Source organism: Bacillus infantis, from assembly GCF_050107595.1.
In the GTDB taxonomy this organism is placed as follows: Bacteria; Bacillota; Bacilli; order Bacillales; family Cytobacillaceae; genus Bacillus_AB; species Bacillus_AB infantis_C.
Genome location: NZ_JBNILH010000009.1, coordinates 165,157 through 205,639, shown reverse-complemented (window position 1 = coordinate 205,639; position 40,483 = coordinate 165,157). Strand labels below are relative to the sequence as shown.

General features: G+C 44.0%; 48 protein-coding genes, 3 riboswitches and 1 other annotated feature (1 of these 52 cut by a window edge). Of the genes, 18 read left to right on the top strand and 30 right to left on the bottom strand.

The window, feature by feature from the left end; translation table 11 throughout:
* Nucleotides 1–484 precede the first annotated feature (484 nt).
* On the bottom strand, nucleotides 485–763 hold the full coding sequence (locus tag ACQCVH_RS19130) for a late competence development ComFB family protein (protein ID WP_426837188.1): 279 nt from the start codon (nucleotides 761–763) through the stop codon (nucleotides 485–487).
* 140 nt (nucleotides 764–903) lie between these two features.
* Here ACQCVH_RS19130 and ACQCVH_RS19125 point away from each other — a divergent pair, with 140 nt between their 5' ends.
* Together ACQCVH_RS19125 and ACQCVH_RS19120 are read left to right on the top strand one after the other, a co-directional pair.
* Nucleotides 904–1,242 (top strand): YqzG/YhdC family protein, encoded by a 339-nt coding sequence (locus ACQCVH_RS19125; RefSeq protein WP_426837187.1) that lies wholly within the window; start codon nucleotides 904–906, stop codon nucleotides 1,240–1,242.
* 146 nt (nucleotides 1,243–1,388) lie between these two features.
* Entirely contained in the window at nucleotides 1,389–1,715 is a 327-nt protein-coding gene (locus tag ACQCVH_RS19120) for an ArsR/SmtB family transcription factor (RefSeq protein ID WP_426837186.1), read from the top strand.
* On the opposite strand, the gene ACQCVH_RS19115 is transcribed toward ACQCVH_RS19120, so the two are convergent.
* Together ACQCVH_RS19115 and ACQCVH_RS19110 are read right to left on the bottom strand one after the other, a co-directional pair.
* On the bottom strand, nucleotides 1,712–2,629 hold the full coding sequence (locus ACQCVH_RS19115) for a cation diffusion facilitator family transporter (RefSeq protein WP_426837185.1): 918 nt from the start codon (nucleotides 2,627–2,629) through the stop codon (nucleotides 1,712–1,714). The two genes, ACQCVH_RS19120 and ACQCVH_RS19115, sit on opposite strands and share 4 nt — an antisense overlap.
* A gap of 201 nt (nucleotides 2,630–2,830) precedes the next feature.
* Entirely contained in the window at nucleotides 2,831–3,571 is a 741-nt protein-coding gene (locus tag ACQCVH_RS19110; protein ID WP_426837184.1) for a polymer-forming cytoskeletal protein, read from the bottom strand.
* Nucleotides 3,572–3,714: 143 nt separating this feature from the next.
* Between ACQCVH_RS19110 and ACQCVH_RS19105 the strand changes: the two genes are divergently transcribed.
* The gene (locus tag ACQCVH_RS19105) at nucleotides 3,715–4,044 is read left to right on the top strand and encodes a hypothetical protein (protein WP_426837183.1); all 330 of its coding nucleotides are present in this window, start codon (nucleotides 3,715–3,717) and stop codon (nucleotides 4,042–4,044) included.
* Between the two features lie 113 nt (nucleotides 4,045–4,157).
* On the opposite strand, the gene ACQCVH_RS19100 is transcribed toward ACQCVH_RS19105, so the two are convergent.
* The gene (locus tag ACQCVH_RS19100; protein ID WP_426837182.1) at nucleotides 4,158–5,006 is read right to left on the bottom strand and encodes an STAS domain-containing protein; all 849 of its coding nucleotides are present in this window, start codon (nucleotides 5,004–5,006) and stop codon (nucleotides 4,158–4,160) included.
* A 217-nt stretch (nucleotides 5,007–5,223) separates the two neighbouring features.
* Nucleotides 5,224–5,475 (top strand) — a binding site (T-box leader).
* Between the two features lie 81 nt (nucleotides 5,476–5,556).
* Between ACQCVH_RS19100 and metG the strand changes: the two genes are divergently transcribed.
* Nucleotides 5,557–7,188, top strand: a complete 1,632-nt coding sequence (gene metG, locus ACQCVH_RS19095) for a methionine--tRNA ligase (RefSeq protein ID WP_426837181.1) — start codon at nucleotides 5,557–5,559, stop codon at nucleotides 7,186–7,188.
* A gap of 83 nt (nucleotides 7,189–7,271) precedes the next feature.
* On the opposite strand, the gene ACQCVH_RS19090 is transcribed toward metG, so the two are convergent.
* From ACQCVH_RS19090 to ACQCVH_RS19060, 7 genes are all read right to left on the bottom strand, one after another.
* Nucleotides 7,272–7,535 (bottom strand): hypothetical protein, encoded by a 264-nt coding sequence (locus ACQCVH_RS19090; protein ID WP_426837180.1) that lies wholly within the window; start codon nucleotides 7,533–7,535, stop codon nucleotides 7,272–7,274.
* Between the two features lie 98 nt (nucleotides 7,536–7,633).
* Nucleotides 7,634–8,707, bottom strand: a complete 1,074-nt coding sequence (locus ACQCVH_RS19085; RefSeq protein ID WP_426837179.1) for an ABC transporter substrate-binding protein — start codon at nucleotides 8,705–8,707, stop codon at nucleotides 7,634–7,636.
* Nucleotides 8,704–9,507, bottom strand: a complete 804-nt coding sequence (locus ACQCVH_RS19080) for an ABC transporter permease (protein ID WP_148975120.1) — start codon at nucleotides 9,505–9,507, stop codon at nucleotides 8,704–8,706. Before ACQCVH_RS19080 ends, ACQCVH_RS19085 begins: the two co-directional genes overlap by 4 nt.
* A 1-nt stretch (nucleotide 9,508) precedes the next feature.
* On the bottom strand, nucleotides 9,509–10,312 hold the full coding sequence (locus ACQCVH_RS19075) for an ABC transporter permease (protein WP_426837178.1): 804 nt from the start codon (nucleotides 10,310–10,312) through the stop codon (nucleotides 9,509–9,511).
* Nucleotides 10,302–11,408, bottom strand: coding sequence for an ABC transporter ATP-binding protein (locus ACQCVH_RS19070; RefSeq protein ID WP_426837177.1), 1,107 nt, complete (start codon nucleotides 11,406–11,408; stop codon nucleotides 10,302–10,304). The genes ACQCVH_RS19075 and ACQCVH_RS19070 overlap by 11 nt, the downstream gene beginning before the upstream one ends.
* A 221-nt stretch (nucleotides 11,409–11,629) precedes the next feature.
* The gene (thiT, locus tag ACQCVH_RS19065; protein WP_426837176.1) at nucleotides 11,630–12,232 is read right to left on the bottom strand and encodes an energy-coupled thiamine transporter ThiT; all 603 of its coding nucleotides are present in this window, start codon (nucleotides 12,230–12,232) and stop codon (nucleotides 11,630–11,632) included.
* 71 nt (nucleotides 12,233–12,303) lie between these two features.
* A riboswitch (TPP riboswitch) is annotated at nucleotides 12,304–12,402 on the bottom strand.
* A gap of 62 nt (nucleotides 12,403–12,464) precedes the next feature.
* The gene (locus tag ACQCVH_RS19060) at nucleotides 12,465–12,725 is read right to left on the bottom strand and encodes a hypothetical protein (protein ID WP_426837175.1); all 261 of its coding nucleotides are present in this window, start codon (nucleotides 12,723–12,725) and stop codon (nucleotides 12,465–12,467) included.
* A 223-nt stretch (nucleotides 12,726–12,948) separates the two neighbouring features.
* Here ACQCVH_RS19060 and ACQCVH_RS19055 point away from each other — a divergent pair, with 223 nt between their 5' ends.
* Nucleotides 12,949–13,194: a hypothetical protein gene (locus ACQCVH_RS19055; protein ID WP_426837174.1), complete on the top strand. Its 246-nt coding sequence runs from the start codon at nucleotides 12,949–12,951 to the stop codon at nucleotides 13,192–13,194.
* Nucleotides 13,195–13,305: 111 nt separating this feature from the next.
* The gene (locus tag ACQCVH_RS19050) at nucleotides 13,306–13,542 is read left to right on the top strand and encodes a helix-turn-helix transcriptional regulator (RefSeq protein ID WP_224897264.1); all 237 of its coding nucleotides are present in this window, start codon (nucleotides 13,306–13,308) and stop codon (nucleotides 13,540–13,542) included.
* 176 nt (nucleotides 13,543–13,718) lie between these two features.
* Here the strand turns inward: ACQCVH_RS19050 and dnaN are convergent, their stop codons facing one another.
* From dnaN to ACQCVH_RS19025, 5 genes are all read right to left on the bottom strand, one after another.
* Entirely contained in the window at nucleotides 13,719–14,894 is a 1,176-nt protein-coding gene (gene dnaN / locus ACQCVH_RS19045; protein ID WP_426837173.1) for a DNA polymerase III subunit beta, read from the bottom strand.
* A gap of 43 nt (nucleotides 14,895–14,937) precedes the next feature.
* Complete coding sequence (locus ACQCVH_RS19040) at nucleotides 14,938–15,396, bottom strand: NUDIX hydrolase (RefSeq protein ID WP_426837172.1); 459 nt, start codon at nucleotides 15,394–15,396, stop codon at nucleotides 14,938–14,940.
* Between the two features lie 239 nt (nucleotides 15,397–15,635).
* Nucleotides 15,636–16,058, bottom strand: coding sequence for a GtrA family protein (locus ACQCVH_RS19035; RefSeq protein ID WP_426837171.1), 423 nt, complete (start codon nucleotides 16,056–16,058; stop codon nucleotides 15,636–15,638).
* Nucleotides 16,012–17,049: a glycosyltransferase family 2 protein gene (locus ACQCVH_RS19030; protein ID WP_426837170.1), complete on the bottom strand. Its 1,038-nt coding sequence runs from the start codon at nucleotides 17,047–17,049 to the stop codon at nucleotides 16,012–16,014. The genes ACQCVH_RS19035 and ACQCVH_RS19030 overlap by 47 nt, the downstream gene beginning before the upstream one ends.
* Nucleotides 17,050–17,068: 19 nt before the next feature.
* Complete coding sequence (locus ACQCVH_RS19025; protein WP_426837199.1) at nucleotides 17,069–18,700, bottom strand: DUF6044 family protein; 1,632 nt, start codon at nucleotides 18,698–18,700, stop codon at nucleotides 17,069–17,071.
* A gap of 205 nt (nucleotides 18,701–18,905) precedes the next feature.
* Here ACQCVH_RS19025 and galU point away from each other — a divergent pair, with 205 nt between their 5' ends.
* On the top strand, nucleotides 18,906–19,787 hold the full coding sequence (galU, locus tag ACQCVH_RS19020) for a UTP--glucose-1-phosphate uridylyltransferase GalU (RefSeq protein WP_426837169.1): 882 nt from the start codon (nucleotides 18,906–18,908) through the stop codon (nucleotides 19,785–19,787).
* Between the two features lie 637 nt (nucleotides 19,788–20,424).
* Here the strand turns inward: galU and ACQCVH_RS19015 are convergent.
* Nucleotides 20,425–21,765, bottom strand: a complete 1,341-nt coding sequence (locus tag ACQCVH_RS19015) for an MATE family efflux transporter (protein ID WP_426837168.1) — start codon at nucleotides 21,763–21,765, stop codon at nucleotides 20,425–20,427.
* A 173-nt stretch (nucleotides 21,766–21,938) separates the two neighbouring features.
* Between ACQCVH_RS19015 and ACQCVH_RS19010 the strand changes: the two genes are divergently transcribed.
* Nucleotides 21,939–22,142 carry a hypothetical protein gene (locus tag ACQCVH_RS19010; protein ID WP_426837167.1) on the top strand — a complete coding sequence of 68 codons (204 nt, stop codon included), beginning with the start codon at nucleotides 21,939–21,941 and terminating at the stop codon, nucleotides 22,140–22,142.
* Nucleotides 22,132–22,347: an STM3941 family protein gene (locus ACQCVH_RS19005; RefSeq protein WP_426837166.1), complete on the top strand. Its 216-nt coding sequence runs from the start codon at nucleotides 22,132–22,134 to the stop codon at nucleotides 22,345–22,347. Before ACQCVH_RS19010 ends, ACQCVH_RS19005 begins: the two co-directional genes overlap by 11 nt.
* Before the next feature lie 167 nt (nucleotides 22,348–22,514).
* On the opposite strand, the gene ACQCVH_RS19000 is transcribed toward ACQCVH_RS19005, so the two are convergent.
* On the bottom strand, nucleotides 22,515–23,072 hold the full coding sequence (locus ACQCVH_RS19000) for a hypothetical protein (protein ID WP_426837165.1): 558 nt from the start codon (nucleotides 23,070–23,072) through the stop codon (nucleotides 22,515–22,517).
* 116 nt (nucleotides 23,073–23,188) lie between these two features.
* Here ACQCVH_RS19000 and ACQCVH_RS18995 point away from each other — a divergent pair, with 116 nt between their 5' ends.
* Nucleotides 23,189–23,770 (top strand): TetR/AcrR family transcriptional regulator, encoded by a 582-nt coding sequence (locus tag ACQCVH_RS18995; protein ID WP_426837164.1) that lies wholly within the window; start codon nucleotides 23,189–23,191, stop codon nucleotides 23,768–23,770.
* 52 nt (nucleotides 23,771–23,822) lie between these two features.
* Here ACQCVH_RS18995 and ACQCVH_RS18990 read toward each other — a convergent pair whose 3' ends face one another.
* The 5 genes from ACQCVH_RS18990 to ACQCVH_RS18970 form a co-directional block, all read right to left on the bottom strand.
* The gene (locus ACQCVH_RS18990) at nucleotides 23,823–24,629 is read right to left on the bottom strand and encodes an alpha/beta hydrolase (RefSeq protein WP_426837163.1); all 807 of its coding nucleotides are present in this window, start codon (nucleotides 24,627–24,629) and stop codon (nucleotides 23,823–23,825) included.
* Nucleotides 24,630–24,645: 16 nt separating this feature from the next.
* A complete protein-coding gene (locus ACQCVH_RS18985) occupies nucleotides 24,646–24,810 on the bottom strand; it encodes a Fur-regulated basic protein FbpA (protein ID WP_426837162.1) in 165 nt (54 codons plus the stop codon).
* 67 nt (nucleotides 24,811–24,877) lie between these two features.
* Nucleotides 24,878–24,982: riboswitch (SAM riboswitch) on the bottom strand.
* Nucleotides 24,983–25,020: 38 nt separating this feature from the next.
* Nucleotides 25,021–25,248, bottom strand: coding sequence for a hypothetical protein (locus tag ACQCVH_RS18980; protein ID WP_426837161.1), 228 nt, complete (start codon nucleotides 25,246–25,248; stop codon nucleotides 25,021–25,023).
* 67 nt (nucleotides 25,249–25,315) lie between these two features.
* Nucleotides 25,316–25,507 (bottom strand): hypothetical protein, encoded by a 192-nt coding sequence (locus tag ACQCVH_RS18975; RefSeq protein WP_426837160.1) that lies wholly within the window; start codon nucleotides 25,505–25,507, stop codon nucleotides 25,316–25,318.
* Nucleotides 25,494–25,739 carry a hypothetical protein gene (locus ACQCVH_RS18970; RefSeq protein WP_426837159.1) on the bottom strand — a complete coding sequence of 82 codons (246 nt, stop codon included), beginning with the start codon at nucleotides 25,737–25,739 and terminating at the stop codon, nucleotides 25,494–25,496. The genes ACQCVH_RS18975 and ACQCVH_RS18970 overlap by 14 nt, the downstream gene beginning before the upstream one ends.
* Nucleotides 25,740–26,198: 459 nt before the next feature.
* Here ACQCVH_RS18970 and ACQCVH_RS18965 point away from each other — a divergent pair, with 459 nt between their 5' ends.
* The 3 genes from ACQCVH_RS18965 to ACQCVH_RS18955 all read left to right on the top strand — a co-directional run bounded on the left by ACQCVH_RS18965 (nucleotide 26,199) and on the right by ACQCVH_RS18955 (nucleotide 29,473).
* Nucleotides 26,199–27,122, top strand: a complete 924-nt coding sequence (locus tag ACQCVH_RS18965) for a DMT family transporter (RefSeq protein ID WP_426837158.1) — start codon at nucleotides 26,199–26,201, stop codon at nucleotides 27,120–27,122.
* Between the two features lie 108 nt (nucleotides 27,123–27,230).
* Complete coding sequence (locus ACQCVH_RS18960) at nucleotides 27,231–28,970, top strand: AAA family ATPase (protein ID WP_426837157.1); 1,740 nt, start codon at nucleotides 27,231–27,233, stop codon at nucleotides 28,968–28,970.
* A 212-nt stretch (nucleotides 28,971–29,182) separates the two neighbouring features.
* Nucleotides 29,183–29,473: a hypothetical protein gene (locus ACQCVH_RS18955; protein ID WP_426837156.1), complete on the top strand. Its 291-nt coding sequence runs from the start codon at nucleotides 29,183–29,185 to the stop codon at nucleotides 29,471–29,473.
* A 42-nt stretch (nucleotides 29,474–29,515) separates the two neighbouring features.
* Here the strand turns inward: ACQCVH_RS18955 and def are convergent, their stop codons facing one another.
* On the bottom strand, nucleotides 29,516–30,094 hold the full coding sequence (def, locus tag ACQCVH_RS18950; protein ID WP_426837155.1) for a peptide deformylase: 579 nt from the start codon (nucleotides 30,092–30,094) through the stop codon (nucleotides 29,516–29,518).
* A 234-nt stretch (nucleotides 30,095–30,328) separates the two neighbouring features.
* Here def and ACQCVH_RS18945 point away from each other — a divergent pair, with 234 nt between their 5' ends.
* Entirely contained in the window at nucleotides 30,329–31,483 is a 1,155-nt protein-coding gene (locus tag ACQCVH_RS18945; protein ID WP_426837154.1) for an ATP-binding protein, read from the top strand.
* A 35-nt stretch (nucleotides 31,484–31,518) separates the two neighbouring features.
* On the opposite strand, the gene ACQCVH_RS18940 is transcribed toward ACQCVH_RS18945, so the two are convergent.
* The gene (locus ACQCVH_RS18940) at nucleotides 31,519–31,926 is read right to left on the bottom strand and encodes a hypothetical protein (RefSeq protein WP_257991087.1); all 408 of its coding nucleotides are present in this window, start codon (nucleotides 31,924–31,926) and stop codon (nucleotides 31,519–31,521) included.
* Between the two features lie 284 nt (nucleotides 31,927–32,210).
* Here ACQCVH_RS18940 and ACQCVH_RS18935 point away from each other — a divergent pair, with 284 nt between their 5' ends.
* Nucleotides 32,211–32,855, top strand: a complete 645-nt coding sequence (locus ACQCVH_RS18935) for an SDR family oxidoreductase (RefSeq protein ID WP_426837153.1) — start codon at nucleotides 32,211–32,213, stop codon at nucleotides 32,853–32,855.
* A gap of 378 nt (nucleotides 32,856–33,233) precedes the next feature.
* Here ACQCVH_RS18935 and queE read toward each other — a convergent pair whose 3' ends face one another.
* From queE to queC, 3 genes are read right to left on the bottom strand one after another with little or no spacing between them, the layout of a single operon-like run.
* Entirely contained in the window at nucleotides 33,234–33,959 is a 726-nt protein-coding gene (gene queE, locus ACQCVH_RS18930) for a 7-carboxy-7-deazaguanine synthase QueE (RefSeq protein ID WP_426837152.1), read from the bottom strand.
* Nucleotides 33,952–34,425, bottom strand: coding sequence for a 6-carboxytetrahydropterin synthase QueD (gene queD, locus ACQCVH_RS18925; RefSeq protein ID WP_426837198.1), 474 nt, complete (start codon nucleotides 34,423–34,425; stop codon nucleotides 33,952–33,954). Before queD ends, queE begins: the two co-directional genes overlap by 8 nt.
* A gap of 1 nt (nucleotide 34,426) precedes the next feature.
* The gene (queC, locus tag ACQCVH_RS18920; protein WP_426837151.1) at nucleotides 34,427–35,083 is read right to left on the bottom strand and encodes a 7-cyano-7-deazaguanine synthase QueC; all 657 of its coding nucleotides are present in this window, start codon (nucleotides 35,081–35,083) and stop codon (nucleotides 34,427–34,429) included.
* A 50-nt stretch (nucleotides 35,084–35,133) separates the two neighbouring features.
* A riboswitch (PreQ1 riboswitch) is annotated at nucleotides 35,134–35,176 on the bottom strand.
* Nucleotides 35,177–35,985: 809 nt separating this feature from the next.
* Here queC and ACQCVH_RS18915 point away from each other — a divergent pair.
* On the top strand, nucleotides 35,986–36,771 hold the full coding sequence (locus tag ACQCVH_RS18915) for an HAD family hydrolase (protein ID WP_426837150.1): 786 nt from the start codon (nucleotides 35,986–35,988) through the stop codon (nucleotides 36,769–36,771).
* A 15-nt stretch (nucleotides 36,772–36,786) separates the two neighbouring features.
* Here the strand turns inward: ACQCVH_RS18915 and ACQCVH_RS18910 are convergent, their stop codons facing one another.
* Together ACQCVH_RS18910 and ACQCVH_RS18905 are read right to left on the bottom strand one after the other, a co-directional pair.
* Entirely contained in the window at nucleotides 36,787–37,398 is a 612-nt protein-coding gene (locus ACQCVH_RS18910; RefSeq protein WP_426837149.1) for a lysophospholipid acyltransferase family protein, read from the bottom strand.
* A gap of 116 nt (nucleotides 37,399–37,514) precedes the next feature.
* Entirely contained in the window at nucleotides 37,515–38,237 is a 723-nt protein-coding gene (locus ACQCVH_RS18905) for a CBS domain-containing protein (protein ID WP_426837148.1), read from the bottom strand.
* A 557-nt stretch (nucleotides 38,238–38,794) separates the two neighbouring features.
* On the opposite strand from ACQCVH_RS18905, the gene ACQCVH_RS18900 reads away from it, so the two are divergent.
* Together ACQCVH_RS18900 and ACQCVH_RS18895 are read left to right on the top strand one after the other, a co-directional pair.
* The gene (locus ACQCVH_RS18900; protein ID WP_426837197.1) at nucleotides 38,795–39,640 is read left to right on the top strand and encodes a YitT family protein; all 846 of its coding nucleotides are present in this window, start codon (nucleotides 38,795–38,797) and stop codon (nucleotides 39,638–39,640) included.
* 111 nt (nucleotides 39,641–39,751) lie between these two features.
* Nucleotides 39,752–40,483: the 5' portion of a CPBP family intramembrane glutamic endopeptidase gene (locus ACQCVH_RS18895; protein WP_426837147.1), read on the top strand. The gene runs 33 nt beyond the window's last position; the window shows 732 of its 765 coding nt (coding positions 1–732); it begins with the start codon at nucleotides 39,752–39,754; its stop codon lies beyond the right edge, outside the window.

Here is a 40,483-nt window from a genome sequence, read left to right as displayed (position 1 = left end):
TCAATATTTAGGTTAAACTGTAAGTGGGTCATCTTAATTCCTCCAATGTTTTCGTGGTTGTTAACATTGTTGACAAAAGGAATTAAAATGACCCCTTTTCTTTTTACACAATTATACGGACTTAATCAAAAAAAATGAAAATAGTGGCCCCAACCGAATGGGCTGGGACCACTATCTTGAAGAAAAATGAAAATAGTGGCTCCAGCCGAAGGAACTGGGACCACTATCGTGAAGAAAAATGAAATAGTAGCTCAAGCGGAAGGAGCTGGGACCACTATCGTGAAGAAAAAATGAAAATAGTAGCTCCAGCGGAAGGAGCTGGGACCACTATCTTGAAAAAAAATGAAAATAGTGGCTCCAGCCGGATGAGCTGGGACCACTATCCTCAAGAAAAAATGAAATGTGGTTCAAGTAAGAAGTGCAAAACCCAAACACAATTCCATTTTAAAAAGAAATGCGATCTATACCCTCGCCTTTCTAACTGCTAATGCTTGGGATATTTACTCACCACATGAATCGCATTGATGATCCTTTTGTTGATCCATTTCCGGTTTTCCTCGGTGTTCAGCTGTTCAAATACCATTTTCCTGCCTTCTTCCGTAGTTACATAATGGTTAGGCAGGTTATTGAGGCTGATCGCGATAATATCGGCACGGCACTTCACGCATTGGCAGAAGGTTTGATAATCCGGGCTCAGCATAGAGACTTTTACAAGTGTTGCGACAATTTCTTCCATAACATTAACGTATTCCGGTTGTTTCAATCAATTTCCCGCCTTTTACAAGATGTCTGATGTAACAATAATTAAGTAAATAGCTTATAAGGGCATAGACTGCACCTTTTTTTTCAATACTAATACACAATATGATGACAGGCTAATTATTTATAAAGGAAGTGAGAGGTTTGAAAAAGTTATTACTGATAATTATGTTATTGGTAAGTTTCCCTGCCCTGCTTTCCCCTTCTATGGTAAACATTAAGCATATTTCAGCGGCACAGCAGACGCCTGCATATGCTAAATGGGGGAAGCTTGCAATGACCAATACGAAAATTAAGTATCCTGATGCAAGAATCCTTGACTATCTTCATGTAGGCAGAACAACCCAGGGATCCAACTGTACAGAAACCTTCAAGCTTTGGCTTTCCAAGGATAATCGCGAATTCGGTGTCTTTGTCCGTATAACATTTGATGAAAAAACGGAAAAAATCCGGGCAATCACCTTTCAGGAGACGCCAAGATAAGCATCAGGAAAAATGCTGATAAGCTTTAATTTATACCTATATGGCCTGAAAAGCAAGAAGCACGAAGAAAAATCCCGATAAAAGTTCTTTGGGATTTTTCTTCGTGCATTTTTTCTTTATAATGATATAAAAAGGAGGCTGAATCAATGACAGAAGATGAAAAGACAAAGCCGCACATTATGAAGGAACTGGATGAAGAAACCTTATTCATTGTATCACAGACATTTAAAGCTCTATCCGATCCGACCAGGCTCAGAATATTGAACCTGCTGTTTCAGGGAGAGCATTCGGTGAACGAAATTGCTGAAAAACTTACTCTGCTTCAATCTACTGTTTCCCACCAGCTGCGGTTTTTAAAGAATCTCAGGCTGGTTAAATTCAGGCGTGAGGGCACTACGTTATATTATTCCCATGATGATGAACATGTAATGGGAATACTAAAACAAACAATCGAGCATGCCAGCCATCATTAATTGCATGTTCCGTGCGCACTTGGGCAGCCTTTTTCATATCTTTCCACCTGGATAGTGCTGTGGTCGATTCCGAACTGGTTATGAAGGGCAGTCTGTGCTTCTCTTAAGACTTCATCGTGATGTCCTTCCTCTGTGATTGCGATATGGCAGCTGAGCATCGGCACTCCTGAAGTGATCGACCAAATATGGAGATCGTGGATGTCTTTCACAGAAGTGATGCCTTCCAGAGAACTGCGGATGCTGGAGGCGTCAATCTGTTCAGGGGCTCCTTCCATCAATATATGGAAAGAATCCTTTGTAACTCTCCATCCGCTAATAATGATCAGGATGGCAACGATGACGCTTGCTATTGGATCTGCTATCCCCCAATTAAAGAAATAGATCAGCAATGCTGCGGTGATGGCGCCTACAGAGCCCAGCATATCGCCAAGTACATGAAGAAAAGCGCTTCTTACATTCAGGTTTTCATCTTTATCGCCCTTCATCAATATCCAGGCTGCAATGATGTTGACAATCAGGCCCAGAACCGAGATAGTCAGCATGCCCATGCTTTGGACTTCCGGCGGGTCCATAATCCTTTGGACCGCCTCGTAAAAGATGTAAATGGAAATCGCGATCAAAGTCAGCCCATTCAGTGCAGCTGCTATGATTTCAAATCGTTTAAAGCCATAAGATTTTTCTGCAGTTGCCTGCTTCTCTCCTAGCTTTATAGCAAAAAAGCTCAGCCCCAGGGCGGCAGCGTCGCTGAGCATATGGCCGGCATCTGATAAAAGGGCAAGGCTGTTTGTTAAGACCCCCCCTATAACTTCAACGACCATAAATGAAGTGATTAATATAAATGAAAGAAAGAGCGCCTTTTTGTTGCTTGTGTGGCCGTGAGAATGTCCGTGGCCGTGATGATGGTTATGTCCCATTTCATTCCCTCCTTATATGAGTATATGTACATATATTATGCTATAAGTAAGAAGGATGTTCAAATATTTTCTGCAGCTTTCAATTATTTTCCCTGCTTTTTACCTCATTTAAACGGTTTTTTCTTCTGTATTATAACCTTGTTTAAATTAGCGCACAAAAAAGACGCCTTTATCCTCCAGGCATCCAGTCCGCTGTCTATTTTATATAATTGATTCTATACGCCTGCTCTCCACTGCCGTACCGTTCCCCTCATACTGAAGGGATCCTGTATACTCCACAAAATCAGCAGATGCATTTTCTCCTATGACAATATGTTTTCCCCTGACCATCTTCACGCTCGTATTTTCGAGATGCAACTTTTCACCTTCTATCAAAGCGGCTTCAAGCCGGGATGGAAAGAAAGATTGAAGCAGCCCTCTGAGCAGGCTGTCTTTCTTTTGCTTGATTATAATGTGTCTGCCCCTGATCTCTTGTACTTTGCACTCCCCGATAATGGATGCCTCTATGTTCGCTGCCGCCAAATGGCTGCCGATTATAAAATGGCCTTCTGATTTGAACGACTCTGTTTCTACACCGCTGCCGGCAGTAAGGCTGCCATTGACTAAAATTTTTCCGGATGAAAGCTTTCCTCCCACTGTTCCTTTTCCATTCACCTTCATTTCGTCCGAAACAGCCACATCTCCTGAAAAGCCTGCGCTGCCGTCGACTGAGAGCGTCACCCCTGTGAAGCTTCCGGCAATCGCTCCACTTCCATTGATTTTAGCTTTTTCTGAAGAAATGACATCTCCGTTAAATTGCCCCGAACCATTGCAATCTAATATGCGGCATTCAATATTTCCATTGACGGTGCCTTTTCCGTTAATAGTTACTAGATCAAAGCTCCCGCCGTGCGAAGATCCCACCCCATTTATGGACAGCTTCCTTGTTCCTTGTAAAATCATTATGATCTCCTTTTTTATAAATAGAGTTGATTTTTGTATATCTTATCATATTGGTCTGAATAGTTCTTATATTATTTTTAATATTTCGATTTTTTATGAAACATTTTCTCCCCTTCTTTCGTATAGATAACGAGGTGATAGTAATGAGCAGAAATACAACTGTCTTTATAGCTGCTTTGGCAGCGGAAGCTTTGGCCGCGTGGGCAGTGGCCGCATATTTTTCTGTCAGGATTATAGAAGTCCTTTTCTTTATTGGAGCGGCTTTTGCTGCAGTCACTTTTATTTTTTCAACAAGCGGCGGTTCGCCCCAAAGGCATATCAACAGCATGGTGAGCGCCCAAACGGGAATCATCCAGAAAGATGAACCTTTTTTCTTCAGAAAAGGGCCAGTCTTTTTTGCATCTCTTGTCCTTGCCATCATTGGCCTGGTCTTCTTCGTACTTCTTATGGCAGGCATTATTCCACCAGCCTAGAAAGCGATCCGAGCCGAAACAAACCTTAACGGCTTGCCCTGCCGGTATTTAACAAATTTACTGCATAAAAAAAGCACCTCAGGCTTAAAACCCAGGGGTGCCTTTTCCGTTTATCATTCACCTTTCATGCTCAGCCCCATTTTCGCTAAGGCATTTTTCAATGTGCTGTGTGTGTTGATTTTGCTGAAGTCGATTCCAAGCTGGATAGAGGTCATGGCAACTTCGGGGCGGATGCCAGAGATGGTTGTCTTGATGCCAAGCAAATCCAGCGTCTGGACAATATGATAGATTTGCTGCGCTACCATTGTATCGACAATCGGAACACCGGAAAGGTCGATAAACAAACAGGAAAGCTTTGCTTCCGTGCACTGGAGGGGAACGCTCTCAAGAATCGCTTTTGCCCTTTCGGTATCAATATCGCCTATTAAAGGAAGAACACCGATGGATTCGATGATAGGGATGATAGGTGCACCAAGCTGATGGATGAGATCCTGCTGTGCTTTCAGCCTGTTTCTTGTAATTTTGTAATACTGTTCGGCAAATTTCTGCGCGAGAATGTCAAAAGCTGAATGAATGACCAGACTCCACTGGAGGATATCCTCCTTGGCAATCTCATCGCTCTCTCTCGCAAATTCTTCTACAAAGCTCCAGTATGTATCTCTCACCTTGCCTAAAGCTGAAATCACTTCATAGATCGGAGTATCGGTATCTGCCCTGCTTTCAGCTACTGTGCCCGCCCACTCTTCGACTAGTTTTTCAAAAAGGGGCCGGTCATTTAACAGGATGGTAGAAACAGTCTTATTAGTAAAGGCATTTTGCTCACGGAGCATCTTTTCAATTTTTATATCTGCTTCCGAAGAATAGATCGATCCTTTTTCTTTTGCCCGGGTGCTCAGCCATTTGTCAGTAATTCTTTGAGAATTCTTGCTGAGATATTCAAATAACATTTGGTTTTTCTGCATAATCAGCCTTCCCTTTTGTCTGGACTATTCTATATGAACATTTTAATTATCTGCCTTTTGTATGATAAAGGTTTGCTTTTAAACAGTCAAATATTTGCAGTTGGCATCATGCTTCTGCGCCGGACTTTCCCTTTTCCCTGTTAAAATTCTGCTGGACATTCACGCTGTTAGTGCATATAATAATATCTAAATCATTGGCAGATTTTAACTGATCATATACAAGGCGTTGAAGAGAAAAAGTAGAGCAGATCCGTTTTTCCCAGAGAGCTTCGGCAGGTGAAAAGAAGCAAAAGCGGCTGTTTGAACAATGGTCTCCGAGCCCCGTCCCGAACGCGTTTTTCGTCAGTAGGCTGCGGCAAGTAGTGGTACTTGTTATCAAACCCACAGTATAAGGGCATCTTTATGCCCCGTACTTGCAGAGGCCGAAAGGCGAATAAAGGTGGTACCGCGGGCAAGCCCCGTCCTTTTCTATATATCTATAGGAAAGGACGGGGCTTTTTTTATTTTAAAATGAACATTGAAAATGGTAAAAATTAGGAGGAAATTAATCATGGCTGTTTTCATTGGCGGGGCATGGCCCTACGCAAACGGGTCCCTTCATCTTGGGCATATAGCAAGTCTGCTGCCTGGCGATATTCTCGCAAGATATTACAGAATGAAGGGCAAAGAAGTCCTGTATGTGTCCGGAAGCGATTGCAATGGAACACCGATAGCGATCAGGGCAAAAAATGAAGGCAAATCTGCAAAAGAAATAGCTGACCGCTATCACAGCGAATTCACAGCTGGCTTTGAACAGCTGGGTTTTACTTATGATCTTTATACAAGGACAGATGCCCCGCACCATCATCAGACTGTACAAGAGGTATTTCTGTCACTCTTGGAAAATGGCTATCTTGTTCCAAGAACAATTGAACAGACTTTTTGCCGGACATGTGCCCAGTTTCTTCCTGACAGGTATGTCGAGGGAATCTGCCCTTCCTGCGGCAGCCATGCACGCGGTGATCAGTGCGATGCCTGCTCAGTCATACTTGAGCCGGCCGACCTTCTGGATAAATCCTGTAAAATATGCGGGACAGCGCCGGAACTGAAAGAAACTGAACATTATTATTTCAGGCTGAGCCAATTTCAGAAGCAGCTTGAGGAGCTGTCCGAGGAGGCCCGGTCCCGCCATTTATGGAGGGAAAACAGCAGCAGCCTGACAAAAAGATATTTAACTGAGGGGCTGCAGGACCGTGCTGCAACAAGGGATTTGGATGTCGGGGTGCCAGTCCCTGTTGAAGGAATGGAGGAGAAAAAAATATATGTATGGATTGAAGCGGTGATCGGCTATCTTTCAGCCAGCAGGGAATGGGCACGCCAGCAGGGCAAGGACGGCAGCAAGTTTTGGGATAGTGATGTTATATCTCATTATGTGCATGGGAAAGACAATATCCCTTTCCATACCATCATCTGGCCGGCTATTCAAATGGGGATAGGCCTGCCCGGGCAAACAGCGCGGATGGTTTCCAGCGAATACCTTACCCTTGAGAAAAAGAAGCTTTCAACAAGCAGGAATTATGCAGTCTGGGTCCCTGACATACTTGAAAGATATGAACCTGATTCTATCCGCTACTTTCTTGCTGTCAATGGCCCAGAGAACAGAGATGCTGACTTTTCCTGGCGGGAATTCATTTATAGCCATAACAGCGAGCTGCTAGGGGCATATGGCAATCTGGTCAACAGAACTTTTAAGTTTATTGAAAAGTATTATGACAGCATCATACCGGGTGGTAATTTAAGTGGACCTGTACAGGGGGATATTAAGCATTTGTATGAAAAAACCGGAGCCATGATCGAAGGCGCTAAGCTTAAAGAAGCACTTGAGGAAATCTTCGCTTTCGTACGCTCGGCCAATAAATATTTTGACAGTGAACAGCCCTGGAAAACGATTGAAAGCGATCCGCAAAGATGTGCAGATGCATTGCTGACCTGTGTGTATATCATCAAAAATCTGGCCAGGCTTCTGAACCCCTTCCTCCCTTTTTCCAGCAGTAAGATAAATAAAATGCTGCATGAGAATACGCTGGAATGGAATGAGGCCGCGGTCGCAGAAAAAAGACTTGGCCCGATCGCCCCGCTTTTCAGCCGCATAGAAGAAGGAAGGATCTCAGGGGAGCTGGATAGACTTCAAAACAGACAGTAGCCTTTTTGCTTTATATCATGCCTTTCCCGGACAGATGCCTTTGACGCTGCGGCCTTTATCGGCCGCTTCCTGATGTCAGCTCTTTAAAAGTGGGATTCAATCCTTTCAAGGTCAAGTATCAGGGCACTGATTTCTTCCGATGAGATGCGCAGCGGCATCTGGTCATTTAATGTGATGACCTGGCCTCCCTCTTCATCTTTATGCCTGTAGAGGTAGTCAAGAAGCTGGATAGCCTGATTCTTAGTCAAAATGGATTGAGTCTTAAAGTGTTTAATCATGCTGATGGAAAACTGTTCTGTCTGGTCATCATATTCTCCTGAAACGATATTTCCGCTGATATAATACATGACTGCCCCCTTCTGTTTTTAAAAGTAGGATTCCCCGCAAGGGCAGCGTTCATGCTAAGATGCAGAAAAGCGGCCGGAGTTTCCTCCAGCCGCTTCTATTATTTACTGTGCATTTTGAATTCCAAAAACAGTTCATTATAATGTGCGAGCATTTTTTTTCCAAGGTTTTCGTAAACTTCCAGCTTTTTGGTCATTTCCGGGTCTGGATAGAAGCGCTTGTCACTGACAATTTCCTCTGGCAGGTAATTCAGCGCCTCTTTATTGGGCGTAGAATAACCTACATATTCGGTGTTCTGGGCAGCCACTTCCGGATCAAGCATGAAATTCATGAACTGGTGGGCTGCATCCACGTTTTTAGCCGTTTTCGGAATGACCATATTATCAAACCACAGGTTAGTCCCTTCCTCAGGGAGTACATACTCAATATTGTCCTTTTTCCACATCAGCTCTGAAGCAGTCCCAGACCAGACAACACCTATGGCTGCTTCATCGTTTTCAAGCAGCATCCTGATTTCATCCCCGACAATGGCTTTGATATTCGGTGTAAGGGAATCAAGCTTTTCCTTCGCTTCCCTTAGATGCTTCTTATTTTGATCGTTAAGGGAATAATTGAGGGAATTCAAGCCCATTCCCATCACTTCTCTTGCACCGTCAATAAGGAGGATCTGATTTCGCAGGTCTTCATCCCAGAGATCATTCCAGCTGTTGATTTCTTTGTCGCCAAGCAGATCTGTGTTATACGCTATGCCGACCGTTCCCCAGAAATAAGGGATAGAGTATTCATTGTCAGGATCAAATGCCAAGTCCATGAACCTCGGGTCGATATATTTCAGGTTTGGAATTTTTGAATGATCTACTGGCAAAAGCAAATCTTCTTCTTTCATTTTTTCAATTGCATATTCTGACGGAACCGCTATATCGTAGGCTGTCCCGCCCTGTTCAATCTTGGTCATCATGGCTTCATTGCTGTCAAAGGTTTCATAGATCACCTTGATGCCTGTTTCTTTTTCAAAGCGGTCAACGAGTTCTGCATCAATATAGTCTCCCCAATTGAAGACCGTCAGCGTATTTCCGCTGGAATAGCCTTGCGAGGAATTGAGCTTGGAAACTGCATACAGCAGAAGTGCAGAAATGACAGCAATGACCAGCAGGGCTTTACCGAGCTGTTTCATTTTTTGACCCCCATTCCATTCGGCTTCGCATTTTTCTGGGTGATGAAATAATAGCCGATCACGAGTATAAGAGTGAACAGGAACAGCAGCGTGGAAAGTGCATTGATATTCAATGAAACTCCGCGCCGGGCCAGAGAGTATATTTCAACCGATAAAGTGGTGAAACCATTCCCCGTTACAAAGAAAGTGACCGCAAAATCATCGAGTGAATAGGTCAATGCCATGAAAAAGCCGGCAAAAATGCCTGGCGTGATATAAGGCAGAACAACCTTTGACAGAACATCGAAACGGCTTGCCCCCAGATCCCTTGCCGCATCCACAAGTGTAGGGCTCATTTCCTGAATTTTTGGCAGCACCATGATAACGACGATAGGGACACAGAAAGCGATGTGAGAGAGCAGGACCGATGTGAATCCGAGCTTGATCCCGATCATTGTAAACAAAATCAGGAAGGAAGCACCGATAATGACATCAGGGCTGACGATCAAGATATTGTTCAATGATAAGAGTGTGCTCTTGACCTGCCGCTTTCTTACATAAAAAATGGCAAGTGCACCGGCAACTCCGATGATCGTTGATATGGCAGCCGACAGCAGGGCGATGATGATCGTGTTCAGAACGATGATCAATAGCCTTGCATCAGCAAAAAGCTCTTTGTACCAGTCCAGCGTGAAGCCTTCAAAATGCGACATTGTCCCGCCGCTGTTGAAAGAATAAAACATTAGATAAAATATTGGCGCATAAAGAACAAAAAAAACAAGGATCAGATAAAGTGATGACCATTTAGATAATTTCCCCATGCTATGCCCCCCTCCTGCGATTTCCGGTCAGCAGCATGATAATCACCATCGTAAGGATCAGGAATACGGCAATGGTGGAGCCCATCCCCCAGTCCTGTGTGACAAGGAAATGCTGTTCTATGGCAGTGCCCAAGGTGATGACCCTGTTCCCTGCAATCAGGCGGGTAAGCATGAAGAGGGAAAGCGCAGGGATGAAAACTACCTGGCAGCCGGATTTAACTCCATCAAGCGTTAACGGGAAAATGACCCGGGTAAAAGTTGTCCAGGACGATGCACCCAGATCATTGGATGCATCGATGAGGGACGAATTCAATTCATTAAGCGAATTGAAAATCGGCAATATCATGAAAGGCAGGAAAATGTATACCGATACAAAAACAAAACTGAAATCTGTAAACAGTATTTGCCTTGAGCCTATTCCGATTATTTCAAGGATGCTGTTGGCTGCCCCGTATGTCCCGAAGATTCCAAGAAAGGCATAAGCCTTGAGCAGCAGATTGATCCAGGAAGGAATGATGATCATCAGAAGCCAGAGCTGCTTATGCCTGGTCTTTGTAAGCAGGTAGGCAGTCGGATAGGCAATCAGTAAAGAAAAGGCGGTAATCAGGAACGCATACCAGAAAGAGCTCAAAGTCATTTTCAGGTAAACGGGTGTGAAGAATTTCTGGTAGTTACCGAATGTGAACTGCCCTTCGATATCAAAGAATGAATAATACAGCACCAAAAACAAAGGAGTTACGACAAATAATATGATCCACAGCAAATAGGGGATCAGGTACAGGTTGCGGGTCTGATTATTTCTCATGGCTTTCCTCTTGATAAGCCTCCAGCCTGCGGTCAAATTCTTCTTCAGATTCCCCGGGCCTCATGACATGGATGGCTTCCGGATCAAAGTGAAGGCCGATTTCATCCCCTACCCGCGCCTTGCGTGTAGAATGGACAAGCCACTCATTTCCAGCCTTGTCAAAGCAGGAGATTTCGTAATGGACGCCTCGGAAAAGCTGGGAATCAACACGGACCTGCAGTTTGCCCTGCTCGCTAGGCGTAATTTCCATATCCTCCGGCCTGATGACCACTTCGACTCTTTCATTCAGATCAAATCCGGCGTCGACACACTCAAATTTCCTGCCTGTAAATTCAACCTGATAATCGGTAAGCATGGTCCCCTCGACGATGTTAGACTCACCGATGAAATCGGCCACAAAACGGTTGACTGGCTCATCATAAATATCAGTAGGTGTTCCGCTCTGCTCGATCCGGCCTTTATTCAGCACAAATATTTCATCAGATAAGGCAAGCGCCTCTTCCTGGTCATGTGTGACAAAGATAAAGGTAATGCCAAGCCTTCTCTGCAGCTCACGCAGCTCGTACTGCATTTCCGTCCTCAGCTTCAGGTCAAGTGCAGAAAGAGGCTCATCCAGCAGGATGACTTCCGGTTTATTGACTATTGCCCTCGCAATCGCGACACGCTGCCTCTGTCCGCCTGACATTTCTTTGATTTCCCTCTGTTCGTATCCTTCCAGGTTGACGAACTTAAGCGCCTCTTTCACCTGCTCATTGATTTCCTGGGTTTTCATTTTTTTGATGCGTAATCCGAATGCCACATTTTCAAATACATTTAAATGAGGGAAAAGTGCATAATCCTGGAATACGGTATTTACCTGCCTCCTGTTGGCAGGGACTTTATTAATTTTTTGTCCATTAAAGAAAATGGATCCTTCTGTCGGCTCGATGAATCCGGCAATCAGGCGCAGGATCGTCGTTTTTCCGCAGCCTGAAGGACCGAGGAGCGTGTAGAACTTTCCCCTTTCTATATCAAAGCTGACACCGTCCAGGACAGGACTGTCATTGTCATATTGTTTCGTGACATTTTCAAAGCGGATAATAAACTTATCTGTCATTTCAATCTCCTTTACTATTGTTATAGTCGACTTATTGTCTATTTTTTTATGCCTCATAGGCTTTAGTTTATCACTTTAGTATAATAGCGTAACTTATTATATACCAAAATTTGTCGAATGAAAGCACTTTTCAGCAATTCTCTTCAATTTCCTGTTCCAGAAGACAAAAGCAATCCCTTCTGGCTGATTCGCCAGAAGGGATTGCTTTGCGCAGCTGGATATCATTTTGCCAATTTATACTCTTCGGCTGCAGAATACCCCTGTTTCCTTTGTATCAGGCGCGGTGCAGCAGAAAGCAGGAGCCACAATACGGCTGTACATAAGATTGCTGAACCGAGCATCGTTATCCCATTGATCATGAGGGAATATACAAAAGGAGACATCCCCTCAGGTGCATAGCTTCCGAAGAAAATCATACCTGCAAGAAAGTGCCAGAAATATCTGCCCGCACTGCCAAGGAAAATTGCTGCGGCTGCCCATCCAAGCGCCTGAACCTTCTTACCTTCAGCCAGGCTCTTCTGGACGGTAAGAGCGAAGAAGCCGGCACAGCCAATAAAGGCAAAAGCAACGAAGTATTCAATGAAGGTCTGCAGGGGCGTCACGATCCAGGCGTCCCCCATGACAATCTGGAGAATCCCCCATAAAAATCCTGAAATGAAGCCCGCTTTCCATCCCCAACGTAATGAAAGAATGAAGATGGGCACCATTGCGATGGAAATAGATATTGCCGGTGTCAGTTTAATAGAAGGAAGCAGATCAAGAATGACAGCGAATGCCGCAAAAAAAGATGCTTCAATCAAGGCAACCAGCCCTAATTTCTTCATAAAAAAATCTCCCCTTTTGTCCGAATTAACGCAAACCTCAAGGGAGAACTGATCAGGAAGCGGGCATACAAACCCCCATCCATCCACATCCCTGCGCTAGAATTATCTAACAGGTTCAAAGGGTCAGAACATAAGTTCACTCTCAGCATTACGCTCCCCTTGTGGTTACGTTATGTAATTAGTACTATAGTGAATTATATCTCATTCCATCAGTCAGGAAAAGAGGATATTCTTAAGAATCGGAATTGTCATGCTGTCCCCCTTTGCTGTATTCTTTTTCGATACTCTTATAAAGCTCAAGGCTTTTGCTGCTGAGATATTTCAGCAGTTTGGGATGCTGTCTAAAATAGTCGAAGAATTCCCTTTGTTCTCTTTCCTGGAATTTCAGCACCTGATCATGATGCTTGGTGCAATAATAATTCGTCCGCTCTCTGTTCCACTCTTTGAGGGGAAAGAGATTCCCGGCTGCCTGGCAGTAAAGGCATTTTTTCATATAATCCTTCCCCTATGTACAGATTTATCTTCCGTTAGGAAATTTTATTTGCCCTGACTATACTTTAGTATACATAAGAACGTACGTTCTATTCAAACCATCAGCTTTTCTGGTTTTTATATTCTCTAACCGGGTATTCATTTAATAAAATCTTGTAGTATTTGATTAATTATTTAAATTTTCAAAAATTCATTTTATAGATGTGCAGAAAGGAGGCTTTAAGATGAAGAATATCCTTGATATTAAAGGCAAGCTTAATCCATATTGGTTTAATAAAGTCATTTTCAAAGTATATATTGCTGACGCAGTGGATGAGAAAACAGTGGAATTGGAAGGTCAGAAGCTTATAGTGGTCAATGAAAGTGAAAAATTGAGGCCTGGCGAGAAGCTCAAAGTCGAGTTTTTGAACAGGTGGTTTGTCTATAGCCGGATACCATGCAGAGATCAGCCAGCCAAGCAACCCCTTTAACTCAAAAGACGTTTTTTTCTTTTCCTTCCTTCTTTTATTTTTATATTTCACTAGTGAAGTTCTTCACTTTCTTTTATAATATGAAAATAAAAGAAAAAAGGAGATTTAACTTTGGATAAAGAAATCATTAAATTTATCAGAAAGAACTATAATCTTTCACAGCGTGAATTTGCCAAAATGATTAATTGCAGCTTTTCATTGGTTGCTTTGATTGAAATCGGGAAACGGAATGTTTCAGACAATATAGAAAAAAAGATTAAAAATGCATTTGGACTTGAAACCCAGGATATTGAATCCATTACCAGCATTATTAAGGAAATCGGCCGCGGCATGCCTCCTTTCAGCTGAAGAAGCCCGGATGGGAGGAAAAATACCTCCTGCTTCCCCCTCCCCGCTTTGGCCGTTTTCCAGCTGGCTTCCTTTATACAGCCTGCCAACTGGATACAGTCTGCTCCCTCTTTTGATAAAATTCTTGTTTTTCTGTTTACTGATCCCCTTAAGAGTGATTTTATAATCTTTCAGCTCTAGTCCTGTTTTTGAATCTGTCTGTTGCCAAGGAACATCCCGGATGCAGTCCTGACAGGAGAAATGAGGTGAAAATAGTTTGCCTCCCCAAGGGAAGAGATAAGGATTGGCTTCATTGTCCCATAAAGCCTTATTTTCATATATTCTGATTCTGTTCCTATCAGCGCATCCGCCAGATAACTCCCATTTATGACTGCTGAAGCTTCTGTTTCTCCGCTGATGCTCTGCAATTCCTGCACCTCCTTGCCCATTTCAGACATTGGGGAAGATATAGTGATGGAGTTTGCATCCTTGACTTGGATGGAAACAAGAGAGCTTCTTTTTTCTCCAGCAAATATCATCGTCCGCTTGACTCCTTGAAGAAGGTGCTTCCTATTGATGACTAACTCTGTTTTGCACCCTTCCGGCGTCAGCTTCTCAGAAGGTGGAAATCTGCCGGTCAAAAGCGAAGAGCAGAATCGGAATGTTGATGTGGTGAATGCTGCCTGGGAATTGGATATATAAATGGCTGCTTCTCCGCTTGGTGACTTGCCAATCAATTTGAGCAATTCTGCTGCATTCCTTGCCGGCAGAGTGATTGACTGGCTGAATCCAGCAGATCCGGCAGCTTTCCACATGGCAAGCCGGCTTGAATCTGTCGCCGTGAATGTCAGCCCGCTTTCATCAAATGCCAGATTGATGCCTTCCAGGATTGGCCTTGAGCTTGTTTTTGCCGCAGATGAAGCTGTATTCCTCAATCCTGCTGCAAGATCAGATGCTTTCAAAGTATATATATAAGGAAACTCACCATATGCTAAATCAGGAAGCTGTTCTAAAGGGAAACCTGCAATCGTTGCAGAAATCTGCCCGTCTGCTGAACTAATGGAGATTTTATATGAAGTTGAAGCTTTGATGCTTAAACGCCCAGGTATTTTCCTGATGACTTCAGAAAGCATTCTTCCATCAGCTGCCAGCTTTCCATATTCCAATATATCCAGTCCGGAATCCCTGCCGTTTATGAATGGAAACTCAAAAATAACAGACCGGCCCCCGCTTCCGGAAGAGACAGAAAGGCCCCCGCTGTGCGCTTCTATCATAACTAGTTTGCCAGCAGCATCACCATGGCTTCCTCCAGCAATCCTTGCCGCCTCACTAATGCTATCAATCAAATACTCACCATTTACGTTGAATTCCATTTAGGTGCACCTCCTTTTTGTTTGAAATAGCCCTCCTTCACTGCTAAACCGTCCTGCCTGTGTCTGCTCGTTGCCTCCTTTTATCTAAGAGATCTTCTGCAGCCGCAATGCTCCGCATCAGCCATTCAGGTGCATCCGGCTGCTCAAGGATTTCTCTGCTGCTCATCCACATCACTTCTTCGTTTTCATCAGGACAGACTGGACTGGCTTCCCCGCTTTCGTATTCACACAGAAAAACAATGTCAACCACATGGCATCCATTATCCGTTATGAAAGAACTGCTGCATACATACTCCATTTCGTCTTTTATCAGTACTCCTGTTTCTTCAAGGATTTCTCTTTTTACTGTTCTTTCTAAAATATCTTTGGAGTGGCCTTCCCTCTCCGCCTTCCCCCCGATCAGAGCCAGCATTCCCCCTGCGTGGCTTTCCTGGCTGCTTCTTTTTCCGATCAGCCATTTTCCATTTCTGTGGACTGCTGCTTCAACATTTACTATAAACATCGCTTTCACGCCTCTACTTTATGTTAAATTTTCTAATACCACCAAATCTGCTATATAGTTTTTTCAACCGGCCGAATCATATGAGCCGGCGATGTTTCAGCAGATAAAAAGAATTCATCCTCTGTTCCATAACAATAAGGACCGCGGCTCCTCCTTCCCCTCATCTTATATTACCATAATTATCTAAACATTCAGCAAGTTATAAAAGAGATAAAAATAGACAGCTAAATGGAAGCTGCCTACCTTTTAAATACAATATATTTCTGGCCTAAATAATTCAACACTGTATATAATACAGTTCCCAACAGCACTGCCGCCGTTTCTGGATAGAATGCCAGATGATTGTCCAAAATCAATGCCAGCTTCTTTGCCAGGCTGTAGGAAATAAAATAGCAGCTTGCCGCAAGGCTCGCAAAAAGAAGACCGCTTTTTATAAAAGGCTGTGAGCTTTTAAATGTATAAGCTTTATTAAGAAAATAGCTTGTCACAGCACCAGCAGCATTTCCGAGGAACGTGGAGAGCCAGTACCCTGCCCCTGCCCACAATAGAATATAAACGCTGCCAAGCCCGATCAGAGTATTGATTAGGCCGACAAGCAGGAACCTGATAATTGTATCAGTTGGTTTCAGGAAGCTGGCGATACTTGATGCTGTAACCTTCATCCTGCTCCATCTCCCTGTTTTTCAGCTGAAGTGACGCAGGCAGTGTATAGGTATCGATTTCGACGATGAATCTGGGACGCCTTTTCGTTTCTTTATAGATTTTGCCTATATATTCCCCAATCATCCCGATAGCGGTAAGCTGCACCCCGCCTATGAGCCAGATGGACGAAATGAGGGATGTCCACCCTGCTTCAGTGCTTCCCGTAAATTTAAGAAAAAGAAAATAAGTCCCGAAAAGGATGCTGATCACCGATGAAACGATGCCTGCCAATAAGACCAGCCGGATCGGCGTCACAGAAAAAGAAGTTAATCCGTCGAGTGCAAAAGAAATCATCTTTTTCAGCGGATATTTCGTTTCTCCTGCCATCCGCTCTTTCCGCTCATATAATACCTGGGCAGAGCGGAAGCCGATAAGGGGGATGATTCCCCTCAGGAACATATTTGTTTCTCCATACTGTGCCAGCTCCTCAGCAGCACGCCTGCTTAAGAGACGAAAATCAGCATGATTGTAGACCAGGCTGGCGCCAAGCTTGGCCATCATTTTATAGAAACCCTGTGCGGTGGCCCGTTTGAAAAAGGTATCTTCTTCGCGCTTGCTCCTCACTCCATAGACAATATCACAGCCTTCATGATATTTTATCAGGAATTCCCTTATAGCCCCGGGATCATCCTGCAGATCAGCATCGATTGTAACAATACAATCCGATGATTTCATGCTGGTGAATATTCCTGCAAGAAGAGCATTTTGGTGCCCTGAGTTCCTGGACAGCTTAAGCCCTGTCACCCGTTCTGATTTCAGGCTTTCTTTATGGATGAGATTCCATGTCCTATCCCTGCTTCCGTCATCAACAAACAGAAGCTTGCTCGAGCTGGAAATCAGCCCTTCAGTTTCAAGGTCCTCCATCAGCCTGCCAAGTTCCGCCATCGTATATGCCAGCATCTCTTCTTCGTTATAGCAGGGTACAACGATCGTCAATATGGTTTCAGTCATTCTGCTTCCTCCTAGATGTCTATATTGCCTTATACAGATAAATCTTCCAGGCAGCATCCCCTGTTGTGAATTCTCTCTCCAGCTCAAGCCCGTTTTCCATGCTGTTTAAAATCGGTACGGCAGAAAAAATATACTGCCCGCCCATTTCCTTGAAAACAGCGGTATCCAATTCAAGATTATTAAGCTTCTTATTAGAATTTTTTTTGAACATATAATGCTTCCCCAGTTCAGCAGTAAAGATATAACACCTTCCTCCCCACTCATCGAAATACCGGCGTATGGTCTTATTTTTTGCCAATTCCTGCGCAATTATTTTCCTGAACCGGTGCTTATAGGAGAGCGGGTAGAAATTATTATACGTATCAAGGGTATAAAAGCCGTTATACTGGGCGATTGCCGGATGGATGCCTATGCTTGCGACCCGGTAATCCTCCTTTGGCCTGTCTATGTATTTTCCTATCTCCAGGAATAAATTTTCTGCGTAGAATTCTTTGACCGATGGCTTCCTGCTGTAAATGATTTCTTCATTGAAGGCTCCAAGCAAAAGAATCTGAGCGATAATGACGGCAAGGATGCTCTTTCTGGTCTTCGACGATGTCCAGACAATCCTTAAAGCGAGCGCGAATCCCATATAAATGATAAGCGGCCGCAAAAAGTGGAACCTGGCAAAATTGAAGGTGTCCATAAAATGAAATCGCTCTGTCAATGGAAGCCATCCTTTATAAAACCAGAAAGCGTACCAGAAGGACAGAAGAAAATTAAAGACAAATAAAAATACGTAAATTCTCTCCTGACGCCAGCTTTTATTCTTCCAGACCAGGAATAAAGCATATAGAGTGACAGGCAGGATAATCAGCCCATGAACTGTCATGACATGGGTATGGCCCAGAACGAAGTTTTTAAAGGCGAGCCTGATGCAATGGGCAAATGTAAGCCGTGCATGAAAATATTCATCACGGCTGTTATCTTCTTCCAGGAAAAGAAAGGAGTGGACAAGGCGGTACTCAACCAGCAGATATAAAAGGGTCATGCCGGCAATAGACGCAAGGAACCGCAAATTGAGGCCTTTTCCCCTGAATAGGTCAAACAGCCATAAGCCACCCATTGCAGCAAGGAAGAAGAAAAATCCGAGAACAAAGCTGGAGTAAAAAGGAAGCAGCGCGAGCGCAAGATAGCTTTTCCAGTCCGCCTTCCCCTTCCGTATATTCAAAAAAGCCCATAAGGCAAGGGGCATACCAAGCGTGCTCAGCATTCCTGATGGCCAAAATGGAGTCAGCGCGAATGCAAGTGCTGCACCTGCCCTGATGGCAGACCATTCAGGATTCTTGATAAAATGGCTTTTCAGCAAAAGGTACATGCCCATGAAGGCGGCACATCTTGTAAAAAGCTGATTGAGGGCATAGGCTGTCATGGTCGGAAAAATAGAAAATAGCCAGACGATGCCGCTGAGTTCAGTTCCAAAGGCATTGCGCGGAAGGCCGTTGATGACCTGCGGTATGACAGCCTCTGCCGTTCCAAAAGTCTGCCCGCTTTCTCTGAGGACTTTATACCAGGCCAGATTAGAATCCAGGTTGTCATGGACGCGTATATGCGCATCTTCCCCGAGAATGAATAATGGGCTTACATACAAGGCTATGGCAGCAAGCGCCATGACGATATATTTTCTGTCTTTCAGGAATAGATTTCCTGTCAATTCATACACCCCGCTAACTCTCTTGCATTGATATTAAATTGTGCGGGCTTCAGGAGAACTATTCCTTTTTTTCCTGATTAAAAGGTGCATATCCCGTTTGTCCCTGTTCATATATTCTGTTGAGTGACTTAGTTTAGTTAAAATCTGCTGGGAGGTATTAAGTATGATCAGAAAAGCGGTCATTCCGGCAGCCGGCCTTGGCACCCGTTTTCTGCCCGCCACAAAAGCCCAGCCAAAGGAAATGCTGCCGGTTGCCGACAAACCTGCCATCCAATACATCGTAGAGGAAGCCATTGCTTCCGGCATTGAGGATATCATCATTATTACCGGGAGGAATAAACGAGCAATTGAAGACCATTTCGATAAGTCGGTCGAACTTGAGCTGATGCTGAAGAAAACCGGCAAAACCGAACTCTTAAAGAAAGTGGAAGCGGCTTCGAATCTCGCTTCCATCCATTATGTACGGCAAAAGGAGCCTTTGGGGCTCGGGCACGCGGTTCTTTGTGCAAAACAATTTATCGGGAATGAGCCTTTTGCTGTCCTCCTCGGTGATGACCTGGTCGATTCCGGCACCCCTGCCCTCCTGCAGATGATCAGCCAGTTTAAGGAAACTGGATCCTGCATGGTCGGCGCAAAAGAAATTCCATGGGAAGATGTTTCCAAATACGGGATCATCGATTATTCGTTTAAAGCAGGCAATCTTTGCAAAATTGAACGGCTGGTCGAAAAGCCTCCGAAGCAATCAGCTCCGACCAACCAGGCAATCATCGGGCGCTATGTCCTTACACCTGAGATATTTCCTGTTTTGGAGTCCCTTCAGCCTGATCCTTCTGGAGAAATCCAGCTGACTGAAGCTCTGTCGCAGCTCCTGAAAGAAGGACCCATGTATTCATGTCTGATAGAAGGCAATCGCTATGATACCGGTGATAAATTCGGTTTTCTGCAGGCTTCAATCGAGTTTGCATTAAAAAACGAAGAAATTAAAGAAAAGCTGGAGCGATATTTGTATAGTTTTAAGGAAGGAGCAAAACGCCCGGAAAGCTGAAAAGAGACACTCTTTGGTGGAGTGTCTCAGCATGTCGAAATAAATTGAAGCCAAACTGACCGGCAAATAATTAAAACTGTAAAACTTAAGGGGAAAACTCTTTCTGGGAAAAGGTGAAGAGGAGTTTTTTATAAAAAACTGTAACGCTTGAAAATAGTAAATGATACAGCAACGAGCAGCCGAGCCATGTATCCAGACCTCCGATGGGATACATGATTTCTTTAATTTTTGCACCCATGTATCCCAGGAACCTGATGGGATACATGACTTCCTTTTTTCTCCGCACTCATGTATCCGAGGAGCCTGATGGGATACATGACTTCCCTTTTTTCTCCGCACTCATGTATCCGAGGAGCCTGATGGGATACATGACTTCCTTTTATTCTTCGCACTCATGTATCCGAGGAGCCTGATGAGATACATGACTTCCTTTTATTCTTCGCAGTCATGTATCCCAGGAGCCTGATGGGATACATGACTTCCCTTTTTTCTCCGCACTCATGTAGCCCAGGAGCCTGATGGGATACATAACTTTCCTTTTTTCTCCGCAGTCATTTATCCAGGAGCCTGCGGGATACAAAAATTTCCTTTTTTCCACACGACAAAAGACACTCCGCACGGGAGTGTCTTTTGCATGTTAACTCTCAGGTGAAAATACCCTTTTCCGGTCCCATCGGCCAAATTTATAGTACGAAAAAGCAATTATGCTGCTGATCATAAAGCTTGTTCCCATTCCGTATGCAATCCCCTCCTCCCCCATCCACTGTGAGAACAGGTAGGTTAAAGGGTACCTCAGCACCCAAAATGAGATGATATTGAGCACAAGCACCTGGAACATGGCCCCTGCTGCCCTGACTATGCCATTCAATACAAAATTGAGTCCGAGGAACGGATAGAAGAAAGCGATAGATACAAGATAGCCTGTACCAAACTCAACGGCTCCCGGATCGGAAATGAACAGTGATATCCCGGCTTTTGCCAATAGCACAGCCGTTCCCGCAATCATAAGCATGATGACTAAATTATAAAGTGATCCATACAGCGCTATTTTATGAACCCTTTTCCATAGACCTGCCCCAATATTCTGCCCTGCCATGCTGTTGACGGCCGTGCCGAGCGCTGAAGCCGGCAGCATAATCAGGCTGTCTATTCTCTGCGCTGCCCCAAAGCCTGCAACTGTGTCCGTCCCAAAGGAATTCACCACACTCATTATGGCCATAACACCTGCTGAGATCACCATCATCTGAAGACCTGACGGTATGCCTAATTTGAGAATAGTCCACACTTCAGCCTTCTGCGGCATGAATGGCAGTGAGAATGGGGCGAGCTTTCTTTTCAGGACAATATACATGCCAGATATGAATGCGGCCCCTTGGGCCACAAGAGTGGCATATGCAGCTCCATCAATCCCCCAGCCGAGGACCGAAATGAATATGGGGTCCAACACACTGTTAAGAGCTACTGCAACCAGTACAAAAATCAGCGGCGTCCTGCTGTCCCCCAGGGAACGAAGGATTGTGCCGAGAAAATTGTATCCAAATAAAAAAAGGATGCCGAGAAAATTGATCTTTAAATACGAGTCTGCTTCCGCAATCAATGCCTCAGGTGTATCGAGCCATTGAAGGATAGGCTTTGAAGCCAGATATCCTGCTGCACCCAGAGCCAGCGAAAGCAGAGTGAGGATGATTACAAAACTATTGAGATATTGCCTCAGCCCCTTTTCATCATCTCCTCCCTTTTGCTGTGACAGAATGGTCAAAGCGGCATTGTTGATTCCAATAATGAATGACAGAACCGTGAATATGACTGTGCTGGAAACGGCGATGCTCCCGAGGGAAGAAGCCCCGAGCAAATTCCCCACCCAAAGGCTGTCCACGAACTGGTAGGAAACCTGCAGCAGATTCGTCAGCATGATGGGCGTAGAAAAAATGAACATTTGCTTCAGGATATTCCCTTGTGTAAAGTCTTGCTGGGACATAAAAAACCACACCTTAAATTAAGATTGCTTCTATTATTTCTCTTTTTATGTTTAAATTCTACTCAAACGTTTCGAATTTCGAATTATTGCTTCGGCATGTATTTTTTTGGTTTATATCTCAAAAAAGGGTTATTTTTCCATATGGAACCAATTAATGAATAAGGGGGGACAATATGGAAAAACGATTTTATTCGGCTAAAGGAAAGATTTTTCTGTTTATGCTGATTGTATTGGCTGCTGGTGTATTTTTTGCCTGGCTGGCTGCCGATATGGTTTTAAATGAAGAAAACAGGGAACTTTTTATGCTGATTATTTTTTTCTATGTTTGCTGTTTTATTATTCGGGTGTGCCCTGCCTTTTGCAAGAATGATTTTTGACAAATCCCCGTTAGTTTCTTTCAGCACAGAGGGTCTGGAAGTCAATGGACCAGGCGGCCCCGGACAGATTGCCTGGGAAGATTTTGAAGGAATCTTTCCATATGAGGTCCATGGCAATGCTTTCCTCGGGGTTATCGTGAAGGATGAAGAAAAGTACATAGAAAGGCTTCCTGCCAGAAAGAAAAGATTGGTGAAGATCAATTAAGGAAACGGATGTCCTCCTTTTAATATCAGCATGAATTCGCTTAAACATAGGAAGGAATTCATTGAAGAACTGGAGAAGAGGGAACTACCTTTTCTGGTTGATGAGGAAGAACTGAAAAAAGAGAACATATGAATATCCCGCCTCGAAGGTTGAGGCGGGATATTCTTTCATATATTCATCTCTTTGTTCTTTTGAGGGGCCTTTGGCCAGATAAAAAAACTGATGCAATAAATCAAATCTGCTGCCAGAACAATCGACCATATTTTCACGGCTCCGGATAGAGCTTCCGTTCTACCCGGATCATCTGCGATAAGCACAGTTCCCAACAGCAATGCAGCCCCGATGAGATATGCAGCCGCATGTCTGGCAAAACCTTTTATATTATGCCTTGCATGTTCCAAACCATATCTTTTTTCCGGCCGTTTGCCCTTTTTGGCGATGTAATATAAAAACCTTTCGTCTGCCCACTTGATCATACTTTTTCCAAAGGCAATCGACACACCAATATATACGGCAGCCAAAGCATGTGCCTGTGTTGCTTCTGAGCCTCTGTATAAATCCGCTGCTGCTGCTGCCAGCAGGATCAGATCCACTGCAGGAGTCATCGCGAGCAGGATGAGACCGGTTTTCTTTTTTCCGAAAAGATAACGCATAGAAAGGCCGGCCAATATTAAAACCCAAAAACCGGCTTCACACCCGATAATGACCCACAGTATCCAGTTCATACCTTCCCCTTCCAGTACTCTTGTATTGTTTAAACTCATCATAACATCATAATTTTTGCAATACAAGTGTATTATTTAAAATTGAAACCTGTGTTATGGTCTGTTAAACTGAAACCATGCCTAAGATAGTTGATCATGAACAAAGGAAAAAAAGAATTGCCCGAGCCACCTGGCAGGTTATTCTGGATAAAGGAATGGAAGGTGCGTCTGTCCGCAATATCGCAGCAGAAGCCGGTGTTTCTCTTGGGGCACTGCGCCACTACTTTTCCACACAAGATGAACTGCTTGTCTATGCCATGAAGCTGGTAAATGAAAATGTGATAAACAGGGTTTCGGAGATTGCATCAAAGGATTTACCGCCAAGGGAAAAGGTTTTCAATATTCTGCTTGAAATTACTCCAACCACAGATGAGAAAATGGCAGAAATGGAGGTCTGGTTTGCGTTTATTGCTTACAGCAGGCAAAAGGAGGAATTCCGCAGCCTGAAGCAGGGGATTTATACGGGGATTGTTCAAATGATAGACTTTCTAAAGTCCAAAGGCGAGCTGAAGGATGGCCTGGATCTGGATCTTGAGACTGAAATGTTATACAGTTTCATTGACGGGCTTGCCCTGCACAGCATGTTCGAACCTGAACGTCTGAAACCGGACAGAATAGAAAAAACCCTCCGCCGCTACCTGGATAGAATCCTAAAATGACCAGAAAGGACCGGATCTTTCAGTTCCCGGTCCTTTTCAGCGTTTTTTCAGTTCATAGGGATGCATATGACTGCTGATCCCTGAAAGCATTGAGCCATTCTGAGGTGCAATCGATCAGCTCTGCAAAGCTGCGGCCTGCTGAATAAGTGTGGCAGGCTCCTTCAACATAATGCAAAGAACATGATCCTTCCTTCCGCTTCCTGAATTCTTCTGCATATTTTCCCGAGTGTGATACGGGGATATCTCGATCAGCTGTTCCATGCACAATCAGGACATCGCTCCGGTATGCCGCAAGCTCTTCCAATGGTTCATATCTTTTCAGTGATGAAAAATATTTTTCCGTTAATTGATAGCCCAGATAATCCAGTGAAGCTCCCTTGTCCAGTGCCTTTACCTTTTCCCTGCCGACAATGGAAGCGATATCTTGATATGGCTTTGCAGAAGCCGACCATATGATTAGCTCCCGGATGCGGTCATCCTTTGATGCAGCCAGAACGGCAACGGCTCCGCCGAGGCTGTGGCCAATGAGTGAAAGCGAATGAGGGTCTGCATATTTAAGCTTCCCTGCAAAATCGACGGCAGATAAAGTCTGCTCCAGCAAAGCGTGAAGACCTGTTTCACCATAGTCACCCGGGCTCTCCCCGCAGCCCTCATAGTCAAAGCGGAGGACAAGATACCCATCGGCAGTGAGCCGGTTGGAAGCTTTTACGAATAGCCTGTCGACGCCAATACGGCTGCCTGTAAACCCATGGCAGATGATGACCAGGGGATAGCGGCGGTTTTTGCTGAATCCTGCCGGAAAATCCACCGATCCGCACAGGTGCTTATCCTTCCAAGGTATTTTAATGCTTTCTGACATATATAGTCCCTTCCCTCTATTCATTCTTGTAAGATCTGTTTTCCTGATAAAGTTTTAAAAGTTCTTCATACGGCACCTGAAACAGCTGCCGGCCTTTTTGTTTGTATATACCCATGGACAGCAGTTCTGAAATCAGCTGATCCTTTTTATCTTCTTTTGTCATTGTTAATTTTTCCTTCAATAAAAAAACCCCTTCTGTCCGATGGCCCGGAAGCAGAAGAGGCTTTATGCGCGAATGGCTGCCGCTCCTCTCATCTTCCAAGCTTCCGCTTGTTGGATTTGGCACAGTTCTCGCAAGGAGTCTGCTGCCGAGGCTTCATAGGGCCAATTCCCTCCGCCTCTCTGGATAAGAGTATTCCTATAAGTTTTATTGGAATTAAATATACGCTACTTATTTTCGATTGTCAAGATACTGCCGCAATTTTCTATTCAGCTTTTCATCAAGCTGATATAGCCAATGGGACTCCTGCCCGGAAGTGAAATTGATATCTCCAGCCCTGATTACTGCAGCAAAAGTATATAAATCGTGCCACCTCTGGAAGATCGGAATCCAGGACAATTCTTCTTCAAATATGTCCTTATGACGTCTGTACCCTAGTATGAAGCAATCATATTCCATGCCCCCTATAGGCAAATCCCTTAAAGCAAAAGCAATATCAGCAGCAAACCAGGAATAAGAAAAACTTTCAAAAATCAATTGGATGGATCTTTTTCCCATCCCAGATCTGGTTGTCGAGTTCAAAGTCGAAATGAATGAGGCCCTCTTTTCCCTCTGCAGCATGGAGATTCATCATCCAATCGGAAACAGCTTCAAATTCGCTCCTTACTGCCTTATTGCTGTTTTTCAGGGTATGATCAATCCACTCAGGCTTTTCCATGAAAGCCTTGTGACGCAAGGTGGAATTTACCCAGGGCCGACCCCCAATTCTCCAGCTGGCTGCTGTCCAGAACACTGACCTCATCTATCTCTCCATGAATGAATGAAAGCACAGCAGCTGGCAGCTTGCCGATTGGCCTGTAGTCTGCCGTTTTTGTGCTTGAACCGTCCCCTGCTGACAAAGGGTATAATGAATAATCATATTTATTATGCATTTCCTGCAGAAAATCCATTTCGGTCTTTATTCTTTCTGAGGAAGCATTAGGCATAAGCCTCAGGATGGTCTTCTCCTTTCTCCTAATAAAGGAAAATAAAAATTGCTGCTTGCCCTGACCAATTGTATTGATATTTCATCAAATTCCCTGCTAGCAGAAGGTCCTTAAGAACCCTGCAAGCCTCTTCATCTTCCAGGAATACTTTCTTCAGATATTTATTCATGCAAATTCCTCCATCCGGGGAAAAACTGGTTAGGATGGGCCGATTCAGCATACTGTCTTCTTGCTATTCTGACATCTGCCCTATTTGTACGCAGCGATTTATTTGATAGATTTTCATAAAACCATTCTCAACTGGCATAAATTTCCTATCACTATCAATTTATGAGTTTCTGACTTCTCTGCAATTACATCTTCCATTCTATTTTCCTTGCTTATTGAATAAAAATAATGGAAGGCTGGTGGGAGGCGGGAATCATGCTGGGCAATCGGGTTCTATCTTTATGGTACGCACTTTTGGCAATTGCGTTCTGGGGGGTTTCTTTTGTTTCAGTCAAATGGCTGGTAGATTATTTGGCACCGGGTGCCCTGGTTTCCTTAAGATTTATGATTGCTGCCATCTTCCTTGGCTGCCTTCTCATAATATTCAAAGAATCCTTTTACATAAAAAAAGAGCATTTCGCCCAAGTTTTTATTCTTTCGGTGTTAGGGGTGTTCATCCATCAAATGGTACAGGCCTCTGCCATGCTGACGCTGGATGCCTCTGCTGCCGGCTGGATGATTTCTTTCACGCCTGTATTTACTAGTCTGCTTTCCTTCCTCTTTTTATCTGAAAAGCTTTCTCTCCTTAAAATTGGGGGAATGATGATTGCCATTACAGGGGTATTGGCCATTTCGGCGGAAAATTCAGGGGGAACACTTCAATTCAAGCCTGGACTTGGTTATTTTCTCCTGCTCTTCAGCACCTTCAATTGGGCGGTTTATTCTATTTTGTCCAAGAAATTCGCACTTCCCTATTCTTCTCTTGCCCTCACCTTTTGGACAAGCCTGATAGGCTGCTTTGCGACTCTGCCATTTTTATTGAGAAATGGCGGATTTGAAGTACTGTATACCCTCCCTTTCGATGGATGGCTGCACCTGCTATTTCTTGGCATTTTTGTATCGGCCCTGGGCTACTGGTACTGGGGAAAGGCGCTTGAGGTGCTCGAAGCGACTCAGGTTTCGGTCATGATGTACCTTGAACCGCTGTTTACATTGCTGGCAGCGATCCTTATTCTCGGGGAAAGAATCCCATTATACGGCAGCATCGGCGGAGTTCTGATCATCATGGGAGTGTCCGCTGTTAACAAGACGGTCCTCGACTTCCTTGTCAAGAAGCTTTTTAAATACCCTGTAAAATAGAGATTAAAACCTTTTACCAAAAATTACATGTTTTTTCCCTTGCATAAATCTATACAGTCCGAACAAGTTTTCCTATAATGGAGATAGATTCATTTAGGAGGGAAATTGTTGAAATCCACTTTCAAAAAAATTTCGAAACCTGTCCCCCTTATTTCATTGGCCATTCTAATAGCTGCTGCTGCACTGTGGTTCAGTCTATCCGGCAGCAAAGAAGTTACCATTCCCTTTTCTTCCATAGAAAATATCATTCAGGATCACCAAAGTGAAACTGTCATTTTAAAAGAAATGAAAAACGGCACCCTCCATTTGACCGCAGGAACAGCTGAGTATGTGTCTCAGGTGCCTCCAAACAGCCAAATGGTTGCCAAACTGATCGAAAATTATAATATCCAGTACAGCTATTCTTCCGCAAATCCATATACGTTCTGGATTTTGGGTGGAACGCTGATCCTTTTTGCAGGGATCGGCCTTTATCTCCAGAAATCCGGTAAAGGAATATCTACTGCCAATTCAATGAAAAACAGCGCCAGCAAGGCAAAGCCTCTTCCTGCCATCACGATGGATGATATCGGGGGCCTTCAGGATGAAATGAAGGAAGAAATTCTCCAGACACTTTCCATTATTAAAGACCGGGAAGCATCCATCCAGCTTGGTGTGAAGCCGCCAAAGGGAATATTGCTCTATGGACCTCCAGGTACAGGCAAGACGCTGCTTGCACAGGCGATTGCAAAGGAAATCGGTGCTTCATTCTTTTCAACCAGCGGATCCTCATTTAATGAAATGTTTGTCGGCGTAGGCGCCTCAAGAGTCAGGAGCTTATTCCAGAATGCCAGGAAGCATTCCCCTGCAGTCGTCTTTATTGACGAAGTCGATGCTCTTGCCGGCAAGCGGAAGCAGCATGGCGGGGACGAAAGCGAGAAAACTTTGACTGAGCTGCTTGTACAGCTTGACGGCGGCCACTCCAATGACGGCATTTTATTCATTGCTGCTACCAACCGAAAGGATATGCTTGATGATGCATTCCTCCGTCCAGGCAGGATTGACTTCTCTTTCCTTGTTCCGCTTCCGGATACTAAAGGAAGGCAGGAAATCATCAGCATCCACACAAAAGGCAAGCTTCTCGCAGAAGATGTAGCAGCTTCCCTGCCGGCACTGGCCGAAAGCACTTCCGGCTTCTCTGGAGCGGACATCAGCTCTCTCTTTGAAACAGCAAGCAGAAGGGCCATCCGGAACGGGAAAGAAAAAATAGATAAAGAAGACCTTGATTTTGCGATCGACCGAACGGTGCTAGGAAGCACAACACGACCGCTTCAGGACCCTGAGACGAAAAAGAGGGTTGCCATCCATGAAGCTGGACATGCTTTGATTGCTGCCATCACCAAGCCTGGTTCAGTAAGAAAAGCTACAATCATTCCCCGCGGTCAGGCACTGGGATATGTAGCTCCTATACCGAAGGAGCTCCATCTGTCAACCAGCAGCGAACTCCTGGACCAGGTCAGCATGATTCTGGCTGGCGGAGTGGCAGAAAGGCTTTACCTCGGGGAGCACAGCATCGGGGTCAGCGGCGATGTCCAGCAGGCCAAGCATATCCTTGAGCAGATGGTAGAAATCGGCTTATTCCAGGACGGTTTCAAGCTGACCTTTGTCAAAGCGGAAAAAGAAGCCAAGATGCAAGAGCTGTTCCAGCAGGCTTTGGAGAAAACAGAAATGCTTATTAAAACCCATGAATACGAATTTGAGTGCCTGGTTGCAGCCCTTCTGAAGAAGGAAACATTAGAAGGTGCAGAGGTTCAGGGAATTGTTGGCGAACCATCGAATCTGCAGGAAGCAGGACTTATAACAGTATAGGATCAGCAGAAAGCAGCCCGGTCGGCTGCTTTCTTTGTTTTGAAAAAAGACTGTATAAAGCCATGGAGAACAGCCAAACTAGCGGTGTAGGATTAGAAGGTTTGTAAGGAAAATGGAGGCTCCTGCTGTGTGCAGCCTCTGTAAATCAAGTCTATTTCGTGCATCGCTTGAAAAACTTTGCACTATTTTGAGTCTGATAAGGAGAATCCAATATGAAAGAACAATTAGAACATATTAAACAGCTGCTGGAGGAAAATTTTGAACATCCTGAGTCCCTGGATCTGGATTCATGCATCAATGAGCTTGAAGAACTAAAAGAAACAGCCGGGGATAAAAAGATTATGATCCAGGATCTCATCAACAGTCTGACACATGCCCGAAACAGCAGTAAAGAGCTGCTGAATGAAGGGACCCCTTCCTCGTCAGCAGCTTTCGGCCAGGCATACCGAGCAATTGAACAGGCCATTTCTTCAGTTTCTTTCACAGATAACGACCCATACTAAAAAAAGGAGCGATTCGCTCCTTTTTTTCTGTTTTTTACTCTATTAAAACAACTCAGCAGCCGCTGCACCGTCAGGCAGCTCGAAAGGATTGTCTTTGTTGATGCGGTCATAAAACATGATGCCGTTCAGATGATCAATTTCATGCTGGACGATGACAGATGCAATCCCTTTTAGGCGCATCTCCACCTTCTCGCCTTTTTCATCGGAATATCTAATCTTTATTCTTTCGTAGCGGGGAACATAGCCTTTAACCTCCCTGTCGACCGAAAGACAGCCCTCCCCTTCCGGAAGATAGACCATTGCCGCAGAATGGCTGACGATTTTAGGGTTGAAAACCCTCAGTTCTTTTACATCCCCTTTTTCATCCCTGAAGAAGGCAGCGAACATTCTTTTATCTTCCCCAATCTGGTTTGCAGAGAGGCCGACTCCAGGTCTGAGCTGATATTTTGAGGCCAATTCAGGATTCTGGCTGTTTTTTAAGTATTCTATCATCATTTCCATGATATCATGGTCTTCCTGATTGAGAGGGACCGTTACTTCAGCTGTTTTTTTTCGTAAAATGGGGTCTCCTTCCCTAACGATATCTTTCATTCTGAGCATTTTCCTGTCTTGATTGTCCATAACTACCATTCCTTTGATTTTTATTGGCTAATTTGTAAAGTCCTTTGAAGGCTTCTGAAATGCCGCCTATTCATTTTCATAATATTTGCTATAATGTTTTTGATAGTACTTTTAGAGTGGAGGCTGATGAAGTTGCGGGAGTTTGCTGAGAATCTATTTCTTCATTTTTTTATCATGTTGATTATCCCGCTTATGCACAACATAAGCTTGAAACATGAAAAAAGAGCATGGCTCATGTTTTTTGCTGCCGCTGCCTCCTTGATGCTGACACTGGCATTTCCTGTGAGAATGGCCAATGGCCTTGAATTTGATATGAAGTTCATACCTGTATTTTTTTGCTTTTTCTATCTTGGACCTTTGGGAGGGTATTTGTCAATCGCCGCCCTTCTGATATTCATGGCCCTTTTTAATGCAGATAATCTTTATGTTACTCTCGTAAATTATTTTATTATATCGCTGCCGATGCTTTTTATGCGGAAAAAATACCAGAGAATGAACATTCTGGGTAAAACAATCGTTGCTTTTGCTTTTTATTTTTTTATCACGCTTACCAGGCTGATTTATTTCCTGCAGACCGGGCATATTCAGAATGCCGTGAACCTTGGCCTTTTCTTTCTTTTATCTTTTATCAGTCTATGTGCTGCCATTTATATTATGGAAATGTACCGACTGCACTCGGAAATGGCTGAAAAGCTTCAAACAGCAGACAAATCCAATGCCATCAGCCAGCTGGCAGCCTCTGTTGCCCATGAAATAAGAAACCCCATGACGACAATCAGAGGATTCCTGCAGCTTATGAAGGATGAACATAACCTGACAGACGGCCAGCGGTCATATGTTGCAACTTCACTAGAAGAACTTGACAGGGCAAATCATATTATTTCGGACTTCCTCTCGCTGGCTAAGCCTTCAATAACCTCAAAGGAAAAGCTGTCGCTAACAGATCTTGTAAGAGAAATTTCCGAATTCATCAGGCCTTTTGCGCTTTTATCCCAAACAGAAATCATCTGCCGTGCCCAGGAGGATTTGTTTATATATGGGAATGCAAATGAATTTAAGCAGCTGCTTATCAATCTCATAAAAAACGGGGTTGAATCGATGCCGGACGGAGGTTCTATCGTTGTCACCGCAGAGCAGGATCAGAAAGAAGTATCCGTAAAAATAAAAGATGAGGGCACAGGTCTTTCACCTGGACAGATTAAACAGCTTGGCAGCCCCTATTATTCAACAAAAACGAAAGGCACCGGCCTGGGTTTGCTTATTTCATTTGATATAATTAAACGGCTTGATGGGCACTATAAAATCATCAGCGACAAGAATAAAGGGACTGAATTTATACTGATTTTCCCTGCAGCTGAAAGAGAATTCAGTGAAAACCAGCCATTGTAATCAAGGGAACACTGCCTGTAAGGCAGCGTTCCTTTTTAGATGAGTGCATCCTCAAACGGAGCGAAAAAGACTCCCTTTGGCCCCAGCATATCTGTTTCCGAATCTCTTTTTTCTCCTTTTACTTCATACTCACCTTCAGGGAAATAATCGAACAATCCGCTCGATTTATGGAGCTCTATAAAACAGTCATGAAGCTCACACATTAATGTCTGGTACTCTTTATTGTCTAAGGGGTCTCCGTATTCATCCAGCTTAAAATTGGCCTTTACCAGCTCTTCGAACTCAAGATTTCCTGATGAAGCAACATACAGGTCTACATCACTGCAGTCAATGCAGAGCAGCATCGGATCGTCCTTGATGTCCAGATACGCCTTTTCCACCATCTTTTTCAGCATTTCCTCTATATCATCTGCATTTATAAGTGTTTTGGCTGTTTGCAGCATGAATTTAACACCTCCAAAACCGAAACCGTTTAATAAAAAATGAAGTTTCAACTATGTTCTATTATAACAAACTGCTCCCAATAAGTCGTCTTTCGAGCTGATGCGTCATAATACGCCAGTATGCTTAGTTTTTCGGTAAGAAAAGCGCCGGCTTGTCAGATTATGCGCTTTCCCAAGAAATATTCCTTATTTCCTATTAAGAGATATGCTGCAGGCGGAATGTTTCAGGTCTATCAGGGTAGATTGTTATTATACTATGATGTACTTGGAAAGGAGAATGAAACATGAATATCCTGATTGTTGGAGCAAATGGACAAATAGGCAGACATCTGATTGGAAAACTGGCAGAAACGGAACACAAGTCAGTTGCTATGGTTCGCAAGGAAGAGCAGGTTAACGAACTGAGAGACATTGGTGCTGATGAAGTGGTCATCGGTGACTTGGAAAAAGACTTCACACACGCTTTTGAAGGAGTGGACAGTGTTATATTCACTGCTGGTTCCGGCGGGCACACAGGTGCAGATAAGACCATACTCATAGACCTTTGGGGTGCAATTAAGACGATTGACCAGGCGAAAAAGCATAATATCAGCCGCTTTCTTCTTGTCAGCAGCATGAATGCAGACACTCCTGATACAGGGATAGAATCCATGAAGCATTATTTTGTGGCCAAGAAACTTGCTGACGATCATCTGCGTTCATCAGGGCTGGATTATACGATCGTACGTCCGGGCGGACTTCTTAATGAGCCTGCAACGGGAAAAATTCTGCTGGAAGAAAAAATACAGGAATACGGCTCAAGGGAGATAACCCGTGAAGATGTCGCTGCCGTACTGGCAGAAGCGGTTGACCTTGAGAATACTTTTAATAAAACATTTGAAATACTGAACGGGGAAACACCGATTAAGGAAGCATTGAAGCAGGTATAAGTAAGAAAGCCAAAAGCAGGGTTGCTGCTTTTGGCTTTTTATATTTGTGTGAGACAAAATTTAGATAAAGAATCTTTAGTCTTTATCAACTACTCTGCATTGGAATGATATAGATCGTTGAAGATAATATACCTGGTAAAAAAAGCCAGTGTAGTCTGCTTCTATTTTAATTTACCAGTAATAGGGGTGTTGATTTCCGTTCCAGGCACTTCGCTTTCCGCGGGGCGGCGCTAAGCCTCCTCTTCGCTCCGCTCATGCGGGGTCTCAGCCTTGCCGCTATCTCCCGCAGGAGTCTACGTGCCTTGCACTGCAATCAACTGTTCTCTATAATTTTTTCAATACTTCTAGCCCATCACGGCTGTCCTATAACCGCACCAATCATATCCCTCTCATATTCCCCCAAACAAATGTATGCAGCTGGGGCAGGACCCTTACTTCTTTCATTTCGTCATCAAGCATTGCTTTTTCGATCAGCCAGCTGTATTTTTTCAGCTGTTCACTCAGAAATTCATTATTGTTTGCAGCAGATAAATTTTCGTTTCCTGCCTGCAGGTAAAATGGAATTCCAGGATATCGTTTCATAACCTCTTTACTGTATTCAAAATCATTTTCGTCAAAAATAACCACTTTCAAGCTCACCTGGTGCGTAAATCGGTGTGCCAGTCTTTGGAAAATATCATCAAGAACTTCGAAATCTGTTTTCATGCCAGAGCTTGGCGGCTTTGGCGAGATTGTCAGCTGATCTATGGAATAGAACCAGTCCTGCCAGCGGCTGCCCTGTGTTTCCAGGCAGAGTTTAATATTTTCTTTTTTCAACAGGCTAATCAGTTTGTCGAGATTTTTAAGGAGAGCAGGATTGCCGCCGGAAATCGTGACGAATGAAAAGCCTTCCCCGCCGATTGCCTTAAGCTCATTCCAGATTTCTTCTGCATCCATCTGTCTGATCAGCTCCTTGCCTGTTCCATCCCAAGTGAAGGAAGAATCGCACCATGAGCATGAATAGTCACAGCCGGCGGTCCTGACGAACATTGTCTTCTGGCCGATGACCATCCCCTCACCCTGGATAGTAGGCCCGAAAATCTCCATAACGGGAATCTTACTCATTCTCCATCCACTCCCTCCTCGCCTCTGCATAGCTGGTCGGAGTTTCAAACAATCTCACAAATTCTACCCTTGCATCCTGCTGCGGCGAGTAATCCCTTAGGCAGGCAGACATTTGCTCATAAATCCAGACAACCATATTTTCAGCTGTGGTATTCATCGGAGGAAGCGTTTCATTCAGATATTTATGATCAAGATGGACTTCAATTTGTGTTTTCCATATTTCTTTAATATCTCCAAAGTCTATCAAAAGGCCAATTTCATCCACATACCCGCTGATTCCGAAAATGACTTTGTAGGTATGCCCGTGAAGGTTTTTGCATTTTCCTTCATAGCAATGGAGATGATGGGCAGCATCGAAAGTGAATTCCTTGCTTACTAATACTCTTTTTGTATGATATTTTAGCTGGCTTTGCTTTATATCTTCATTTATCTTCTGAAGCTTGTCGACGATCCGGAAGCCATACATATCAGACTCCCTGCCTTTCAGCAAGATAATCTTCAAGTCCGCGTTTCCGCAGCCTGCAGGCAGGACATTCCCCGCAGCCGTCAGCGATAATGCCCTCATAGCAAGTCAGAGTCTGCTCTTTTACATAATCAAGCGCCCCCAGTTCGTCAGCCAGCTTCCATGTTTCCGCCTTATTCAGCCACATGAGCGGTGTATGAATGACAAATTGGCTGTCCATTGAAAGATTCAATGTGACATTAAGCGATTTTACAAACTGGTCGCGGCAGTCGGGATACCCGCTGAAATCTGTTTCGCATACGCCTGTAATGATATGCTTGGCTGCAACCTGGCTGGCAAGCACTCCAGCAAAAGATAAAAACAGCAGGTTCCGGCCTGGGACGAAGGTTGAAGGAAGCTCACCCTCCTTCTCCTCTACCTTGATATCCTTCCTAGTCAAAGCGTTTGGCGCCAGCTGATTTAAAAGGCTCATGTCAAGTACATGATGCTGGATAGCTAGATCAGCGGCAATTCTTCTGGCGCAATCAAGCTCGGCAATATGCCTTTGTCCGTAATCAAAGGTGACTGCCTCCACCTCTTTAAAGTTCTTTTTTGCCCAAAAAAGGCAGGTCGTGCTGTCCTGGCCTCCGCTGAAGACGACGATTGCTTTTTCGTTTTTCATGTTTTTATCTCCTTTATCAGAAAAACAGCACCACTAAGAAAGCGGTGCTGTTTTCCTTAGTTTTTTTGAGAGGGTAGCTAGAACCTCTACCGTTTCAGGAACGGATTTTTATACAGTTGTAGAAAATGACAGATTTTATTCTACCACAAATATATGTCTCTATAAAAGTTTGATTCTCTTTTTTTCAATGGATTTGTTAAACATTGTTGTTGATCTTGGGCTCATTTCAGCTGTGCTGAAATGCGTGTGAAACAGAGTTTCACACGAATGAGCCAAAAATCAACAAGGTACACTAACACAGCCTTTTCAATAATAATGTTTGATGCCATCACAAGGTGGTATATAAATAATGCAAGCCAAAATATTAAAGGAGGGACTGGAAGCGATGGATCGCAGAACAGCGACTTCAAGATTGGTATTTGGCGTTGCACAAGAGGAAACTTTTACTGACAGGTCAATTGGGACACTTATCCTGAATCGGTATACGTAAACATCGATTCGGCCCCGATGTATAGTTTCCACAATCCTTTCTGAGGATTGAGAAAAAGCGCCTATTCAAGGAATTGGCGCTTTTTCTCGTTAACGGCGATTCTAATGCTTTCTTAGTTTTTGAATCCCCTGCCTCCCTTGTTATAGAGGCAAGGTCAAAACTAATCAGGAGGGACTGGTATCGATGATTCGGTTAACAGCGACTTCACGTTTATCGTTTGGCATTGAGGGAAAGACCAATTTTGCTTACCGGTCTAAGGGTCCGCAGTTTTATGGCCGCTATATGATTATCCGGTAAGGATCAAAAAGCGCAGGCAGGAGCCGGCGCTTTTTGCTGTCTGCCGGAATAATGGATTTCTCCCCTTTTTTATGCTAGAATCCCCTTTAAATAACCAGCCACAAGGAGTATTGACATGACAGCTTATCAAATTATCTTTTTGGATATTGACGGCACCATCCTGCTTCCTGATGATACCATACAGGAATCGACCAGGCGTGCAGTCGCACAGGCAAAAGAAAAAGGCATCGAAGTGTTTCTTGCCACCGGCAGGCCATTGCATGAAATAGCGGAAATCGGAAAAGAATTGAACATTTCATCTTTTATCGGATATAATGGAGCCTTTGCCATACATAAAGGCAAAAAGGTCCTGGATAAGCCGATGGACCGGCAGGTGATCGAAGAATATTTGCAAACAGCAAAAGAGCACAAGCATGAGGCAGTGCTTTATTCGAGTGAACAGAACTTATTGACCGATAAAGATGCCGGTAAGATGAAAGACTTCCTCGCTAAGTTCCATCTTAACAAAAACGCGCTGATTAAGCCTGAACACTTCGATCAGATCCTCGGAATGACAGTCCTCTCACTCAAAGAAGGTGAACAGCACCTTTATGAAAGGGATGGAATCCATCTTTCCCAGGTTAATGTTGATGGAATGCGTGACTGTTACGACGTAATCCGTGATACGGTCAATAAGGGTTATGCCCTGGAGGTTGTCATGAAAGAGCTTGGCATTCCCCGGGAAGCCTCGATCGCTTTTGGCGACGGGATGAACGATAAAGAAATGCTGGAATTTGCAGGGACAGGAATCGCAATGGGAAATGCACATCCAGATTTGTTTGAGCATGCAGACAAAAAGACGACCGCTGTGACTGATTCTGGTATTTTTAACGGGCTGAAAGCGCTTGGAATAGTAATCTGAATAAGCAGCCGGAAATCATTTCCGGCTGCTTATTTGATTGGATTTGAGCTCTTCTTCCATAGCCAGCATCGTTTCAGAAAGCTGCACCGTAATTTTTGAAAGTTCATCTTTATCTTTTTTGCCGCTGCTCAGGTCGATGGGCTGTCCAATTTTAAGCAGGATGGGCTTGCCTGACAGCAGTGCCCTGACGCTTTCAGGTCCATAAAAGGCAGCAGGCACGATCACCGTCTTTGCCATGCTGGCAATTGTGACAGCCCCCCTCTTCAGGGATGCCTCTTCGCTTGACCTTGTGCCTGATGGGAAAATGCCGACTGTGTTCCCTTTTCTCAGGAGCTGTAGAGGAACCTTCAATGTGCTTGTGCCAGGGTTTTCTCTATTAACAGGAAAAGCATTAATGCTTGTTAGAAACCTGTCTGCCAATCTTCTTTCAAACAGTTCTTTTTTGGCCATAAAGTGAATCTGCTCCGGGAAAACTCCTGCACCCAGAGCGACTACATCGACCCAGCTTCTGTGTGTACAGGCAATTACATACCCCTTTTCATCCGGCAGATTTTCCTTGCCTTCTATAATAAACTTCCCTCTTGATTTAAAAACCGCTTTTGCCAGCCGGGCAAAAAAATTATACATCCTGCTGTGCCTCCCCGTAGAAATGATTTATTTTAGTATTTTAACACCAATTATTAGTATCTGGTACTAATTTTTTTAAAAATAAAGAACGGGCCAATTAAGAACCCGTCCTTCCCTCATTCGAATGATTCAACTTCAAGGAGATCCCAGGATGTGATGAAGCCTTGCGGTTTTTCATTATAGCCCCCATGCTCTGTAACAATGATTCCTTCCAGCTTTTCATTCTTTGCATGATGCTCCTCGAACATATTTTCAATTTCAAAGATATCCAGATCAGCTGGAGCAAAGGCGATTTGATGCTTGAATTTCTTGTTATAAAGTTCCTTGATTTTTACTTCCTTCAGGCTGACAGAATCCTCTGAGAAGTGCTCAGACATCCATTTAACGATTTCTGCTGAAGTAAGGAGCCAGCTGTATTCTTCTTTTTCGTTATAAATCGGGAACTGTGAATGCGAGAAACTATTGATGACCGAAAGCACATCTGAAAGCTTTCCTTCTTCATAAAAATAAAAGACCGGCTTAGCCGCTACCGAGAGAGCGGTTTTAGGTTTTTCAAAATAATCAGCGATCTTTTCGATTTTCTCCACTGTTTCCAAATGAGGCTCTGCAATATAATAGCCAAGATCTATTTTTTCGTGGACTATTGCGTTTCTCAGCTTGGCGAATTGAAAAAGATCAACCTCGTAACTTCTTACAAGTGAATGGCTCTTCCCCAAATCGACCAGCTTATGGAATTTGTCAGTGTGCGCGTTTTTAACTGATTGCTTCAATGCTTTGTGAATGCGATTGAACGCAGCTTCAAAGCGCTCAGACAGGTTTTTCTCTGCTGTTTCTGCCATTATGATCTCTCCCAGGAATAAAATCTTTCGTTCATTTATTCCCTGATTCGCTGAAAAACTAACATAGGCTAAGGAAGTTTTAATTTTCTCTTTTCAAATTCATTGCTTCGTCGTAAAAGGGTCATATTTTGTTCATACTTTTCCGCTACACTTATCTTGTGGCTGCAGGCCGCATGCTTTTCCCCTTTTTAATATGGCCCCGCCTCTGTATCTTTGTAACGGGATATAGAGGCGGGCAAACAATGAACACCTCCCTTATCCTTTCTATTGAGGATTTTTCCCGTCCGGCCAACAGCCGGGCATTTTTGTGTGCAGACCGGAATAAATAGTGTGAATATTGCGCCGATAAGGGTATAATAAATTCAGGCAATCCAGAATCCTATTATTTAATCGGCTCAAAGGTTTTAGAATGAAAGCATTTGAATATACTGTTTAAGATATGAGTGTATGTATGATTTTGGCAGCGCTGTCAGCTGCCAGGCTAGAAAGGAGGTTTGCGGGTGACGGAATTGGATATTGGACAGCAGACAGTTCTGCTGAAAGAATCACATCAAAAAATGACAAAAGGAAAAATCCTTAAAAGAGCTCTGCTTATTACAATTGGAGCCATTCTGATGGGAGTTGGGCTGGAAATTTTCCTTGTTCCCAACCAGGTCATAGACGGCGGTATCGTAGGAATCTCAATCATGCTGTCCCATCTGACAGGAATCAAGCTTGGACTGATTATCTTTCTGCTCAACATCCCCTTTTTCTTTATCGGCTACAAGCAAATTGGCAAAACCTTCGCGATTTCCACAATGTATGGCATCTTCATACTTTCTATAACAACAGCTCTCCTTCACCCGGTGCCTGCATTCACCCAGGATATTCTCCTGGCATCGGTGTTCGGCGGGATTGTACTCGGCATCGGGGTTGGCATAGTCATCCGGTATGGCGGTTCCTTGGATGGAAGTGAGGTACTGGCCATACTGGCCAATAAAAAACTTCCATTTTCTGTAGGCGAAATCATTATGTTCATCAATCTGTTCATTTTGGGAAGTGCAGGGTTTGTTTTTACATGGGACCGGGCTATGTACTCTCTCATTGCTTATTTTGTTGCTTTCAAAACCATTGATATCACGATTACAGGGCTGGAAGAATCCAAATCGGTATGGGTGATCAGTGACAACTACAGGCAAATAGGAGATAGCATCAACAGCCGCCTTGGACGGGGAGTAACCTATCTGTCTGGAGAAGGCGCTTATTCCGGGGAAGATAAAAAAGTGATATTTTGTGTAATTAACAGGCTGGAAGAAGCAAAGCTGAAAGAAATAGTAGAAGGACTTGATCCCTCTGCTTTCCTTGCCGTCGGGGATATCGCCGAAGTTCGCGGAGGAAGGTTTAAGAAGCAGGATATTCATTGAGGAAAAGTCAAGGCCAGGAAATTATGTATTTTTTTATATGAAAAAAAACTGAACGAATTCTGTTTAGAATCGTCTTATCATTGTACTGATAAATCATAAGAGGTGTTCATAATGACAGAATTCTATATCTTTTGGCTGGCATCAGTTCTTGGAGCCATACTCGTTATTCCTTATCAGACAAAAATCCTGCATGTGCGTATTCAGGAAGCAGCAGAAAAGCAGCAGAAAAAGAAGCTGCCTCCCCTCCGGGTGCTTGCACTGATCGGAGCAGTACAGACTGGAGTCCTCCTGGGGGCAGCTGCGTTTATAGGCACCTATCTGGCTCCAAAAACCAATTTGCAATGGCCGCTGCTTGACCATTATTTGAATGGCACTGTTATCTCTTTTTCAGTGTGGCCTGCTATTCTGCTCAGTTTTCTTGGCGGTGCAGCATCCGCCTTGGTCATTCTGCTGCTGGACCGGATCTTCAGTAAAAAAATGCCTCCAGCAGAAGCGGTAACACCGACAAGAAAACAGGCTTTTCTTGCTTCCTTTTACGGCGGAATATCTGAAGAAGTGCTCATGAGGCTTTTTCTGATGACTTTAGTTGTCTATCTGCTCTCATTTTTGTCAGATGGAGGCTGGATTTACTGGACAGGAATAATCTTGGCTGCCTTCATATTCGGTGCAGGTCATCTTCCTGCAAGCTATCAGATATACGGGAAGTCAGCAATAGTGACGGTGCGGACCATTCTCCTTAATATGGTGCCCGGAATCTTTTTTGGTTATTTGTATTGGAAGTACGGGATAGAAATGGCCATGCTGGCCCATTTTAGTGCAGATATCGTCCTTCATGTCATCCTT

Bases quoted from the DNA above. Each gene is read 5' to 3' on its own strand.
- ACQCVH_RS18940 (WP_257991087.1), bottom strand. From the start codon at position 31,926: ATGCTGCAAACAGCCAAAACACTTATAAATGCAGATGATATAGAGGAA.
- ACQCVH_RS18915 (WP_426837150.1), top strand. From the start codon at position 35,986: ATGACAGCTTATCAAATTATCTTTTTGGATATTGACGGCACCATCCTG.
- ACQCVH_RS18905 (WP_426837148.1), bottom strand. From the start codon at position 38,237: ATGGCAGAAACAGCAGAGAAAAACCTGTCTGAGCGCTTTGAAGCTGCG.
- ACQCVH_RS18910 (WP_426837149.1), bottom strand. From the start codon at position 37,398: ATGTATAATTTTTTTGCCCGGCTGGCAAAAGCGGTTTTTAAATCAAGA.
- ACQCVH_RS19010 (WP_426837167.1), top strand. From the start codon at position 21,939: ATGGAAAAACGATTTTATTCGGCTAAAGGAAAGATTTTTCTGTTTATG.
- ACQCVH_RS19030 (WP_426837170.1), bottom strand. From the start codon at position 17,049: ATGACTGAAACCATATTGACGATCGTTGTACCCTGCTATAACGAAGAA.
- ACQCVH_RS19060 (WP_426837175.1), bottom strand. From the start codon at position 12,725: ATGAAAAAATGCCTTTACTGCCAGGCAGCCGGGAATCTCTTTCCCCTC.
- ACQCVH_RS18975 (WP_426837160.1), bottom strand. From the start codon at position 25,507: ATGGAAAAGCCTGAGTGGATTGATCATACCCTGAAAAACAGCAATAAG.
- ACQCVH_RS18995 (WP_426837164.1), top strand. From the start codon at position 23,189: ATGCCTAAGATAGTTGATCATGAACAAAGGAAAAAAAGAATTGCCCGA.
- ACQCVH_RS19070 (WP_426837177.1), bottom strand. From the start codon at position 11,408: ATGACAGATAAGTTTATTATCCGCTTTGAAAATGTCACGAAACAATAT.
- dnaN (WP_426837173.1), bottom strand. From the start codon at position 14,894: ATGGAATTCAACGTAAATGGTGAGTATTTGATTGATAGCATTAGTGAG.
- ACQCVH_RS18990 (WP_426837163.1), bottom strand. From the start codon at position 24,629: ATGTCAGAAAGCATTAAAATACCTTGGAAGGATAAGCACCTGTGCGGA.
- ACQCVH_RS18980 (WP_426837161.1), bottom strand. From the start codon at position 25,248: ATGGAATATGATTGCTTCATACTAGGGTACAGACGTCATAAGGACATA.
- ACQCVH_RS19015 (WP_426837168.1), bottom strand. From the start codon at position 21,765: ATGTCCCAGCAAGACTTTACACAAGGGAATATCCTGAAGCAAATGTTC.
- queE (WP_426837152.1), bottom strand. From the start codon at position 33,959: ATGAGTAAGATTCCCGTTATGGAGATTTTCGGGCCTACTATCCAGGGT.
- def (WP_426837155.1), bottom strand. From the start codon at position 30,094: ATGGACAATCAAGACAGGAAAATGCTCAGAATGAAAGATATCGTTAGG.
- ACQCVH_RS19115 (WP_426837185.1), bottom strand. From the start codon at position 2,629: ATGGGACATAACCATCATCACGGCCACGGACATTCTCACGGCCACACA.
- ACQCVH_RS18935 (WP_426837153.1), top strand. From the start codon at position 32,211: ATGAATATCCTGATTGTTGGAGCAAATGGACAAATAGGCAGACATCTG.
- ACQCVH_RS18970 (WP_426837159.1), bottom strand. From the start codon at position 25,739: ATGGATTTTCTGCAGGAAATGCATAATAAATATGATTATTCATTATAC.
- ACQCVH_RS19005 (WP_426837166.1), top strand. From the start codon at position 22,132: ATGATTTTTGACAAATCCCCGTTAGTTTCTTTCAGCACAGAGGGTCTG.
- ACQCVH_RS18965 (WP_426837158.1), top strand. From the start codon at position 26,199: ATGCTGGGCAATCGGGTTCTATCTTTATGGTACGCACTTTTGGCAATT.
- ACQCVH_RS19120 (WP_426837186.1), top strand. From the start codon at position 1,389: ATGACAGAAGATGAAAAGACAAAGCCGCACATTATGAAGGAACTGGAT.
- ACQCVH_RS19025 (WP_426837199.1), bottom strand. From the start codon at position 18,700: ATGGCGCTTGCTGCCATAGCCTTGTATGTAAGCCCATTATTCATTCTC.
- ACQCVH_RS19055 (WP_426837174.1), top strand. From the start codon at position 12,949: ATGAAGAATATCCTTGATATTAAAGGCAAGCTTAATCCATATTGGTTT.
- ACQCVH_RS19110 (WP_426837184.1), bottom strand. From the start codon at position 3,571: ATGATTTTACAAGGAACAAGGAAGCTGTCCATAAATGGGGTGGGATCT.
- ACQCVH_RS18955 (WP_426837156.1), top strand. From the start codon at position 29,183: ATGAAAGAACAATTAGAACATATTAAACAGCTGCTGGAGGAAAATTTT.
- metG (WP_426837181.1), top strand. From the start codon at position 5,557: ATGGCTGTTTTCATTGGCGGGGCATGGCCCTACGCAAACGGGTCCCTT.
- queD (WP_426837198.1), bottom strand. From the start codon at position 34,425: ATGTATGGCTTCCGGATCGTCGACAAGCTTCAGAAGATAAATGAAGAT.
- ACQCVH_RS19000 (WP_426837165.1), bottom strand. From the start codon at position 23,072: ATGAACTGGATACTGTGGGTCATTATCGGGTGTGAAGCCGGTTTTTGG.
- ACQCVH_RS19085 (WP_426837179.1), bottom strand. From the start codon at position 8,707: ATGAAACAGCTCGGTAAAGCCCTGCTGGTCATTGCTGTCATTTCTGCA.
- galU (WP_426837169.1), top strand. From the start codon at position 18,906: ATGATCAGAAAAGCGGTCATTCCGGCAGCCGGCCTTGGCACCCGTTTT.
- ACQCVH_RS18900 (WP_426837197.1), top strand. From the start codon at position 38,795: ATGACAAAAGGAAAAATCCTTAAAAGAGCTCTGCTTATTACAATTGGA.
- ACQCVH_RS19035 (WP_426837171.1), bottom strand. From the start codon at position 16,058: ATGAAGGTTACAGCATCAAGTATCGCCAGCTTCCTGAAACCAACTGAT.
- queC (WP_426837151.1), bottom strand. From the start codon at position 35,083: ATGAAAAACGAAAAAGCAATCGTCGTCTTCAGCGGAGGCCAGGACAGC.
- ACQCVH_RS19105 (WP_426837183.1), top strand. From the start codon at position 3,715: ATGAGCAGAAATACAACTGTCTTTATAGCTGCTTTGGCAGCGGAAGCT.
- ACQCVH_RS19090 (WP_426837180.1), bottom strand. From the start codon at position 7,535: ATGTATTATATCAGCGGAAATATCGTTTCAGGAGAATATGATGACCAG.
- thiT (WP_426837176.1), bottom strand. From the start codon at position 12,232: ATGAAGAAATTAGGGCTGGTTGCCTTGATTGAAGCATCTTTTTTTGCG.
- ACQCVH_RS18945 (WP_426837154.1), top strand. From the start codon at position 30,329: ATGTTTTTTGCTGCCGCTGCCTCCTTGATGCTGACACTGGCATTTCCT.
- ACQCVH_RS19100 (WP_426837182.1), bottom strand. From the start codon at position 5,006: ATGCAGAAAAACCAAATGTTATTTGAATATCTCAGCAAGAATTCTCAA.
- ACQCVH_RS19040 (WP_426837172.1), bottom strand. From the start codon at position 15,396: ATGTTTATAGTAAATGTTGAAGCAGCAGTCCACAGAAATGGAAAATGG.
- ACQCVH_RS19080 (WP_148975120.1), bottom strand. From the start codon at position 9,507: ATGGGGAAATTATCTAAATGGTCATCACTTTATCTGATCCTTGTTTTT.
- ACQCVH_RS19075 (WP_426837178.1), bottom strand. From the start codon at position 10,312: ATGAGAAATAATCAGACCCGCAACCTGTACCTGATCCCCTATTTGCTG.